This window comes from Spirosoma endophyticum (assembly GCF_900112365.1).
GTDB classification, from domain to species: domain Bacteria; phylum Bacteroidota; class Bacteroidia; order Cytophagales; family Spirosomataceae; genus Spirosoma; species Spirosoma endophyticum.
On the sequence record NZ_FOLQ01000003.1, the window covers coordinates 1 to 57,671 of the forward strand.

The window sequence follows — 57,671 nt, forward strand, 5'->3', positions numbered from 1 at the left end:
GGTCCGTATCTCAGTACCCATGTGGGGGCCAATCCTCTCAGAACCCCTACTGATCATCGTCTTGGTAGGCCGTTACCCTGCCAACTAACTAATCAGACGCAAGCCCCTCTCAAACCCATAAATGTTTACCCCAACTACCAGGTGATAAATGGGAACCGTGCGGGTTTACCCCAGCTTTCGCCGGGCTATCCCCCAGTTTGAGGCAGGTTGCTTACGCGTTACGCACCCGTTTGCCACTGTTCTTGCGAACCGTTCGACTTGCATGTATTAGGCCTGCCGCTAGCGTTCATCCTGAGCCAGGATCAAACTCTCCATCGTAAATAATTGTGTGACTAACCAAAGCTAATCACGATGTTTATAGCCTTATTAAGTGCTAACCTATTGATGTCAATACGTCAAAGAACTGTCTCTCTTTCGAGATGGTGGTCAACCGTTGTTGACCTTCCTTATATTTGGGAGTGCAAAGGTACGGCACTCAATTATCTTTGTCAAGAAAAAGTTAAAAAATATTTTCGTTAGTTACACAACTCTTTATTTCTTAACTTATTGATAAAAAGGCTCTTATATAATTTTATCTGCCTCTCTTCTCTGATTTGGGAGTGCAAAATTAAGAGACTTTTATACGAAATGCAAGTGTTGTTCTAAACTTTTTCAAAAATATTTATTCACCTTGTAGAAAGGGATATCCATAATGTTTTGGCGATACATAGGTCTCTTTTATAGTACGAGCTGAAACCCAGCGATATAGGTTTAAGGCTGATCCTGCTTTATCATTTGTTCCCGATGCTCTTGCTCCCCCAAATGGTTGTTGCCCTACGACAGCTCCTGTTGGTTTATCATTGATATAAAAGTTCCCTGCAGCATTCTGAAGGCTGTGTGAGACCTGTTCGATTACATAGCGGTCTTTCGCAAAGATTGATCCTGTGAGCGCATATGGTGACGTATCATTCACAAGTTTTACTACATTTTCAAACTCAGAAGGCTCATAAACATATATAGACAGGACAGGCCCAAAAATTTCCTCACACATGGTCCGGTACTTCGGATCGTTCACTTTCAATACGGTTGGCTCAACAAAATACCCTTTTGATCCATCGTAGTTACCTCCTGATACGATACTCACCTGGCTATTTTGCTTCGCTTCATCAATATAGGCAGTAATTTTTTTGAAAGATTTTTCGTCGATCACGGCGTTAATGAAGTTTGTAAAGTCTTCGGTTACGCCCATTTTCATTTTCCCCAAGAATTGTTTCATTCTGGCTTCAATAGCTGGCCAGAGGGTTGACGGCACATAGGCACGGGACGCGGCTGAACATTTCTGGCCTTGGTATTCGAAAGCTCCCCTTACCAATCCCGTAGCTACTTCGTCAGAATCCGCTGATTTATGAACCAGCACGAAATCTTTTCCACCCGTTTCACCCACGATACGTGGATAACTTTTGTACTTGTGGATATTGGCGCCAATTGTTCCCCAGATTTGTTGAAAAACACCTGTGCTACCCGTAAAGTGTATTCCAGCAAAATCTTGGTGATTGAATATGACCTCACCGGCAACTGGCCCATCCACATAAATAAGGTTGATAACTCCATTTGGCAAACCGGCTTCCAGAAGCACTTCCATTATTACTTTAGCCGATAAGACTTGCGTGTAAGCGGGTTTCCAGACAACCGTATTGCCCATTAATGCAGCTGAGGTAGGGAGGTTGCCAGCAATAGCAGTAAAATTGAATGGCGTTAATGCAAAGACAAAACCTTCAAGTGGGCGATATTCCAATCGATTCCAGACTCCTGGCGATGAATTAGGCTGTTGTCGGTAAATATCAGTTGCGTAATGAACATTAAAGCGTAAGAAGTCAATCAGTTCGCAAGCTGAATCAATTTCAGCTTGATACGCATTTTTTGATTGGCCCAGCATAGTGGCTGCATTGATCCGAGCCCGGTAGGGACCGGCAATAAGATCGGCGGCTTTTAGAAAAATGCTTGCCCGATGCTCCCATGACAAATTTGCCCAAGCATCTTTGGCGGCTAAAGCAGCCTCAATCGCTTGATTAACATGCTGACTGTCACCTTCATAAAAATAACCTAGCGTATGCTGATGGTCATGGGGGGGGGCAACCCGAAGTTTTCGATCGGAACGAACTTCCTGTCCATCGATATACATGGGAATATCGGTTTCCTGTGAGCGAAAATCCTGTAAGGCTAGTTTAAGGGCTTCACGCTCAGGTGAACCGGGGCGGTACTCTTTAACCGGTTCATTGGCCGGGGTTGGTACGTTAAATAATCCGAAAGACATGATGATGTGTACGAGTTTTCACAAATTTACGGATTACGCTACGTATCCAATTCATACACATTTATCCAATCATCTACATTTGTTTTCCACATTTCATTAGCTCAAATTCGATTCATTGGGCTGATTTGACGTACTTTGTTATCCTATTTTGATTTTACTTATGCGTTTTTATAGCACGAATAGCCCGCAAACTTCGGTAACTGCCAAGGAAGCTCTTTTTCATAGTATGCCTTCGGATAAAGGTTTGTACATGCCAACACCCCTACCCCGTTTGGGTGCTGACTTCTTTGAAGCTATTGCAGGACGATCGTTAGCCGATATTGGTTTTGCCATCAGTCAGGCTTTATTTGGGACTGAAATAAGTAACGCAGATTTAGAAGAACTTACCCACCACGCGTTTCCATTTGATACGCCAGTCGTTGAATTGGAACCTGGTAAAATGGGTGTTCTGGAGTTATTTCATGGACCATCTTTGGCTTTTAAAGATGTTGGAGCACGTTATATGGCTGCTTTGATGTCTTATTATTCGAAGCAAAGTGATAAAGAAGTAAATATCCTCGTTGCAACTTCGGGCGACACAGGTGGAGCCGTTGCCATGGGCTTTCATAATGTGCCGGGCGTTCGCGTCTCGATTTTGTATCCAAGTGGGCGCGTTAGTGAGTTACAGGAAAAACAGCTTACTACACTTGGCGGTAATGTGCAGGCGTTCGAGGTAGATGGTTCTTTTGATGATTGCCAGGCTATCGTGAAGCAAGCCTTTATTGATCTTGAGCTGAATTCTCAATTGTCTTTGTCATCAGCTAATTCAATTAATATCTTTCGGCTTATTCCTCAAGGGTTTTACTACGTTCGGGCATATGGCCAAGTCCGTCAACAGGAGAAGCCTGTCGTTTTTTCGACGCCAAGTGGCAATTTTGGAAATCTGAGTGCTGGAGCTATGGTTCAGCAAATGGGTTTACCGATAGCTCATTTTGTCGCAGCAACTAATTTAAATCAGGTTGTACCGGTCTACCTCGAAACTGGTATCTATTCTCCTAAGTCTTCAATTGCCACCATTTCAAATGCTATGGATGTGGGGAGTCCAAGTAATTTTGTTCGATTAGCAAATCTCTACGGCAACGATTACGACCGTTTTAAGGCGAATGTTTCTGGCTATTTCTACAATGACGATGAAACACGAGCTGGCATGCGACAAATTTATGATCAATATAGCTACGTCACCTGTCCTCATACGGCTATTGGTATAATGGGCTTGCAAGCTTACATGAACGAAACCAAGAGCGATTTTGTGGGTGTCGCTTTAGCAACTGCGCATCCATCGAAGTTTAAGCCTTTGGTTGAGGATGTATTAAATAAACCAGTTGATGTACCCGAACGATTAGCAATTCTAGCGGATCGAACAAAGCAAAGCATTCATATTCCTGCTTTGTATGAAAGTTTTAAAGAATCTTTACTTCAAACTGTGTCCTAAAACTCAGGGTTATCCACAAAAAGGGCCTATTTCTAGCAGAAATAGGCCTTTTTTGTGGATAACCCTGTTCAGAACTGATACGTTTTGTGAACAACTAATTTACTGTATCTCCTCGTAATGCCCGGAAGCGTTTACGGGCTTCTGCTCCGTATATACTTCCGGGATACTGTGTTAATACTTTCTGATAAGCCTCCATTGCTGCATTTTTGTCTTTAAGTCGTTCCTCGTAAATTCTTGCCTGAGTGAAAAGAGCGTCGTCCCCCAGAATGTCATTTGGATATTTACTAACGATTTTCTTCAGGTCTTCAAGTGCTTCAGCTGTTTTACCCTGTTTCAGATACGTATTGGCTCGCAGCCATAGGATCTCATCCACTAAGCTATGGTCAGCATATTTGGTCAACATCTGATTCAGCGCACTTACTGCTTCATCGGTTTTATTCTGGAAGAGCAGTAAATCAATTGATGCATATTCGCGCATGGCTGCTTCTGTGCTATCTAAGCCGGTGTTATCCACAATTAATAAACTTAACTGCTCAGCATCATTAGCGATTTCGCGGGACGTAGCTAATTTCAGCACGTCGAGCAAATCTTTCGCAACGACTAGGTTGCCCCTGTAATAATGAAGTTTAGCGTTTTTTAACTTAGCTTCATACCCTAACAATTCTTCCTTCTGCGATTTTTCAACCTGCGAATACAGCAATGTAGATTCCCAAGGTTCTCCTTTGAGCAAGTAGATATCACCTTTGTCAAGTTTACAGCGATCCACAAAGTTTTTGTCCGTTTTTCCTAAATCAATGGCCATGTCCAACACAGTTAGGGCTGTGTCTTTGCTATCGAGGTAATTACCGTAAAGGTTAGCGGTACTACGTAACGCTTCGAGCGTCTTAACGTTTGTACCGATCTCCTGCAACATTCGTTGATAATCGCCAATGAGTTTTCGAATTTCAAGCTTATCTACTGGGTATGTATTTTTCACCTGCTCTTCCCGAGCATTGATAACGAGTCGGCGCGCAAATGGATAAAGCTGGCCCTGTGGATAAGTTGTATAAATATATTCAAATGCCTCAGCCGCTGTTCTGTATTCCTTGTTATTCATGGCCAGCATGCCCAGATCATAGACCCGACTACCATTCAATTTCATGCGTTTATCGGTAGCTTTCTCCTGTAGCAGAGCGCGGCTAAATTTTTGCTTCTGGACAAAATACCAAATCAGGAGTTCATTGTATGCTAATTCGTTCGGCTCTAACTGAATCTTGGAGTACAAGGCTTTTTCCACAAGTGGCTCATCTTTGGTGTTGATGAAGCCCTGCAGTGCGGCTAAAACAGTTTCTTTCTTATCTGACTGCTTACTGGTTGTAATGATTTCATCAATCGCTTTTTCAGTTTGACCCGTTGCTTTGTATAGGCTCATCAATTCCTCACTGTGAGCCGTTGGATCTTTACTGACGTCACGTATCGTTTCAATCGATCGGATTGCCCAGCGCGTCTCTCCTGCTTCGTTGAAGGCAGTCGCAATCTTTTCAAGTTTAGGAACAGATGATTTGCTGGCTTGAATAGCTGCTGTATAATGTGTTTTTGCCAGGGTTGTATCTCCCTGTTGGGTTGCCAGTTGGCCGCTTAGCAATTCGTAGTAGGCCCGATTCGGTTCGTCGCTACGTTGCTGCTTGCGCAAGTACTTGATCGCATCTTCTCTTTTGTTGCTTTTTTGCAGACTATATACGTATCGTGATAGTTTATCCCACGTTACGTCTGTTTTTAACAACTTGGCATACTCGCTGGCTGCTTTATCAAATTCGCCAGCTTTATAATATTCTTCAGCCAACGCTGCTCCAGTCTGTCCCCAGGCCAACCCCATCGACAACACCCATAGTAATGCGATAATGACTTTTGACCTTATTAACATTTTATAAAAAAGCTTTTTAAAAGAAACGTTATTATACCTATTAGTCGTGTGGATATGTGTACAAACTGGTTGTCCACTTTTTAAGTTAATCAATGTGGATAAAAGTAGCAAGATATCCACAAGCTTTACTTTACTTATCCACTTGTAACAGATTCATTTCTAAATAAATAACATTTTATCCACATTATTATTATTTTAACCTTGTGGATTTGTGCATAGTTTTTATACACATATTTTACTGGGGAAAATTTGTGGAGCTAGTTGTGATATGTACGCGTTTCTCCACATATGCTACCTCTTTAAAATGGTATGTGGATTACTTCGCTACTCTTCCACATGTATGCATACGTTTGTGAACAAGTTTTCCACACCTACTATCTGGTTATACACATGTTTATTCACACTAAAATTTAACTTTTTTAATTTAGAATTGACCTTTACCGTATAGGCATAAATAAGCGATATTATTCAGAAAATCAGGTGGATAATCAGTCTTTCTTGAAGAGATAGATTAGGCTGGAGTAATTACCCGTGTGTTTAGCTTCTGCATTTGATGACAAACCTATCTGTACACTTTTTAAGTAATTGGTTTTTCCAGTCTGATAACGAGTACTAAGCATAGCTATATAAAACGCATCGAACAGCATAGGGCGTTGACCAACTAATTTGAAGCTATGCTTCTTGAAAAGGGGTTCTATCGTTGAAGGTGTAAAGTGATGTGAGTGCCTTGGCACATCGTAGGCAGCCCAGTATTGCTTAAAGGCACGAGCATCGTAGGAATCCGAATTCGGCACTGCAATTAATAAGGTACCCTGTTCGGCAAGCAGTTTATGAAGTTGTGGAATGGTTTCATTCAAAGTAGGAATGTGTTCGAGCACATGCCATAGAGTGATAATATTAAATGGCTTTACTCCTGCCAGTGATTTCAGATCAGGTTTAATTTCGGCTTGCAGTTTTTTTAAGGCTAAAGCGCGCGCATCATCATCTGGCTCCATACCTGTTACCTGCCACCCCCCTAATTGGCAACTTTCCAAAAAAGCTCCTGTTCCACAACCTACATCTAATATAGTACCCTGTTTATTTCCATTCAACTTTCTGATCAAATTCAATTTCGACTTTAATGTATAGTTTCGAACTAGACGATATGCTGTGTTAAGTAAGCCGCTGCTTTCATCATTATGCGAGATGTACTGCTCAGATTTATAATATGAGCCAACTGAATCAGCATCAGGTCGGGGATTCGTAAGTCGGAAACTGCACTGCTGACATTGCTGGATAGCAAAATTCTGATTACTCACCAAATAATCTTTACAGGCTAAAAATGAATCGAACGTTCTGTTGCCGCAGACTGGGCATTGACTTATGGTTTCCAAAACTTTGAATTGACTTTAGTAAAACAAAAAAGTTCTGATTATATGCAGTAGGCAATTTATAATCAGAACTTAGATAAAACTGTTACCGGCCCATATAGACCAATAAAATAGAAACATCGGACGGGCTGACGCCACTAATTCGAGATGCCTGACCAATCGTAGAAGGACGCAATCGCTTTAATTTTTCCTTTCCTTCGAAAGAAAGTGCCTTTAATCGGTCATAGTCAAACGTGGGATTTATTGACAGGTTCTCCCACTTGTCTAACTTGTCCGCGTTCTGTTTTTCACGATTAAGGTAGTCTTCATATTTTATTTCAATAACAGTCTGTTCTATTACCTCCTCCCCTACCCTAATCTCTGGCATGTCAGCTACTAATTTCAGTAAGTTTTTTACGTCTTCCTGCTCAATCTCCGGCCGCTTAAGCAAAGTATAAAAACTGCTTTTTTCACGTAGCAGAGCGCTTCCTTTGGTTTCAAGCCAGCTATTTATTTCTTCTGGTTTCACTTTTGCAGTTCGAATTGAATTGGTCAATTCGGCTATACCAGCTCGTTTAGCCGTCATGGTATCATAGCGTTCCTGCGAAGCTAAACCGATAGCGTAGCCTTTTTCTGTAAGCCTTAAATCAGCGTTGTCCTGCCGAAGTAATGTTCGATATTCTGCTCTGGAAGTAAACATACGATAAGGCTCCTCTGTACCTTTCGTGATGAGGTCATCAATCAGAACACCTATATATCCTTCAGATCGTTTGATGGTAAATTCGGCTTCTTCGTACGCATTTCGATGCGCATTTATGCCTGCCATGAGTCCCTGGCAAGCTGCTTCCTCATATCCTGTCGTCCCATTTATTTGGCCAGCGAAGAAGAGATTATGTACAAGCTGAGTTTCTAAAGTTGTCTTTAATTGAGTCGGCGGAAAAAAATCATACTCAACGGCATACCCCGGACGAAACATCCGTACATTCTCAAAACCCGGAATTTTACGTAATGCGTTGTATTGAACAGTTTCCGGTAATGAAGTAGAGAAACCATTAACATATATCTCCACGGTATCCCAGCCCTCTGGCTCTACAAAAATCTGATGCCTATCTTTATCTGCGAAGCGATTTATTTTATCTTCAACAGAGGGGCAATAGCGAGGTCCCAACCCTTTTATTCGGCCAGTGAACATTGGTGACTTGTCAAAGCCGGTTTTCAGTTCATCGTGTACTGCTTGATTTGTGTATGTGACCCAGCAACTACGTTGTTTTGTTAGAGCGGGTGTATCTGTGTAAGAAAACTTGCCTGGTTTTTCATCACCTAGCTGTTCCTCCATTAAGTCGTAATTTAAGCTTCGGCCATCTACTCGTGGTGGAGTACCCGTTTTCATACGACCTGACTCAAAACCTAAACCAATCAATTGTTCGGTTAAACCCGTTGCAGAACGTTCGGCGGTTCGACCTCCACCAAATACTTTTTCGCCGATAAACATCTTTCCATTAAGGAACGTACCGTTTGTCAAGACAACCGATTTGGCAATAAACTCAACGCCTAAACTTGTTTTTACTCCCGTTATCCTACCATCTTTTACTAAGACTTCATTGACTGTATCCTGCCAGAAATCAATATTCCTGTTTGATTCTAATGCTTTTCTCCATTCCCAGGCAAAAACATTTCGATCGCTTTGACAACGTGGACTCCACATGGCAGGTCCTTTTGAGCGATTTAGCATCCGAAATTGAATCATGCTTTTATCACTAATGATACCCGACAAACCACCTAAAGCATCAACTTCACGTACGATCTGACCTTTGGCAACTCCACCCATGGCAGGATTGCAGGACATTTGGGCGATTGTCTGCATATTCATTGTTATAAGTAATACACTGGAACCCATGGTTGCTGCTGCACTTGCTGCTTCGCAACCCGCGTGCCCTGCCCCTACTACAATGACATCGTATGAAGAATACATTTCTAGTGTTTTTTAAAAAAATGTTTCACGTGGAAACTTTTCACAAAATTGTTGAAAGTTGATGAAAAGATAAAACGTGATCGAAATTGCAATATCTAGGCAACAAAAAACCGCAGACCTTTGTGCCAAGTCTGCGGTTTAAAAGTGAAAGAGAAATTACTTACTCACTTTTTGTAAATACTGATTTGCTTCTTTTTTATAAAATAGGTTGTAGTTCGGCGTAACTGAACGCAATACTTCAATCTGTTTCGTTTTGTTCTGTAAATTCGTAGAGTCAAAGAAAGAAGGAGTACTACGTTTGGCTGATTTAGCTGCTTCTGCTTCCCGTTTTGGATCTTCTTCTTGCTGTTTAAGGGCTTTCTCCGATTCAAGTAAACGAGTGAGAATTTCATTTTGCCGATTGATAGTGGTTGGATTAACGCGTTTGTTGACTAAGTCAGTTTCTGCTTCATCCATCTTTTCCATCAAATCTTTTACCTGCTTCTCCTGCATTTTACCCGCTTCAGTGCCTTTTGCATTCTCTTCTAATTTCTTAAGCATGCTACGTATCATAGCTTGTTGAGCCGCCATTTCGGAAAGCTCCTCAGAGAGGCCCCTTCCCGACTTGCCTCCTTTTTGCAATTCTTTCATCTTACCATTGAGTTGCTTTTGCATCTCACTCATCTCACCTTCGCCGGGTTTACTACCTTTTTTATCGCCTTTACCCTTGCCTGGCATTGCCATTGCGTTCATTTGCTGCTGCATATTTTTCAATACATCACTCAACATTAGGGCTAAATTATTGATAGAAGTCATAGCAAATTGCTGCTTGGAAGAAGCCATGTTTAAGCGCCGGTCACGCAATTGCTGAACACTTTCGTCCATGTACGACTTCATGTTCGTTAATTCGCGGGTAACAAATGATTGAATTTGCACCACACGGCTGGCCAAGGCGTTCAGACTATCTTCAATAATCTTGGCGTCATCCTGCAGTTTTAGCTGCTCCTGAGAAAGCTTAGTGACACGGGGGTCCTGCAAACTCATACCCCGGAAATCTTTCATCACTCGCTCCTGCCCAAAGGATAACGTAATGAGGTTGTCAAGGATGTTCCGTAAGTCGTCCATGTTCTCCTGCATCTCTTCCATTTCCGAAGATTGCATAGATTCTTTCATGGCTTTACTCATGGCTTTCATTGATTTTGCCGACTTTTTCTGAGAGGAAGCAGCCTTCTTACCTTGGTCGCTTTTCATGCTTTTTGTCGCTTCCTCCATTTCCTTTTTAATGTCCTCCTGCTCTTTTTCGGAAGGATCTGGCTTATTTAAATCATCTTTCTCTGCCTGCTTCTCAAGTTCCTTTAGTTGGTCCTGCGTGTTTTTAAAGTCTTCCTGAGACTTCTCCTGTTGCTTTTGCTGCTCCTGAGATATCTCATCTTTCTTGTTATTTTCCTCGGCTTGCTTCTCTAGATTTTCAGCCTGCTTCTCTAAGTTTTCAGCGATGTTGTTAACCTTCTGTTCTAACTGCATTTGCTTAAAAAGCTTCAGGGCACGGTCTAAATCACGCTCCATATTCTTCTCTTTGCGACTTAGCTTTTCGAGCATATCAGACGCCTTCTCATCCTGCTTACGCTCCAGCAATTGTTTTAACTGCTCATATAGCTGTTTGGATTCTGGGTCAAGCAATTCACTAAACAGCTTTTGAAGTTGCTCCATTTTATCCCGCATCGCCTGGTTTTTCTCAGCGAATCGTTGTTGAGTATCGTTTGTCTTCTGGAGTTGCTCCTGCAGTTTCTGTACTTCCTTCATTAACTCTTCGCGCTTTTGCAAAATGTCCTGAAGCTGCTTTTTATCCTGAAAATCGGAAGTCTTCTTCGTCCGCATCCGGTCTTCCATCTGGTTCAACTCCTTCTTAATCTCCTGTGTTTTACTTAGCGCATTATCTATTTGCTGCTCTGTTTTCTCCGCCGATTTATCGACCTGTTTCTGAATTTCAGCATTAGATGGAATCACAAAATTTAGCTGATTTGACCGGCTGGACTTGGGACCATTAACGCCATCATTGTCCCATACCTGCACAAAGTATTCCAGCCGATCTTCCTGTCCAAGCGTCAAACTATCCAGCGACCAGTTATAAACAAAGTTCTGGGACGTAGTAGAACGATTAACCGGAATATCCTTAACATAAGTAGATGACTCCTTTCCATTACGATTGATTTTGTAGTTCAACCGCATCTTCGAGAACCCATAGTCATCTGAAACAAGGCCAGAAAGTGCAATATAATCATACGTTACCGTGTCCTGAATCCGATCAACCGAAATTTGTGGGTAACGATCTGGAATAACTTGAACATTATATTGGATCGTCGATGGGGAAGAAATTTGCCCGTTTTTAAGCGATACTGTGTACTGAGCATTTTGCATTAGTCGGCGATTTAGAACAAACTTATTTGCTTCCTCTAAATGAGCCGGCGTTGGCTTTAAATCAGTATTGAATCGGAAAAGAAGAGAGTCTGTATGGTCAGCTACAAACTCCCAATTCACAACAGTTCCTTGTGGTACCAGCAAGTTGCCCACGTTAGAAAGTTGTTCAGATGGTTTATTGAGATAAGCCGGGTAAGTGAGGTGGACGTTAAACGAGAGTACAGCCGGGCGGTCAATCAGCGCAATTTTGTAAGATGAAGAATTGAAGCCAGAGGCCTCTAAATGGAAGTCTAAATCGCGTTGAAGATTATCAAAATTATACGTGAAATTATCGCCTTTCTGCTCAAGCTTAAACCGTGTTCCATTAGCTACTACGTAAACGGCCTGTGGTAAAACGTCGCCAGTGAGCTTCACTGACAATGGAAAATCTTCGTTTCGAAAAGCCTTCATCGACTTGTTTTGAACAACAAATTGAAAAGGCGCTTCTTCAACAAATTCTTTATTATAGTTGACAAGTCGTGTTGAGGACTTAGTGAAAAACGCTGGGTTAATTACCAAGATCAATAAAATTAACGCGAGCGGGGGAATCGCATATTTTAGAAATTGCCTGTTACGACTGATTTGTATGGCATTGGCAAACCGGTTAATGAGCAACTGCTGCGACCGCTGATTGAGGCTTGCCTGGAGCAAATCACTTTGGTCGGATGATATGCGTTGGAGTTGAAGTGTGTTCAGTAGCTTATCCCCTACCTCCGGAAAAAAAGTCCCGATTTGCTTGGCTGCTTCATCGTTGGTCAAAGGTTTGTTGAGACCATATAAGCTCATCAGTGGCTTCCCCACCAGCATATATAGACCAACAAGCACTGTGAGTAAAAAGCCAAAAAATAGAACACCACGGCCTGCCGAATTAAATCGGCCTACAAATTCTGCGGTGTTTATAAATAAATAACCTGTACCCAATAAGGCAACAAAAAGCAAACTGCCCTTTACCAACTGGTTTTGGAAATAGCGTCTTTTATACTCGTCAATACGTTGCAGAAGCGTTGTATAGGCAGTTGATGATTGCATACGAATTCAGGTTGAGTAGTTAAACTAAGAGAGACTCGAAATACTGAATGACGTGTTGTTTTAAGAAATTTTCCTGGGATAAGAGATCGCCAACTGGAACTGGTTTTGCCAGCGTCCATTGTGGCCATCCATCTTTATCATACCCTTCAAATGTATAGTAACCTGATTGGCTCAGCACCCTGCATACGGCAATGTGCATAAGATCCTGTTTTGCCTCTTTAGAAAAACGAATAGGACCCTTTCCTAATTCTTGTACGCCAATTAAAAATAGAACAGCATTAAGATCGGCAGGGCGTTTTCCTACCAACGATTGAAGTTGATTAAGTAACTCTTCCCACGCATTATCTATACTTTTTTCTTCCACTACGTTCATTACGTTATTGTTATCTCTAAATTACAACGATTTATAGTATCTAACGAATGTTCTTGGTATTTCAATTTATTCTTGGGCTTTTTGTCGATTTTACGGATCTTCTATTCCCTACGCTTTGTCTGGGTTGTAATCAATCTTTAAGCGCAAACGAGGAAGTACTATGCGCAAAATGTCGAATTAATCTACCCGAGACAAACCAGCATCTTGCTCCTTACGATCAGCACATACTTAACAAATTCGCGGGGAAAGTGCCTATCCAGTTTATTGCTTCTTACGTCTACTTTACAAAAGGCGGTATTGTACAAAAACTAATTCATGGCATTAAATACAAAGGCCGTAAAGAAGCTGCTAGAACAATTGCGAGTTGGTACGGTCATCAATTAATGATAAATAGTACGCTTGCAAATAAAATAGACGTACTAATTGGTGTTCCGTTGCATAAGAGTCGATTGCGGCAAAGGGGATACAATCAAGCAGACTATATCGCCCAAGGCTTATCCGAATCGCTTAACATACCGTATCGAATAGACGTATTGAAACGGAACCGCTTCAAGGAATCGCAAACAAAAAAGAACAGGTTCGAACGCTGGGAAAACGTTAAAACAGTTTTTTCTGTAGACAACCACGAAGAAATAAAAGGGAAAAACGTCGTTGTAGTCGATGATGTACTAACAACGGGGGCAACCATTGAAGCTTGTGCAATTGAATTGCTCAAAGCAGGTTGTAAATCGGTAGGGGTGCTAACAATAGCGGCCACCCATCGCTGAGTGGCCGCACAAATCTTTTGTAGCAAACGCTTACTTGTTCCGACCAACGCCAATCATGGCGCAGCGGAAACCGATCATAGCCGTAGCCGAATCCTGATCCAAGTAACGACGTGTACCAGGCGACAACCAATACGCTACGTCATTCCAGGAACCACCTTTGTAAACCCGTAGTTTATCGTCGATCAGTGACTGCTTGTTTTTGGTGTCATAATTTTTTGCGTCATCCATGTAGCCATTCCGACGAATTGGGTTTAGGTCGTTCACATCCTGATAGGACAGTGGACGGTATACGTCATAAACCCATTCATTTACGTTCCCTGCCATATTATACAGGCCGAAGTCATTAGCAGGATAGGCATATATTTCTGCCGTAATTATCGCACCGTCATTCGAGTGACCAGCAATACCAGCGTAATCACCACGACCCCGTTTGAAGTTCGCTAGCATTTGACCCTGTTTGCGTCCTTTCTTAGGATTCCGTACTGATGAACCATCCCATGGATAAATCCGCTGATTGATCTGGTTCTCATCCATATACTGTGTACCGATAAGGGCTTTTGCTGCATATTCCCACTCGGCTTCAGTTGGAAGGCGATAATCTGGTAAAATCATCCCACTTTCCAGGCTTGGTTTTGCCGAAGGAGAAGCAGTTGCTTCAGCTAATGCTGGTTCAGCGTCTTTTTTAGATTTACGCTTTAGTGAAAAACCACCTTTCTTTTTCGTGCTGGTTCCGCCTTTTGCCATTTCGTTGTTAACCGCATTCGACCGCCAAACAGCATAATCACTGGCCTGTACCCAGGATACACCCACAACTGGATAATATCGGAAGGCCGGATAACGCATGTATTGCGTTACATAAGAGTCATTAAACGACATTGGATTGGCCCAAACCGTGGTATCGGGTAAGGCTGCTTTAACAACCTCTTCTGAAGAATCACGGGTGATTGCGTTCAGGTATTCAAGGTAGTGAACATTCGCCATTTCAGTTTCATCCATATAAAATGACTGAATGGAAACAGTACGTTCGCGGTTATCGCGGCTATTCATTACGTCCTCTTCGAGGGCGCCCATCGTAAACCGGCCGCCTTCAATGAAAACAAGGTTTGGACCAGCTTTCTGTCCTGCAAATTTTTTGACTTGGAAGCCGTCTTTCTGGTTGTAAGCAATCCCCGTAGCCGTACTCTTCTTACCAGGCTGCACACTGGTCGGGTGCTTGGACTTACAGGATGCCAGGGCCGCCGTTGCCAGCAGCACAAAAGCCGCTCGTCGCAGGTGATACTTTTGAATCATTGCTCTATTTTGTGTAAAACGTAGGTGCAAAAATCGTAATTAATTCGTCAACGCCCCCATAATTTCATCTAATTGCTCAACAGAAATTACGTCGGTATGCGTAAATATGGGCCGTCCCTTCGATTCCTTTAATGAACACTTGGCTGGGTGGCGCTTGATATACTCAATTACCTTGCCAAATTGATCGGACTTGAAGAAGTCGTCGTTCCCGTTAGAAACGAAGATCCCTTTCAGGATATTATTCTTAAGCGTCAGTTTTTCAAGGTATAACTGCTCAGCTTTCCAGCGAACATTCACCATTTTGATCAGATTTTCGACCTCTTCCGGCATTGGTCCGAAACGGTCGAGTACTTCCTGGCGAAAAGCCTGCAACTCATCGTTATTCTGGAGGCTGTCCAGGCGAGTATATAACGCCAATCTCTCCGAAATATTCGATACGTAGCGTTCGGGGATAACAACCTGTAAATCTGTCTCAATCACCGTGTCTGGAAGAGACAGTTTTAAATCGCCGGGTTTGGTCTCAAACAGGTCTTTAAATTCGCTCTCACGCAGTTCCTGAACGGCCTCGTCGAGCACTTTATGGTACATCTCAAAGCCAAGATCATTTACAAATCCACTTTGTTCAGCACCAAGTAGATTTCCTGCCCCCCGAATATCAAGGTCGCGCATCGCGATTTTGAAGCCTTCTCCGAGGTCAGAAAAATCTTCGAGTGTCTGGAGTCGTTTACGAGCATCGGCCGTTAGCAGGGATAAAGCAGGGGTCAATAAATAGCAAAAGGCTTTCCGGTTCGACCGGCCTACCCTACCCCGCATCTGGTGCAGATCGGAGAGACCAAAATAATGTGCGTTGTTAATCAGGATTGTGTTTGCGTTGGGTATATCCAAACCTGATTCAATAATGTTGGTAGACACCAGTACGTCGTAATCGCCTTCAATAAAGCGCGTCATGATACGTTCCAGTCGTTCACCTTCCATCTGACCGTGCGCTACACCAATTCGTGCTTCTGGCACAAGGCGCAAAATTAGATTACCGATGGATTCTATATCGCTAACCCGGTTATGGACGAAGAAAACCTGCCCACCACGCCGAATTTCGCTGCTAACAGCATCGCGAATGGTCGCTTCGTTATATAAGTGGACTTCTGTTGTTACTGGCTGGCGATTTGGTGGGGGCGTAGCAATGACCGATAAGTCTCGTGCACCCATCAGGGAGAAGTGTAATGTTCTAGGAATAGGTGTAGCGGTCAGCGTTAATACGTCCACTTCCACGCGCATTTCCTTCAACCGGTCTTTGGTTTTTACCCCAAACTTTTGCTCTTCATCAATGACTAGTAACCCTAGATCTTTAAATTTTATGTCTTTGTTGACAATGCGGTGTGTCCCAATCAAGATACCAATTTCGCCCGATGCTACTCCTTTTAACGTTTCTTTGACCTGGTTTGCTGACCGAAACCGGTTGATGTAATCGATTTTTACCGGGAAATCGGCCATGCGCTCCGCAAATGTTTTGAAATGTTGCATGGCTAGAATGGTCGTTGGTACAAGCACTGCTACTTGCTTATTGTCCGTCACGGCCTTAAACGCTGCCCGGATAGCAATTTCAGTCTTACCAAAGCCCACATCGCCACATACGAGCCGATCCATTGGATGCGACTTTTCCATGTCATCCTTTACATCATTGGTCGCCTTAGCCTGATCGGGCGTATCTTCATATATAAATGAGGATTCAAGTTCAGCTTGCAGGAAACTATCGCGACTGTAAGCGTAACCTGGAGAGGTATGACGTTTGGCATAGAGTGCAATCAGTTCGCGGGCAATATCTTTTACCTGCTTTCGGATACGTGATTTTTTTTGCTCCCACTCCTGTGAGCCGAGCTTGCTCATGGTCGGTGGACCGCCTTCTTTGCCACTGTATTTAGCGATCTTATGCAAACTGTGGATACTGACCAGTAGAATGTCGTTATCGCGGTAGATGAGTCGTATGGCTTCCTGCTCATTTCCCGCGTGATCTACTTTTTCCAGACCCGCAAATCGGCCAATACCATAGTCTACATGCGTTACGTAGTCGCCAGGCTGAAGGGTTTTCAGCTCGCGTAGCGTCAGGGCTTTTGACTTGGAAAACTTGTCCTGAACACGGTATTTATAGTAACGATCGAAAATCTGATGATCCGTGAAACAGGCGATTTTCAATGCATCGTCCATAAACCCCTCCCGCAACCCGATGTTCATCGGGTGAAATTTGACAAATGGGTCGAGTTCTTCGAAAATCGTGCGGAGCCGGTCGAGTTGTTTGAAGGATTCAGCCGCAATAATATTAGTAAATCCTTTGGCCTGATTATCACCTAACGTATCGACCAGCCGCTTAAAATCCTTATTGAAAGATGGTTGCGGCTTGGAGCTATATTGCTGCCTTCCTTCGGTTTTGAAGTAAAATTTACGACCAAATTCCACCGTTCTGAACTGCTTGATATCGTTCAGAAACGACCGGCGGGTTTCGAAAAGCGCATTTGGATCTGACACAACTTGAATGCCCCCACTGTTTGCCAATACAGAGGCAAAGCTTTGTTCGGCTTTTTCGAAACACTTCTCTATAATCTCAAGTGTGAATTCCACATCTTTCGCCCAAATCGTGGTTGCCTCGGGCAAAAAACTGAAAAATGGCTCACGGGTTTCCTGCGTAAGTTTGGTCTGGATGTTGGGAATAATGTTGATAAACTCAACCGGGTCGGTCGAAAGCTGTGACTCCGGGTTAAATTTTCGAATGCTTTCCACTTCATCGTCGAACAGATCAATCCGAAATGGGAATTCACTGGCGAACGAAAAGACGTCAATGATTCCACCACGTACCGAAAATTGACCGGCTTCATAAACGAAGTCCGTCTTCTCAAACTCATACGTCTGGAGCAACTCCGACACGAAATGCGTATCAAGCTTCTCCCCTACCCGGATCGTCAACGTGTTTGCCTGCAACGACCGTTTATTGATAACCTTCTCCGAAAGTGCTTCAGGATACGTCACCATCAATAGGCCGTTCTTGGGTGCAGGGTTGAGTTTGTTAAGCACCTCGGCGCGCATTAACACGTTGGCATTCTCTACCTCTTCGTACTGATACGGCTTTTTGTAGGACATTGGAAACAACAACACCTCACGAGTAAGCAGGTTTTGCAAATCATTGAAGAAGTAAGAAGCTTCGTCCCGATCGGTCAATACGTAAAGGTGGTTGCCACCTACCAACTTAAAAATGGCTGAGGCAAGAACCGCATCCAGGCTTCCTGCCAATCCTTTAATTTGCAGTCGTTGAGGTTCAGAAGCTGGCGTTCTACTGAACGGTTCGGCCAGCAATTTTATAAAACTATCATCGGCATATAGGCCGAGCAATTCATCTGGTTTCAAGCGAATTCAGGTTGTATGTCAAATACGAAAAGCCGCTGGAAGAGCATTCCGGCGGCACGAAACGATAACAGCAGGTTTTGAAAATTTGTTGCTTTCTGCCCGACTTATTCGACTCCAATGAAATCAAAAAAATTGTCTTTCGTGATGATTGCGGTTTCGGCTGGATGATACGCTTCCCGAAACGCTTTGGGAAATCGGGCTTTGGTTTTAGCATCCCATTTGAATGCATAGGCGGCTAACGATTCACTGCGTTCTTCTACATAGCCGATCTCCTGTTGAGCGTGGGTTCGCCAGAAATACCGACCGATCTCCGTGTTTTGATATGTAGTAAATTTAAGGCGTTCATTGATCAGAAAGTTCTCCCACAAGGCTTCTGTGTCATTCCGATTTTCCATTGTATTGAACTGATTAATGACCGCGTTCCGTAGACCATTATCATAGAAATATAGCTTCCGGCTTTTTTTGAGTTCATTAGGAAGACTCCGACTGAACGAAGGCAGGTTGTGAATTATAAAAGCTTTTTCCAACAGATGAACGTACTTCTCTACTGTCTGATTATCCAGATCACATAGTTTTCCTAATTCATAATACGACACCTCTTTGCCCACCTGCCAAGCTATTGTCTGTACCAGCTTTTCTAATTTTTCTGGTTTCAAGACTCGCTCCCAGACCAAAATATCTTTGTACAATACATGCTCAGCCATTTGCCTGAGCCGACTAATTTCGTCACCTGGATTACTGACAATATCGGGGTAGTAGCCGAAAACCAGTCGGTGGTTTAACTGTCGTGTCTCCTCCAGCAGCCCATGATGATTGACCATTTCATTAAACGAAAGCGGAAATAAATTGAACTCCCATTTTCGACCAGTCAGTGGCTCACTGATTTTGTCGGCTATTGCAAACGACGTAGACCCAGTTGCAATCACTTTTACCTGTTTGAAGGTATCACTTATCAGTTTTAAGCACTGGCTAATATTTTCTATTCGTTGAGCTTCCTTGATGATTAGCGTATTTGCCTGGCCAATTAATGGTCGTAACCGTGCAGCCGTTATACCTTGTAACAAATCCCGTATGTCGGCATTGTCGCCATTCCACCACAAGACAGGTGGTTTGAAATTTGGTTCTAATTCGCTGATTAATGCACTCTTCCCTGTGCCACGAGGACCTAGTAGTATAATAGTTTTTGGTCCCGAGATGCGTTTTTGTATTTGTTCTTTACTGTCGCGTGAAATCATAAGAATTGCGATTCTATTCGCAATAATACTATTTATTGATGTGCTTTAATCGCAATTTTTATGATTTTTGATCGAATTTCTTCTGATTACTATATTTCTTCCAGTGATGCGTAATCTATATTAATCGTATCTAATAGTTGGCGAATACGTGGGCCATCTTCAAAAACAACTACTATTTCTTTTTTGTATTTCAACTCATCGTCCGTCCATTTCCAGTCCTCAGCGGATGCGTCCAGAATATTTAGTACGTTACTTACCTTGGCTGGATCACGTTCTTTGCTGACAAAATCATTCGTATTGGTGAAATACAGTACAATACGTTCATCTTCAATCCATTGTAAGTCATTTAGGGCGTCATTCAGTTCATCCAGGTTGAAGCCGAAATCAGGAATTTCAAGCAACTCAGCCATAATTTCATAGAACTGTCGTAACGTAGTTGCCTTTTTTCCATCGATGTGGGCGATAAAATCATTGGCGAAATGTTTTTCTAGCTCCCGTTCAGACTGGCAGATAAGAGTATTCGGTTTCATTCGTTTTTTTATAAAACTGTGAATACGATTATAACTATAAGAGCGTTCCACGTGGAACTGATAATCAGTCAGTTATAATCGTATGTAACCACTTAAATCCTGGTTACATAGGTGTTTTTGGATAGATTTCGCTCCCAAAAGTACAATTAATAGGCATAAAAAAATCCCCTGGTTAAGGGGATTTTTTCGAGTTCAATTCAATGAGAATAGAGGAATGCGAGCGGCAATCATGTTATGGAACATCAGCTCGGTAATAATGGGTGTCATATACTTGATGAGCGGAAATTCAGAAATTGATTCCATCACTTCTAATTCCGAATCGGCTTTGAAAATACACCACAGTTTTTGGCGGTCAATAGAAAGGGAATAAGATAGTAAAAATCCCTTTTCCATTAATTCTTCCACTTTGAGCCGTTGGGCTGGAATCCGATTTTCGAATCCTTCATCCATGACAGCGGGTAGGTCAAATTCAACCATATACTGACTCATAGGCATTGCTGTTAAGTAGTAGCCGGGCGTTGCTGGTCCCCGGCTATCAGCAAATTAACGATGTTTAGCTCATCTTCGTTAATTGTATGCGGAAAATTTGGATACAATTTTGCCGTTACGTCGGCACCCATTCGTCGAAAAACGTTCTCAGATTCTAAAACACGTTCTTTTGGAACATGCGAATCCTGGTCGCTACATCCCAGAAAAATAGGCGTGTTACTGAAGCTTCCTTCATAAGTACGTGGCGTTTCGGCTGGGCCAATTAACCCACCACTCAGTCCAAAAATTCCACCATAATCCATGGCGTTGCGGGCTACATATTCCAGCATCAGACAAGCTCCCTGTGAAAAACCAAGCCAGTAAATCTGAGGTAATTTGAAATTGAAATCGGCTTGTAACCGAGCTCGTAGGCTGGCCATAACATCCAAAGCTGACGATAAATAAGGTTCGTTTTCTGCCAAAGGGCGTAAGAAAGAATGCGGATACCACGTATTACTCTGGGCCTCAGGAGCGATAAACGCAAAGTCTTTATCCTGGATATATTTCGACAGAGACAGTATGTCACTTGCCGACCCGCCCCGTCCGTGAACCATAATCATTACTTTGGTTGCTTCTTCCAAAGGCTTACCGGCCGTGCGAATATTGTTTGGATTGTGTATCATAATAATATGTATAATTTACGGTATTCGGTTTACGGTGGGCTGACACACCCATTTGTACTCGTCAGCCTACTGTAAACCGAATACCGTAAACCAAGGTTATTTTACAATAATTTCTGGTAATTCGGCTTCAATCTTAGCCCGGCGAGGTTCATATTGTGGAGGCAATTTAAGCGCCATACCTAATTCCGAAAGGGGTTCATCAACTGTGAATCCTGGAGGATTCGTGGCAACTTCAAATAGAATTCCGCCTGGTTCGCGGAAGTAAATGCTGTTAAAATAATTACGATCCTGAACGGGTGTGACGTGATAACCTGCCACCTGCAATTGCTCCTGAATGACCAATTGCGTTTCATCGGAATCGGTAGAGAACGCTACGTGATGAACCGAACCGGCACCCTGTAATGCGTGAACATCTTTGGGGGAATGTAATACATCTACAAAATTACCAGGACCACCCTTCCCAGCTTTAAACCGGAAACGACCTTCCTCCTCCCCTACTAATGTATGCTGCATAGTTTCGGTTAAAAGTTTAACCGTTCGATCAGGATTTACTTCGTTTAACGTAACTGTGTGGAAACCTCGAACAGCGTACTCCACGGGAATTCTGCCATTGTCCCAACCCGAACGTTGATCATCATCGCTGAAGACGAGTTCGATACCCATACCGTCAAAATCTTCAAAGCGCAAATACGTTTCCGAAAAACGATTGTAAGGCCCAGCATACGGAACATTGCGTTCATGTAAGCGATCCATCCAAAAACTAAGCGCTGACTTAGGAGCAGAAAACGCTGTGTAAGTCAGTTGCCCAACGCCTTTACGTCCGCGAGGCAATTTACCGTAAGGAAAGAACGTCAGAATCGTACCAGGCGAACCGGTTTCATTGCCATAATAAAGATGGTACACATCCGGCGCGTCGAAGTTCACCGTTTTCTTAACCAACCGCAGACCAAGAATATCTGTGTAATAATCAACGTTACGTTGTGTATCGCCAGCCAAGGTAGTAACGTGATGAAGGCCATTTATGAGCGTTTCCATAAGTTTGAAATAAGCTAAAGGATGAAAATGTTCTAATTAAAAATAATATGTCTTTACATTTAATGTATATACATTAAATTCGAAAAAACAGTTCAATAAAAAAAGTCCGAGTTGAACAACTCGGACTTTTTCAATCGACCCAAATCTAACAGAGGGCAGATGATATAAAAAGGATATTACTCCGTGAGGAACGGATAGTCCTTCTGCATGTAAACATCTTTAAATGCTTCTTCTGGATCAGGATAAGGAGACTCTTCGGCAAACTTAACAGCCTCATCGACGATACCTTTTATTTTTTGGTCAATAGCGGCTAGATCATCTTCAGTAGCCATACCCAGCTCAAGGATCTTGTGTTTAATATTCTCAATAGGATCACGCTGTTTATATTCTTCAACCTCATCTTTCGAGCGATACTTCTGCGGATCAGACATAGAATGTCCACGATAGCGATACGTACGGAACTCCAGAAAGGTTGGTCCTTCACCAGCCCGGGCGCGTTCGGCAGCCCGACTAACTGACTCATAAACTGCTTCAACACTCATGGCGTCTACAGGCTCGGAAGGCATATCATACGCTTCGGCAAGTGTATACAAATCTGTTACGTTCGATGTGCGAGCAACCGACGTACCCATGGCATAACCGTTGTTTTCCACAACGAAAATGACGGGGAGTTTCCAGAGCATAGCCATATTGAACGCTTCGTGAAGGGCACCCTGTCGAACAGCGCCGTCTCCCATGAACGTGATGCAAAGGTTACCCGTCTTGTTATATTTCTCCGAGAAAGCAATCCCTGCGCCCATTGGAATCTGAGCACCAACGATGCCGTGTCCGCCCACGAAATTGACCGACTTATCGAAGATGTGCATCGAGCCGCCTTTCCCTTTAGACGAACCGGTTTGTTTGGCAAACAACTCGGCCATGATTGCATTTGGACTGGAGCCAAGCGCGAGTGGAATACCATGATCGCGATAGGCGGTGATCCATTTGTCATCTTTAGTCAGCGCCGAGTATGAACCCGATGAACAGGCTTCCTGACCGATATAAAGGTGACAGAATCCCCGGATTTTCTGTTGACCGTAGAGTTGACCAGCTTTCTCTTCAAATTTCCGCTGCAACTGCATCGACTCATACCAGTACATATACCGTTCTTTCGGATGCACCGTTTTTTCGGCTTTCATTGCCTTTCCGTTTTGTTTGGTTTTCTCTTTGACGCTTGCCATGAGGAATGAAGTTCGATAAAATCAATAATCGCTGTCTGGCAGCCAACCGCAGGAGCACTGGGTTACCAGCGTGGTGCCAACTGGTTCGGCAGGCTGTTTCTACTAACAAACCGACCGTATCTTTGTTGCCAATATCAGTTGATCATTCCGATTAGTAATCTAGAGTATCAATTGACTGCCGCGAAATTACGCATTATCGCGTTATGCGCTATACCTATGTACCTCGAAAAACTAAGCCTGACCAATTTTAAGAACTATGAAGATGGCCGGTACACCTTTGGGCAACAGGTAAACGTGATTGTTGGCCCTAATGGAAGTGGTAAAACCAATTTGCTGGATGCCATTTATTTTTTGGCCCTGAGTAAAAGCGCTTTTCAGAGCCAGGATGCCCTGAGTATTCTGCATGACGCCGACTATTTCATTATTGATGGCATTTTCGAAGAACATGACGATCGTAAAGTACAGATAACGATTAGTTTACAACGAGGTCAGCGGAAAGTATTGATGGCCGATAAAAAACCCTACGAACGTATCAGTGAGCACATCGGCCGATTTCCTGTGGTACTGGTTGCCCCGAATGATACGGATCTGGTACGGGAGCACAGCGAAGACCGGCGGCACTTTTTCGATGGTGTACTCTCTCAACTCGATGCAGACTACCTGCGTAATTACCTGATGTATCAGCAGATAATGAAACAACGTAACAGCCTGCTTAAACTTTTTGCGGAACGCAGTCAGGTAGATAATGATCTGCTTGATACCTATGATGAACCCCTGCTGGACCTGGGAAAAAAGATTCACGACCGCCGTCGGCGGTTTGTAGAGGAGTTTCTTCCCAGTTTTCGAGCGCATTACGCCTACCTGAGCGATGAACGGGAAGAGGTAACAATAGTATACGAGTCCGAAGTAAGCAATCCGGCCTTTGCTGATGAATTCCGCCATTTCCGACGGCGCGACACAGTCCTGCAACGAACAACGATGGGTATTCATAAAGATGACTACTCCTTTATGATAGATTCTGGCAATGGCCAGCCTGTGCTACTTAAAAAGTTCGGATCACAGGGTCAGCAGAAAACATTCGTAATCGCCCTGAAGCTAGCTCAGTTCGATGCGTTGCAAGCTGAAAAAGGAATCAAACCACTGCTCCTGCTGGATGATATCTTCGATAAATTAGACGACAAACGTATCGGAAAACTGATCCAGCGAATGGATGAGGGTGCTTTTGGCCAGCTTTTCATAACCGACGCCCGTCCGGAGCGTACCCGTGAACTACTTAACCAGGTAGAGGCAGATGTACGGTTTTTCGAAATAGGTGGCTAAATAGCTGGTCTTGTAGAATAGAAATTTAGTAAGTGGTATGGTCCCTTTGGTTGGTAACTAGTATCTTAGTAAGGCTTAATCTTTGCTACGTCCTACCTTTTAGAGCCCGGCGATTTAGAAATTCGTCGGGCTTTTCCGCTGTTTCACGCCATTAATTAGGCCGTTCATCATTTAATACAAAAAGGAAATGGAAACCAAGAACTATATTTGAGTTTCCTAAGTTCACACTCCAAACGTTCTAATATATAATGAAGGAGAGGATCTTAGAAGAGACCGAGCGATTGTTCTGGAAATATGGGGTGCGATCAGTAACGATGGAGGAAATCGCCAAACAACTGGGTATATCAAAGAAAACGATCTATCAACATTTCACAGATAAAGAACAAATCTTATACGAGGTACTTCAGGACAAGATAGGCAAACATCAGTCGGAAATGGCTTGTGCCGTTGTGGAGACAACAAACCCGGTTGAGGAAATAATGAATGTGCTGAATATGATGCATAAAAATGCAGATCAGATTAGTCCAAATTTACTGATTGATATTAAGCGCTATTATCCACAGGCATTTGTCTTATTTCGCAAATTCAAGGAAGAGCACATTATGCGGTCTATTCTTGAAAATATAAAAAAAGGTGTTGATCAAGGTCTGTATCGCGCCGATATAAACCCCGATATTTTGGCCCGCCTACGAGTCGAGCAGATTGAATTAGCCTTCGATAATGACATTTTCCCGACGGATCAGTATACCATGCATGATATTCAATATGAATTGATGCATCATTTCATTAGAGGTATGCTAACCGATAAAGGTTTCACCATTTACAATCAGTATGTTCACCTTAAGAATGAGTTCAATCTTCCTCTTTATGAAAAAAAATAGTTTACGTTTGATTGCTGTTCTTTGTTTATCGACTAGTTGGCTTAGGGTAGCTGCACAAGTACCTACGCAACCGTCTGTTGGTCAACAACCTACAGGAGCGATTGGCAGTGGCCAGCAACCTGGTGCACAGCAGCCAGCTGCAACAGGCGTTATTGTAGCACAGCCTGGGGTGGCACCTGGAACGGGAGTTTCCGTACCCGGACAACCGAACAATAATGCAACGGGCACTACTCCGTCATTGGACCCGGCTACCGGACCTGTAAACCTTCAGCCTAGCGTTATTTCGACCTTTAATTCAGGTTTAGGACTTGCTCCAACGGGACTTACGCCTTCAGGTCGGCCAGCCAACGGAAAAGGATTTACGTTACAGGAAGCGATTGAGTTCGCTATACAGAAAAACGTTAACGTACGTAATGGTCAGCTGGATGCTGTAAGTTCTGAAGCGCGTATTCGGGAGATCAAATCATCGGCGCTGCCTCAAGTGACCTTTAGTGGTTCATTGACGGATAACGTTATTATTCAAAAAGCATTTTTACCCGCTAATACGTTCGACCCAACCGCACCGGCTGATCTTTCTATACCCGTAAAGTTTGGCGTTAATTACTCAGCCAACGGAAGCGTCAATTTGAATCAGGTAATATATAGCGCCAGTCTAAACGTTGGATTGCGGGCAGCCGCTACGTATCGTGAACTGGCTCAACGAAATCTACAGGGCACCAAAGTAACCGTGGCTGAACAGGTAGCCAAAGCGTATTATGGGGTGTTGGTGGCAGTGGAGCGGGCAAAGCTACTCGATTACAACATTACTCGACTCGATACATCGCTTAATGAAACGAGAGAGCTGAATAAGCAGGGATTTGTTGAAAAATTAGACGTTCAGCGCCTGGAAGTACAGGCTAACAACTTGCGGGCTGAGCGTCAGAACGTACAGAACCTGATTGAATTAAGCTATACCCTGCTGAAGTTTCAGATGGGTTTGGGAGTTAATGATGAAATTACCCTGTCAGAGCAGTTGCAGGATAGAACGGTTGACGACTTAAGACCACTCGTATCGGCAGATCCTACATTTCAATACCAAAGCAGGATCGAATACTCAACGCTGGAAACGCAGATAAAGCTGGCCGAGCAGGATATCGAATTGACGCAGAAAGGATATTACCCGTCTCTGTCCGGATTTGCTAATTACGGGTATAATAGCGGACGTAATGGATTTGGTCAGCTCATCACGGCTCCCTGGCTTAACTTTGCCACCGTGGGTTTGAGTTTGCAGGTACCCATTTTCGATGGTTTTCTAAAGCGCAGCCAAATTGAGCAGAAGCGCATTACCTTACAAAAAGCCCAGAATAGTGGCGAACTGCTACGTAATTCGATTGACCTGCAAATCCGGCAGGCGAGTATCACACTGAACAACGGCCTGCAGACCCTGCAAACACAGCAACGTAATCGTGATCTGGCGCAGGAAATTGTACGCGTAACGCGGGTGAAATACAAAGAAGGGGTTGGATCAAGTATCGAAGTTCTGAACGCCGAGGCATCGCTTCGGGAAGCTCAGACCAATTATTTCGGTTCCTTATATGATTTCCTGATTGCGAAAGTTGATCAGGACCGATCGCTCGGCCGACTCTACGTGGGAAATTAGTCCTCGATTTTTTGCTATTCTGTTCCTAAATGAATTTTAAGATTCCTCTGGCAAAAGCAGAGATTAAAACATTCAAAACATATACAATGAAACCATACTACGCAATTGCCCTGGTGAGCCTGCTGGCTGCTTGTTCCGGGGAGAAAAAAACGGGTGTTGAGGGTAAACGTAATGAACTTGCTGAGTTGAAGACGCAGGAAGCTGAACTAACCGCAAAGATAAAAGCACTGGAAGCGGATTTGAAAAAACTCGATCCGACCAAGAAAGAAGAAGCTCGTACAAAAGATGTACAGGTGGCTCCCCTAACGATCAGTACGTTCCGGCACTTTGTAGAATTACAGGGTACGATCGATGCTAAAAACAACGTACAGGTGTCGCCTAAATCGGGTGGAGTTGTCACGGCGGTTTATGTGAAAGAAGGTGATTATGTAAAAGCTGGACAACGTATTGCTCAGGTCGACGATCAACTTTTGCGGGAGTCGGTGTCTGAAGTGAAGACGCAACTTTCCCTGGCGAATACAGTGTTCGAAAAGCAGGAGGCTTTATGGAAACAGCAAATTGGCACTGAGATTCAGTATCTACAGGCAAAGAATAACAAAGAGTCTTTGGAACGTCGGATGTCGACGCTCAATGCCCAGATAGGTCAGTCGACCGTAACGGCTCCCATCGCGGGCGTTGTGGATCAGGTTAATGTGAAGATTGGTCAATCGGCGGCACCCGGTATGGGTTTGGTGCGGGTTGTTAATCTGTCGCAACTGAAAGTGGTTGCCAAAGTAGCGGATTCGTATGCGGGCAGTGTTCGAAAAGGCGACGCGATAACGGTTGAGTTTCCTGATCTGCAAAGGACGCTAAACTCACACATATCGTTTGTGGCCACAACGGTCGATCCACTTAGCCGGACATTTACCATTGAAGCTCCGCTGCCATCGGATAACGCACTGAAACCTAATATGCTGGCCAGAATTAAAATTAACGACCGTACGCTGGCAAAAGCCATTGTTATCAATCAGAATTTGATTCAGAGTACGGAGAATGGCCAATTGGTATACGTAGCGGTTAACGAAGGTGGCAAGAAAATAGCCAAGGCAAAAACCGTGAAAACGGGTCAGTCCTATGGTGGGAAAGTCGCCATCACGGAGGGTTTGCAAGCAGGTGATCAGATAGTCACGGCCGGCTATCAGGATTTGGTGGATGGCCAACCCATTAGTTTTTAGTTGAACTCTAACCTTCTTCACCATGAAATTTGAACATTATAAAACGTTAGGGTTCACCAACTGGTGCGTTGAGAACCGTACGGCGATTTACATCTTCACATTCCTGATTTCGATTGGTGGGTTATTTGTATACAATAACCTGCCGAGGGAACAATTTCCAGACGTTAAGATTCCTCAGGTATACATCAATACGGTGTATGTGGGGACGGCACCCGCCGACATCGAAAATACGATCAACAAGCAGATTGAGAAGCAATTGAAGTCCATCTCGGGCGTCAAACGCATTAAATCGAATGCCTTGCAGGACGTATCTGTTATTCTGGTCGAATTCAATCCTGACGTGCAATCGGCTGAAGCCTTGCAACGCGTTCGGGATGCTATCGACAAAGCACGACCAGACTTACCTGATGAGCTGGATTCAGGGCCAACGGCGCAGGACGTTGACATTTCCGAGTTGCCGATCATGAACATCAATATGGCTGGCAATTTCTCGCTGAAACAACTGAAAGAGTATGCCGAGGATTTACAGGACGTCATCGAAGGCATGCCCGAAATTCGGCGTGTTGACATTATTGGGGCACTCGAACGCGAAATCCAAATCAATGTCGATCTGCCAAGAATGCAGTCGGCAGGTCTGGCATTTAGCGATATTCAGCAAGCTATTCAAAGCGAAAATATCAACGTGTCGGGTGGTGACCTGAACGTTGATGGTGTTCGTCGGACGGTACGGGTAAAGGGCGAGTTTACGGACGTTACGCAGCTTCAGAACCTTCAGATACGTACTGCCACGGGCGCAACGGTTCGGCTCGACGAAATTGCGCAGGTACGCGATAATTTCGAAGAACAGCAGGATTTTGCCCGCTTGAATAACAAATCGGTTGTAACCCTGAACGTAATCAAACGGGCTGGAGCCAACCTGATTTCGGCCGCCGACCGCATCGAACAAACAATCGAAGAATATAAAGAGACACGGTTCCCTCAGGGCCTGGAAGTCAAAGTTACGGCCGACCAGTCGGAACGTACCCGCGATAATGTCAATGACCTGATCAATACGGTTGTACTGGGCTTCATCTTCGTAGTATTGATTCTAATGTTCTTTATGGGCGTCCGCGACGCCATTTTCGTTGGCTTATCAGTACCCTTGTCGGCTTTGGTGGCATTTATTCTGATGCCGGTTCTGGGACCCGCCATCGGTACGCCGTTTACGCTGAATATCATGGTGTTGTTTGCGTTCCTGCTGGGCTTGGGTCTGGTGGTCGATGATGCCATTGTGGTTATTGAAAACTCCCACCGGCTGTTCAACGATAATAAAGACTGGGATATCAAGCAGGCAGTTAAGGCGGCTGCGGGTGAAGTATTTGCCCCCGTAGTGTCGGGTACTCTGACAACAATTGCGCCGTTCTTCCCGCTCCTATTCTGGCCGGGTATTGTCGGGGAGTTTATGAAATTCCTGCCGATAACCCTCATCCTAACCTTGTTCTCGTCGTTGTTTGTTGCTTACGTGATTAACCCTGTTTTTGCCGTTACGTTCATGAAACGGCATGAAGACGATAATCACCCAGACAAACAAAGCTTTGACGAGATTAAACGGCCTTTGATCATTATGGCTGTGCTGGCCGGTATCGGTTATGTGATTGATCGGGGTATTGGTAATCTGTTTGTGTTATTCATTATTCTATACGCATTCAATCATTACATCCTGACGCCAAAATTGATCGTCCCCTTTCAGCATCGAGTACTGCCTGCCCTCAAACACGGCTATCGTCGATTAATTTCATGGGTATTGACGGGATGGCGTCCTGTATTTGCTATTGTGATTGCTTTTGCCTCATTGGTAGTAACATTTATCGTCGTTGGTATTGCCAAACCTAAGGTGATCTTCTTTCCTAGTGGTGAACCGGATTATATTTACGTATACAACGTAATGCCAGTTGGCACCGATGCCCGTGTAACGGATTCTGTGACGAAGGTGATTGAGAAACGGGTGTTCAAAGTGCTTGAAGAAAACAAGGCTACAGACATTGTCAACTCGGTTATCTCGAACGTAGGTAAGAACGCTGGCGATCCGCAAAATCCCGACCGGTCAGCCACACCGCAAAAGTCGAAAGTAACCATAGCCTTCAAGGGAAACCAGGAGCGACATGGACTTTCGACCGACTCGTTACTGGTCAAGGTACGGGTAGCGTTACGTGGTTTGCCCGGCAGCGAAATTTCGGTAGAGCGCGAATCGAATGGGCCGCCAACGGGTAAGGCAATTGCCATTGAAATTGGCGGTGAAGAATTTGACGAACTGAAAAAGTTAGAAACACAGGTTCGGCAAAAAATCAGCCAGGCAGGTATTCAGGGAATTGACCAGTTAAAGTCAGATCTGATTACGAACAAGCCCGAAATCGTGATCGATATTGATCGCGATAAAGCCGAACGCGAAGGTATTTCGTCGGGGCAGGTTGCTCTGGCTATTCGAACTGCTCTGTTTGGTCAGGAAGTATCGAAATTCCGCGATGCGAAAGATGAGTACCCGATTATGGTTCGCCTGAAGCCCGACGACCGAAGTCAAATGGAAAAGCTGCTGAGTCTGAATGTCGTTTACCGTGATATGGTACTGGGTGGTCAACTACGGCAGGTTCCTATTACGTCGGTTACGAACATTAGCTATTCAACGACTTTCAGCCAGATTAATCGTAAGAATCAGGAACGGCTCGTTACACTTAGTTCCGACGTAGTGACGGGCTTCAATGCCAATGAGATTGTAGCTCAGATCGAGCAAGCCATTAAAGATATCGACGTACCAAACGGGTACACCGTTAAGATGGGTGGTGAGCAGGAAGACCAGCAGGAGTCAGTAAACTTCCTGATTATGGCGTTCGGTATTGCGATGATGCTCATTTACCTGATTATGGCTACACAGTTTAACTCAGTGGTGAAGCCGCTGATTATTTTCGTAACCATTCTGTTCTCACTCATTGGGGTGCTGCTTGGGTTTGTCATTGCCGGCAAAACGTTTTCGGTCATCATGTCGGGTATTGGTATTATATCCCTGGCCGGTATCGTGGTGAAAAACGGGATTCTGCTGATTGAATTCATTGAGGAGTTACGTGGGCGAAATATTCCCTTGCGTGAAGCTATCATTGAAGCGGGCGGCATTCGCCTGACACCCGTACTACTAACCGCTTCGGCGGCCGTGTTAGGGCTTATTCCGCTGGCCTTCGGTATCACAGTAGACTTTGTGGGTCTTTTCCGCGACTTCGATCCGCATATCGTTGTGGGTGGTGATAGTTCGGTATTCTGGAACATCCTGGCCTGGACAATCATCTTTGGCCTGACATTCTCGACCGTACTGACGCTCGTAATTGTTCCCTGTATGTACTGGATCAATGAGCGCATCCGCATGAAATGGTTCGGCAAGGTTGACCCCGCGCTGGAACCTAAAGAGGAGATGGAAGAGGAGTTAGCATAGGAATTAATCGATAATTGAAAAAAAGGGTAATCAAGGTGTCTGGTGGATACCTGATTACCCTTTTCTTTTGCTAACTTTTTGCGCAATACCTCTGTTATCCAGTCTCCTTATTTTCTACCCCGATAAATTACTGAAGATGAATCGTACCGCCTTATTTTTTATACTTCCCGCTATCCTGCTCCTGATTGACTGGTATGTATTTCAGGCCGTTAAAACGCTCAGTCGATCCGCTACCGAAAGTACGCAACGTATCATTGCTATTACTTTTTGGGGGTTTACGGCGGTGTCTTTGCTATTATACATCGTAATGCAGTTTCTGCCTCCCGATTCCATTAGTCGTCAGGTACGAACTTTCCTTTGGGCGGCCATTGCTATTCCCTATTTCTCCAAGGTTTTTGCAATACTGATTATTTTCATTGACGATCTGGGACGGTTTTTTCGCTGGATTGTCTCCCTGTTCTATAAACCCGAAGTTCGTGAAGCCGTTGAAGATACAACCCGCCAAACGATTCCGTCTGCCGGCCCAGTCCCAAATGATGCGATCTCCCGTTCGGATTTTCTGATGAAAACGGCGCTGGTTGTGGGAGCTGTGCCACTGGTTGGTTTCACGTGGGGGATTCTGTCTGGAGCGCATGATTACCGGATCAGACGTATAAAACTTCCCTTAAAAAATCTGCCATCGGGCTTCGACGGTATGACCATTGCTCAGATTTCCGACATTCATTCGGGCAGCTTTTTCAATAAAACGGCCGTGCGTGGTGGCGTCGACCTGCTCTTGAAGCAAAAGCCCGACATGGTTTTTTTTACCGGCGATCTGGTTAACAGCCATGCCGAGGAAGTGAATAGCTACATTGATGTTTTCAATAAAGTAAAGGCGCCAATGGGTGTTTATTCGACCCTTGGCAATCACGATTACGGCAAATATGTCCAGTGGCCCAGCGCCCAGGCCGAACGACAAAACGTAATGAACGTAGTGGCCGCCCATAAACAAATGGGCTGGAACATTATGCTGGATGAAAATAAGATTTTGGAACAGAGTGGCGATAAAATTGCGCTGATTGGTGTACAAAATCTTGGTTTTGGTCCGGCAGCACTACGGGCGGGTAATCTGGCAAAAGCATACAAAGGCACTGAAGAATATCCAATTAAGCTCCTTCTTTCACATGACCCCACGCACTGGGATGCGGAAGTTCGCCCAAAATACAGCGATATCGACGTAACATTCAGCGGCCATACGCACGGGGCACAATTTGGCGTCGAAATTGGCGACAAAAAATGGAGCCCGGCTCAGTATTTCTACAAACAATGGGCAGGTTTGTATCAGGACGGGGATCAACGGCTCTACGTTAACCGGGGTTATGGCTACATTGGCTATCCGGGTCGGGTGGGCATTCTGCCGGAGATTACAATTTTTGAGTTAGTGAAGGCCTGACCCATTATAGTTTATAAAATCAAAATTGGGTAAGTTGTGTGCCAATCGCATCCGCTTACCCAATTGTCGTTTAACTAATTCCTTCATCAGTCAGTTACTCTAATCAACTACTAAACACGTATTTATGAAAACCATATTCATTACCGGACTTTCCTTTTTTATGTCATTGCTGTCTTACCTGAATCCGAAGTCAGCACAAACTGCCGAAACCACTATTCCGCTTTGCCACGTACCGTCCAAATCGTTAGCTGGTAATGATATGTCGGCAATGGCGGCTGATCCCGCTTTTCAGCGTTTACACGTGGCTCCCCTCCCCTTCACGTACGCTGGTGCAGGCGAGATGGTTAAATTTTCAACGTCTGATGGGCAATCGGCCAGTGGTTTTTTGCTGAAGGCGAAGCAGCCATCAAACAAATGGCTGCTGGTTTATCAGGAATGGTGGGGCCTGAATGACAACATCAAACAGCAGGCCGAAACGTTTTACAATGATCTAAAAGACGTGAACGTACTAGCGGTTGACATGTATGATGGTAAAGTCGCTACTGAACCTGCTGAAGCGGGTAAACTAATGCAGGGAGCTAGCAAAGATCGACTTGCGAATATTCAGAAGGGGGCTATTGCATTCGCAGGTCCGAAAGCCGAGTTTGCCAGCGTTGGCTGGTGCTTTGGCGGCATGCTTTCGCTCCAGTCAGCGCTGATGGAAGGTCAAAAGGCAAAAGGATGCGTTATGTATTATGGCCGTCCGGAACAGGACGTAGAGAAGCTGAAGGCGCTCAATACGGACGTACTTGGTATTTTCGGCAGCCAGGATAAAGGCATCACGCCCGAGACGGTAAAAACTTTCGAGGAAAATATGCAAAAGGCTGGCAAAAAAGTAACCGTAAAAATGTACGATGCCGGCCATGGATTTGCAAATCCAAGCAATCCGGTTTACAACAAAGAAGCATCTGCTGATGCGTATAAGCTGGCACTGGCTTACCTGAAGGAGAAGCTGAGCGCGTAAGTTTTATCCTTAGATAACCTATTAAAAGCCTGACTACTGTTTAGTGGTCAGGCTTTTAATTAAACTTTAACGGCTTTCTCCACGTTTTAATTAAACGAAACGGGCTCGATTAAGTCTAACAAACAAATCGAGTGCAAACCCGCTACGAAAATGAAAACGATAAAATGGAGTGGAGTTCTGGCTGGCCTTTTGTTGGGTGTGGCTACAGTTAGCTTCGGACAAGTTTACGGACCTGGCCAGGCTTCTCCGAACGGAAATGGCTACAATCAGCCTTACCCAAACGGCAATGGGTATGGCCAGAATTATCCAAATCCGAATTATCCAAATGGGTACAATAATGGTTATAACCAGAGCTATCCGAACGGATATGGACAAGCTTATCCAAACACTTACGGCTATGATCAATATGGATATCCTATTCAACCACCGGTGGTAGTCGTGCCTCCAAGGATAGTAATTGCTCCACCGCCAGTGTTTGTAGGGCCTCCAGTAATAATTCGGCCTTATGTAAATTATGGCTATGGTCGCGGTGGATACGGTGGTGTTTACCGGGGTGGTTATGGTGGAGGCCGTGGTGGTTACGGTGGTCGTGGTGGCCACCGCTGGTAAACGAAAATTTGGGTTAACTGGATATCAATCAGGTTCATTGAACCAAATGACAGGTGAAGAGTTCAACAAATAAATGCTGAAATAAGACTATGAAAACGATAAAACTTATGCCTTTTCTCGCGGCTGGTTTACTAGTCGTTCTGATGGCAAGCTGTGGTCCCGCTTATGTAAATACGGGCTATGGTAATAACGGCTACTACGGGGCTAGACCCTATTATGGTTACGGATACGGCTATCGTCCGTATGGATATTATCGCCCACCTGTCGTTGTGAGACCACAGGTCGTTCGCCCACGGTATTACTCACCAGGCCCTCGAAATTATGGGGGTAGCCCAAATGCTCGTGGTGGCTTTGGAGGTTCTCGTGGTGGTTATAACGGTGGCGGTGGACGTTCGCGCGGCCCAAGATAAATAAGTAAAGTTGGTTAAGTAACTAAGATACCGGTTCTAAAAGGAGCCGGTATTTTCTTGTTTAGAAGGCCATGCTATGGGTGTTATAAGCCCAGAAAAGCAACATAATCGCCGGAAGAAATAAGCTGTTTTCCTGTTACTGTTAGGCTATACAGATAGACCCAGCAGTCCACAATGCTATCGCCGGAAGAAACTTCAATAACCGTCCGTACGTACTCATGAGGCTTCTCAAATGCTTCACCAATGCCTTCATAATTATCCAGATACGCTAATAAAAGTTGCTTATTAACGCTGATATTATAGACTGACCCGTAGACAGTTGCCGTGCTTTCTGGCTGATAAATGGCACCCGGATAGCTTCCTAGATTAAATAACTGACCCGGAAATTTTCCATCACCAACGTATCGACTATGCTGATGCAGATGCTGGGCATATGGATTTGTGAAAGGCGGCCTGAGGGTACCATACACGAAGAGCAAGTCAGAATCTGTAGCCATTACGTATCAAAAATAGTTTTTTGTTACTCTGTGGGACTAACAACGCGATTTGTGCGTTAAGAAGAAAACAGGGGTTTATTATGAAAAAGACGAAAGTATTTCTACTGATTGCTGCATCGCTGGTATTGGTTGACGTACCCTTGGAAACAATGGCCGCTACTAATACACATACAACTGAAATTACGGCCATCGGGCGCAAGCGAAAAGGGTATAAACCGAAGCGGGGTGGTCTGTTCAATACGGGTCTTTTTCGTAAGAAAAATCCCTGCGGTTGCCCAAATCATTAAGCAATTGTTAAGAAATTGTATTTATATCAGACTCAGGCCCTTATATGGGCCTTTTTCGTTTTATTAGTTGTAAAAAACTGTGTTTTTGCGTAAAATTTCGTACCTTTGCGGTTTGAAAAATATGGCGGTAACAGACTCTGGCTGTTACAACTCAACCAACTTTTAACAACCAGAGACGTAATGCCAAATTTGTATGCAATCAATTCGCAATATAGCAATCATCGCCCACGTTGACCACGGCAAAACAACACTGGTCGACAAAATTATTCACGCATCGAAGCTCTTTCGGGACAATCAGGAATTTGGCGACCTGATTTTGGACAGCAACGATCTGGAACGCGAGCGGGGTATTACCATTGTCTCGAAAAACGTATCGGTACGTTACAAGGACATTAAAATCAACATTATCGACACACCGGGCCACAGTGACTTCGGTGGTGAGGTAGAGCGTGTGCTGAAAATGGCTGATGGTGTTTGTCTGTTGGTCGATGCTTTTGAAGGAGCCATGCCACAAACTCGCTTTGTGTTGGGCAAAGCACTGCAACTGGGTCTCAAACCAATTGTTATTGTAAACAAGGTTGACAAAGAAAACTGCCGCCCTGATGAAGTGCATGAGCAGGTTTTCGACCTGATGTTCAACCTGGGTGCTACCGAAGATCAGTTGGATTTTCCGACTGTTTATGGCTCCTCGAAACAAGGTTGGATGGGACCGGATTGGAAAACACCAACCGACAACATTACCTACCTGCTTGATACCATTGTAGCAACGATTCCTCCGGCTCCTATGACCGAAGGAGCGCCACAAATGCAGATCACTTCGCTTGACTATTCAGCCTTCGTTGGTCGGATTGCCATTGGACGTGTGCATCGTGGTACCTTGAAAGAAGGGGCTAACATGGCGCTTATCAAGTCGGATGGGTCAGTGAAAAAAGTGAAAATCAAAGAACTTCAATCGTTTGAAGGTCTTGGTAAAGTTAAAGTGACCGAAGTTGCCTGTGGTGATATATGTGCTGTTACGGGTCTCGAAGAATTCGAAATCGGTGATACGCTAACGGATATTGAAAACCCAGAAGCACTGCCACGAATTTCGGTGGATGAGCCAACAATGAACATGCTGTTCACGATCAACAATTCGCCTTTCTATGGTAAAGAAGGTAAGTTTGTGACATCGCGTCATCTGCGGGAAAGGCTGTACAAAGAAATTGAGAAAAACCTGGCCTTGCGCGTAGAAGCTACGGACAGTGAAGATCGCTTCCTGGTCTACGGTCGGGGTATTCTTCACTTGTCGGTTCTGATTGAAACCATGCGTCGTGAAGGTTACGAGCTACAGGTGGGTCAGCCGCAAGTGCTTTATAAAGAAGACGATAAGGGCCACAAACTGGAACCGATCGAAACACTGGTTGTAGACGTACCGGAAGAAACAGCCGGAAAGGTAATTGAATTGGCTACCCAGCGTAAAGGTGAGTTGCTGATTATGGAACCTAAAGGCGACTTGCAACACCTTGAGTTTGAGATTCCATCGCGTGGTTTGATCGGTCTGCGCTCTAACGTCCTAACCGCCACGTTCGGTGAGGCTGTAATGAGCCACCGCTTTAAAGAATACCAGGAATTTAAAGGTCCAATCCCGGAACGAATCAACGGTTCGCTGATTTCAATGACCAGCGGTCAGGCTACGGCCTACTCGATTGACAAACTTCAGGATCGTGGTTCGTTCTTTGTTGAGCCAGGTGATGAGATCTACACGGGTCAGGTTATTGGTGAACATAACCGCCAGAACGACATCGTTGTAAACGTACAAACGGCGAAACAATTGACGAACATGCGGGCTTCGGGTTCGGATACGAACGTTCGGATTGCTCCAAAAATCTCGTTCTCATTGGAAGAGTCGATGGAATATATCCAGAAAGATGAATACTTAGAAGTGACGCCTAAGTCGATGCGGATTCGTAAGATCTATCTGGACGAAAACGAGCGGAAACGGAATCAGAACAAATTCGTTATGGCTTAATACGTAGTGATCAACCTATAACAAAAATGCCCACTGCTTAGCAGTGGGCATTTTTGTTTCTTTTCAAAACTTACCGTCTAGGAAAACTTTCGTTGGTAGAGAGGCAAAAACAGCGAGTGTTTTCTGCGATGGCTGTGTTGTTGGCGTCGCGGGTGTTTCGAGAACTGCCGCATTCTGAGCGGCTGTGTAAGCAGCGTGGCGATGGACATGATAGTAACCCGCCACAAAGAGTGAGATACCACTGACTGATAGTGCCAATTTTTTCATAATAACTTGAGTATAGTGCATGGGTGGTGTGATAACCCTGTTGACAACGGGAGTTATCTCTAAATTGTTTTAAAAAGCTACCCCTATTCGAAAACAAATCCGGTTATAAATTCGATGCTCGTCACGCTGAATGTCGTTTCCAGTAAGTGGTTTCTGAACATCGGCTGTCTGACGTTTATAGGACAACGATAAGACAAAAGCGGAGGCTGAAGGTTTACCAACCCGCAACGCAATACCCGGATTTATCATCCAGCCGCCCTTTACGTCATACCCTGATGACGCTTTATGCAGCCAGGCAAACCCGTAGCCCGCATCGGCGATGGCCAGCAAACGAACGTTCCGTTGTGAATCACGCGCTAAGTCGAACCGAAGCCCGGCGCCCAGGGGTGTTAATAAAGCCGCTTTATACCAGTCAACGCTTACCAGACCACCTACCGCTAAACGATTGGTCAGTTGAACACCGTTGAACGTTTGCGCCGTAAAACTAACGCGATTTTCAACCAGTTGCGCGGTTGATGTCCCAGAGGCAACCCGTCCGAATAAGCCGCCCAATTCTGTATAATTGACGTAACGTAGTTGCTGAGAGAACGATTGAGCGTGGGTATTCTGGCAGACTAAGGCCATCAGGCAACCTATTAAAAGTCGTTTCATAACCCGATGTTTAGTAATACGTTGGTGGCGTAACCGGAATGCGGCTCAACTGACGGAGTTGACGCGGATTGCTCGTGTCAAACTGATAGAACCCGTCTTTGCCAATCATCAGCAACGATTTCTCCAACGGAATGACATCAAACGAATCCAGGCCCTCAATATGCTGCAATTGGTTGATATTCATTACGTCACGTATATCGAACGATTTAAGGCCATATGCACCTTCGCAGATGAACAGATTCGGATAAGCAACACCCAATCCATGCGGATTGCGCATTGGATAGCTTTTAAGTAGTTTAGGATTCGCCAGATTGGTAATATCCACTACGTCGAGTTGATTGGTGAATCCACCGCATTGATTCCCGGAACGTAGCGTTACATAGGCAATATTATCATTCACGACTACCGGATCGCACACGCGGGCGTGTTGAAAAACGGACAGTTGCACTGGCTTTTCTGGATTGACATTATCGTAAATGAACATTCCCGTAGTGGAACCAATAAATAACTTGTCTTTATAGGGGAAAATGGTTTCAATACCCCAGCCCATTTGTATTTTGTTGCCTATTTTCGGTTCTGACGGATTTTTAATGTCGAACAACTGCATTGTTGACTGATTGACCGTGTACAGATAGTTGTCATAGAGCGCAAACCGGGCCATTGAACCCGCAACGCCATTGGTTGTTGAACCGCCTGATTTATCGGAGGTGGCCGAATTCTGCGCCATACTCGTAAAAGCCCAGCCTATCCAGCCTCCGGTTGGGTTGACGCCTTCGTCGCAATTCGTATCAATCGTTTCTGATACGTAGCTAACTTTCTGATCATACACCATTTTGTTTGCTGCGTCGTAACTCCACCAGCCTCCTTCAAAGGAACCATTGGGGAATACGTCCTGCACGCGATTGATGGCCTGCACAGATGCCGGATTGCTGATGTCAAACGCAACCAGGTCCATATAGCTGTCTGCATACAAAATGTTGTCTCGGACGGCAATATCACCGTTGCCCGGAATGCGGAGAAATGCCACGGGTGTCGGTGCCGACGGGTTACGGTTGTCGATAATGTGAATGCCCTGTTTCAGTTCGTTGATGAACAGATACTGGTCTTTCGTGTAAATTTTTCCAGGGTTGACCAGCGGCTGCGCTGGTTCGATTTGAACGCCTTGCCGGAGTTGATTGGCGGTGAACGTAACGGGCGAATAGCGCCGATACTTGCGGGTTTCTTTACAGTTGTCGGTACAAGCCGTCAGGTAGAGAAACGGCAGCAAAAAAAAGAGTAAACGGTTCACTTTCATAAGGGTAGAGGGTTGAGTTATAGATGCATGACTCCAACCTGAATGAAAGCGTTGTAACCAATTAAAAAAATTACCCGGCTGTCCTGATTACGGCCGGGCAATACGAATCTTACACAAAAAGAGACCTTAGGTTATCACTCGTAAGGATTCATGATTAATTCTGTTTTTCGTATTCCATCACATGAGGTAGCTCTCCCCCATGATATATTCGAAGTCGGTTTGGCTTTGGCAATTCAAAGCGCGCCACGGCATTTAGGTTCTTGAAATAAGTTTGCTCAAATTTCATAGACTCCTGAGACCCCGCCATATCGGTGTAACCCAAGTGATCGGCCGACAGGGTGCCATCTAACGTAGCATATAACCGAAGCGTATAGGAATTGACCGACGCTTTTCCGCTTGCATTAAACGGGGTAATATCCAGTGGCGGATTGGCCGTATCCAGCGCGAACTTCAGGGTTGTTCCATAGGTCGAGTCCGGTCCAACAAGTCGCCACGTACCAATCAGGCTTTCTACATTGGGTGCCAAAACAGGCTCTTCATGACCGCATTGAGTCATTATGAATAAGGACACCAAGGAAATTACTATCAAGCCAATTGTCCGGGTTAACTTTATCATTTAATTTGTTTTTTCGTACACCAGCATTCCTGTCTGCGTACTGTCATAATACAGGCGCAGTTTGTTTTTACTGGTCAATTCATAGCGGTTAACCGCTTTCAGGTTGGCAAAATACGCTTGCTCAAACTGCATCGCATTAGATGAGCCTGCCATTTTGGTGGCTCCAATTGCGCTTATGGTAATCGCTGGTTTACTGCGGTCTGTATAGTTTAGCGACGAATTATAGGTATTTACCGCCGATTTTCCCGAAAGACTAAATAGCTGAACCGGCAGTTTCTCCCAGGTTTGCACAACGGGTTCAATCACCAACGTCACATCATAGGAACCTGGCTCAACAAGCTTCCAGCTGCCCAGTAGCTGATCTACATTGACTGGTTCGACTGCGGCTTCCCGATCGCAACCAGAAAACGACATCAGTAAAGTAGCTACGCTGATCAGAAGCCACGTTTTCATGAGTTGCCTGTTTTTGTTGGGTCCGCGATTTTACCGACAAACAGAACGGTTCCCGATGTTTTTTCGTGAATAACAAAAACAAATGGCCGATCGCAGAGGATTGGTACACGTGCAGACGTCGTTGAAACGCCACCTGTTGTAACAGCTGCGGCTTCTGTTCCCTTCTCATCAACCGCCACGAACGTATTTTGCTTCACAAAGCTAAGGGTTAAGCCGCCTTTTGCGTTTATTTTCGTGAAATCGGCCCGATCCGTAAAAGCCGTTGGCATTCCAAGTGCGCTTAGTGCATTGTTAAGCTTGATTTCGTAACTCAGCGTGAATTTTGGCAAACCGAAATCAATCTCACCCGGTGTCATATCTTTCTGTAATTGAGCCCAATCAGTGCTACCCAGGCTGTTAATTAGCGCGTCGATCGTTGTATTCTGGCTGGGTAATAGCACGGTCATCGCATATTTATCAGAGCCATAAGGGAGTTCTATCGCGGTATAGGTGGACCGGAATGCCTGACGAAATATATTTTCAAGCCGCATCATTTTCACGTTCGTTGTGCCACCCGATGCCAGATTAAAAGGCGAATCCATCGTTTTGCTGGGATCAAACTGCGTTTTCCAGTCTCCTTTGAAATAGAGCGCGTTCAGCAGAAACATAACGTCGTTTCCCTGTATCTGATCGATCACCTTTGGGATTTTGCCGTTGGTTTTCTGGCTGGCCCAGGCATTGATTTTCCCAACAGTCGCCGGATCGTCAAAATTTTCGGCCGATACGTCAGCTTTGAAAGTCTTCTTCAAAATATCCTGGAAGGAGGTTTCAATCGGGAATGTATTGCGATTCCAGACCGAATTAGCCAGCGTCACCGTTACCCCCGGATCGACCGTAGGCAGATTTTCCATCAGGTTCTGGTACGTAGTATTGGCTTCGGCAAGCGTTTGAGCATCCAGTTTGAGCGTTTTCTGAATCTCCTGCGCCGTTTGTCCATTGGCACCGTTCAGAATCATGCCCAATGCGATATGAAGACTCAATGGCGAAATGAATACATTTCTGGTCTGCCCTTCGGCGGTATTCACCTGTTTCGCCAGATCAAAGGCAAACTGGTTCGTCTGATCCGCAAAAGGAGTCGAAACGCGTAATTCACCAACGGGCACGTCGGGAGTTGGTGTTACCGTTGAGTTTTTACAGCTAACAGCCGTCAACAAAACGCCGACCGTCATGGCTGTTACCGTTGAAAAAAGGGTCGTTTTCATAACACAATACAGTTAAGTCATCAAATACACTAATGTGCGTGTATAGGTTTAGACCATAGTATTCTCCGCTCCCTATTATTAAAAATGGTAATCGACACCAAAACTCATGCCGGTGGAGGTTGGCCGGGTTTGCACCTGCGACTCAGTCTGCGTTCCAAATTCTAACGACGGCTGATAAAGTCCAGCCAACGATGCCGACCATTTTCCTGTTGAGCGATACCGGAAGCGAGCGCCCATGGTAGTCGCCAGTGATACCGGACGATATACGCCATCTTTGGCTGTAACCACTACGTCATTTCCAACCGTATTCTTAACGAAAATATTGGTCAAAATACCGCCTAACAAGGCCATACTCAGGCGTTTGCGCGGACGTAGCTGATAGCCAACCTGGACTGGAACCTGCATGTATTGATAATTATTCGTCAGGACTTCCTGCGTTTGGCTGCTATACCTGTATTGCGAGTAAAATGAGTTATTGGAGACTAAATCCAGGGCTGTTTGTGGCGCACTGCTCGCAGCAGCTTTATTCACCAGGCTGTGTTGTATGGCATCAACGTACAGATTGCTGGTCACTACGTTCTGGTTAGCAACCGCACCTATGTAGTTCGATGAGGCCACCTGAGCCGGCGTTTCAATGGTTGAATGACCGGCCAGATACCCAATCCCCGACTCTACCGACCAGTGTTCATTCAGTTGAACGCCTGCTCCTGCCTGATAAGCTACCGAAAAATTTGCCCGGCTGGTTACGGTTGATTGATTACCTGTGCTCGCGACTAACGTATTGGCATAAGCTGCCTGGGTCGACTTCACCGCGACCATTGGGTTGAAGGCCCCCGGCATTACACTCGCCGATGCCCACATTTCACGGGCTTTACGTTGTGATTTACTAACCTCAGGTTCCATTGGCAGTTCTGCCGGACGAAACCATACGATCCGCTGAATGGGCCCTACAGTACGTAAGCGAAGAGGACGACCCGTAAGTTGCTCAAAAATAGCCGCGTCGGTTGCTGTTGGCGCAGTAGATGAAGCGGCTTGATCGCGGAAAGCCGCTGAGGTTTGCACAGCCATGTGTGCCATTCGGTTCTCCAAAGCTGCACGTTCGTGGGTGGCTGACAGAATCGACGGAGGAAGCTGCGTTATTACAGATGAGGACGGAGAACGACGTAGGTTCCTTGATACCATCAGTTGCGTAGGTAGATCCCCAGCGTTATTTACCGGCTGAATCGTCTTATTAACGGTATCCTCATTACGTGCGATTGACTCATTTAGCGGCTTATTACTCAGTTTTTTCGCCGACGAAACAAGTGTCTGTGCTGGCGTTATCTGGGGCGCAGGCTTATCGACTGAGGCAACAGCTTCGGCCGGTTGATTAGAACGTACATTGCCAGCGCCTTCAGAGCCGGAAGCAGTAGCTGTTTTTTCGGGAGCTAACGGTCTTACGGCTACGTTCGCAGCCGGGCCGGGCTGATGTAATTGAGCCGTGGGCTGGTTAACAGACTCTGTATTGACTAACCACCAGCCAACAAGCAACAAAGCTACCGTAGCTGCTACGCCCATAGCCCAGCCGAGTGGACGGGACATAACTAGTCCTGAACCCCAGAGCGGCAGTATTTTAGTTCCTTCAGATTCGTCTAATCGACGTTCGATCGCGTCCCACACACGAGGTGGGGGCGTTTCAGCGGCTTCGTCGAAGGTCTTTCGCCAAAAATCGTCAGGTGTATTTTTCTCTAATTCATTCATTTCCGTACCAGTGTTCATAGATACCCTTCTGCTGGGCGTCCATCTGCAAATCGTTTATCCGACTGTAATTTTTGTTGCAATAGCATTCGGGCTCGGGAGTACTGTGATTTAGATGTTCCCTCGGCGATATCGAGCAACTCGCTAATCTCCGGGTGACTATAGCCTTCAATGGCATACAGGTTAAAGACCGTCCGGCAACCGGGCGGCAGTTCCTGAATCAGTTGTAATAGGTATTGATAGTTTAGGGCGGGCAAACTTTCGTCGGCCTGGGGAAGCACCGGAGCCATGTCCTGTACATCGACGGTTTGTTCCCAGGGTTTCTCTTTTCGTAACTGTTTAAGGGCTGTATTGATCACGATGCGCTTCAGCCAGGCTTCCAGCGGGCACTCAAATCTAAATGAGTCGATATGCCGATAAATCTTCACAAATGCATCCTGTAACACATCTTCAGCCTCGTCGGGATCTTTTATATACCGTTTGCAAAGGACAAAAAGTTTACCGGCAAACCGCTCATAAAGCTGTCGCTGCACAATTCGGTCTTGCCGTCGGCACCCTTCTACTAATACGTATTCATCCTGCATATCAACGCTGACAATCCAATGACCTCATTTGATTATGAACGGTTGGAAGCAACCTAAAATTTTTTTCGCTTTCGCAACCGGTAGGTCCTCATGCGTTAGTTTTGCTAAATAGTGCCGCTTTGGTAGCCCCGATAAATTCTCATACGGCACCCGCTAAACACCGAAAAGAAAAGTTTCGATACATGAAGAAAGTGATTCTGACACTAATCATGCTTTGGTTCTCGGCTTCAGTCTATGTAAAGGCACAAGTCGTTGTGAACGGAATCAATGTCAACAATCTGGATATCCAGTATATTAAATTAATAGGCTATGATAAATGGAGTGTCCACTCGAAAACCTCTTCAGAAGCTATGGTCTGGCTTGATTTTGGTCAGGGATTGGATCTGCGCAAGTCGAGCGAGTTTCTAAGACCAGCGAACGGTAATAGTCAGGAACCCATCCATTTTAAGTCGGTCATCGAGGCCTTAAATTATTTATACAGAAACGGATGGGAACTCATTCAGCAATATCAACCAGAGCCTAATTCGTACCAGCATTATGTTTTGCAAAGAAGCGCTGGAAGTAAGCAAGATCGTTAGGAAGCTGATTTTTAAGGATTTGCTTATACTGATCTTGATAAGTATTGTTTTGTATAGTCCTGGTGAAACGCACGTAGAAGGGTTTTAATGAGCACTCCTTTCACACTGCTCGCGTATAAATACGTCGTCTTTTGCTTCAGTTCAGTATCACTCATTGCACTTATTTTGCTCAGTAAATAGGTAGAAGAAATCCCGTCAACATTCACATCAAGAGGTTCACTGGCGATTGAGCTAAGTATTTTGTATTAGTCATGAACTAGTTGATAGAGTACCTCAATATCATCTTTAAGGTTAAAAAACGAGTCCTTGCGTTGACAATTCAGTAGTCCGGTACTGGTCGCCAGCATGAAAACTAAAGCCGCTTTCATAAGTGAGTATTTTATTTAATTGCAAGCCTCTGGTTAAGGCAAGGGATATTAAAAAAAGACTAGAGGGCACATTATGAATAACTTAGTTGCTTGGGTTACTGACAAGTGGGTTATGAATAGTCCCACAAAAGGTCAAGGATTCGTGGTTTGGTATTATGTGGTTAGGTACATCTATGTTGAGGAGTTACATTAGGCTACGCTTTTACGAGTCTCTTCCTCAACGCGAGCATACCCCTGCTATATCAAGGGCCGATATAGAATTTAGAATTAGAGCTGGTATATTAGGTGAGCAGAGTAGCTATCACTTATTTGAAAAAGAAGAAAATGGACTAAGACCTATTCGCTCCTTCGCAAGTGACATTGATCTACTTATTCATTTAGATACTGCTGAACGATGAATTAACCCAATTGATTGTCATAAAAGCACTTTTACCACTCAACGACATGAACAAATTTTGTTTAACAGCAGTCCTCTGCCTCCTATTTTGCTCCTTCGCGACAGCCCAAGCAATTGACTACAAAAACTCGATTCGGGTAGGTATTGATTACATGAGTCTGGATGCACCAGACGACTTAGGTATCAGGTATGTGGCTCGCTACGCCCGGCATTTAGCCAATGACCGTATTGTTCTAGAAGGGAGCTTTGGGTATCTCTGCATCGAGAACCGGCGATTAGTCTTTAATAATTTCTACTTCACAGGACGGCCCCGGCAGCGGGTCACGGCTGATTTAACAGTTTCATTTGATTTCCTTCGTGATGCTCGTCATGCATTACGTTTAGGTGGGGGGCCTTCTGTCTGGTATCGGAAAGACGATCGTTTGCGGGAAGCCAGATCGATTGTAGATCAGAATGGGCAAATAACAGGTGTAACAATTCTTAATGAAAAAGTAGATGAAGCCAACTTTGGGTATCATCTAGCCGCTGAATACGAGTATATAATTGGCGCTCGAACTACCTTAGCTGCCCAGGTAGGTATGGCCAATCTAGCCAGAGCAGGCATCAGTTCGATAGTCGGTATAAATGTCGGTTACCGATTTTAACTTTTATAAGAGTAAAGGCTTTTTTGCAATTTACTGCTCTGTTTAGCTCAGCCCCTTGTATAAACTTAGTGGCTGTTGCAAAAGTCGGTGGTAATTTAATTCCTCCTTATTAACTACTGAGTCGCCATTCGTTGCTGATCGCTATAAAGCTCATACTATATACACATGAAAAGACTAACCCCTAAGATCAAAAGTCACGTGGACATAATTACTATCGATAATGAAGACGATGATGAAGGAGAAATAACGAAATGGCAAGATATCTTAATTCATGGCAATCCGGAGGGATTAAAGTCTTTGGGAAGGTTTTTAATCCGAATTGCCGAATTGAATCAAGATGCCATACATGACCTCCCAATTGGAGCAAGAGAGCACTTCCATTTGAGTCCTAACCGGGATCTAAGTAAAACTTCATCGGAAGTGATTGTCGGAAGGCTAGATGCCAAGGGGACTGGTAGCTTCTATGATATGTACGTTTCAAAAGACGAATAAGCGCCCTCTAGACTTTTGCAGTAGCCACCTAATTCATATAATAAGGCCGGAATAAGTGCAGAATAAAGTTTTGATCTCAAAAATAGGGATTTGCACGTATTCCAGTCTAATGATACGTTCTGTCCAAACAATACAGGAAAAAGTAGAAATCGCTGCAATTAATGTTGGATTCTTTATATAACCTTACCTTTGTTACCTCTTTACTAAACGACTGGAAATGAATCGTCGTGATGCGCTACGTTACTCACTGGGCATTGGCCTAGGTGTCATAACGTATCCGGCTTTTAGCCACTCCACAAACGCCAGCGCTCGCTTCAAGATTGGTGCCTGCGACTGGTCCATTGGTCCGGCGGGTGATATAAACAGTTTCGCCGTAGCAAAAAAAATTGGTCTCGACGGTGTGCAACTGAGCCTAAATACAAAAGCTGATCATGAACACCTGCGTCGGCCAGACATACAGCGGGCTTTTAAAGAAGCTGCTCAGCGAGCGGGAGTTTCAATTGGTGGCCTGGCTATTGGCCTGCTGAATGAGATTCCGTACAAATCTGACCCACGTACTGACCAATGGGTACAGGACAGTGTAGAGGTTGCCAGTGCATTGGGTGTAAAAAATATCCTGCTGGCTTTTTTTAGCAATAATGATTTGCGCGGTGACCCCAAAGGGAGGCAGGTGGTCATAGATAAGTTGAAGGCCGTGGCGCCCAAGGCCCAGAAGGCGGGTGTCGTATTAGGCATTGAGTCGTGGCTATCGGCTCCCGAACATCTGTCTATCCTGGATGCGGTGGCTTCACCGGCGGTGCAGGTTTATTATGACGTTTGCAATTCGACGGTGGGTGGATACGATATTTTTAATGAAATTCGTGAACTTGGCAAAGACCGCATTTGCGAAGTCCATCTAAAAGAAAATGACTACCTGCTCGGGCATGGGAAGGTAGATTTAGTGAAAGTCCGGCAGGCGCTGGACGATATTGGCTATTCGGGTTGGTTACATATGGAAGGAGCTGTGCCCAAAGGCAAACCCATGCTCGACAGTTATATTGAAAACAACAAGACCGTGCGATCGCTTTTCGTGTGAAAGAATTACCTGTTATGAGAATACGTAGTTTTTCGTTTATCCCGCTTCCTTTCGTTTTAACGACAGTTGGCTTTTTATACTTGGCTGGACAGCCCGTTCACCCTGTTCATTCAACAGCTTCATCGTTATTGCTCCAACCATCCAGGATCAATCAGCAACGTAGCATCGTAGCCGGTGATTCGGGTAAACTTTACCTGCCCGACGACCTCGAAGCAACGCTCTGGGCCGAGTCGCCCATGTTCTTCAACCCGACCAACATGGATATCGACGCTAAAGGGCGGGTATGGGTTACAGAGGCTGTAAACTATCGCAAATTCAATAACAAAGCCGAAGATCGGCTGGATCATCCGGAAGGCGAACGGGTTATGATTCTCGAGGATACCGATGGTGACGGCAAAGCCGACAATAGTAAAGTATTCGTTACAGATCCAGACCTGGTTTCCCCCCTCGGTATTGCCGTTATTGGCAACAAGATAATTGTTTCGTGTGCCCCCAATCTGGTTGTCTATACCGACGAAAACGGCGATGATAAACCTGATAAAAAAGAAATCATGCTGTCGGGATTCGGTGGTTTAGATCACGATCACTCCCTGCATGCTTTAGTGGCCGGGCCAGATGGAAATTATTATTTCAACACCGGAAATGCCGGGCCGCACATTGTGAGCGACAAAGACGGCTGGACACTACGTTCGGGAAGCCTGTACGTTGGTGGAACACCCTATAACAAAATTAATCACGGCAATCAGGTGAGTGATGATGGCCGTATCTGGACAGGTGGGCTGGCACTACGTATCCGACCGGATGGCTCATTTCTAAAGGTAATGGCACATAATTTCCGTAATAACTACGAAACCGCGCTGGATTCCTATGGCAACATGTGGCAGAACGATAACGACGATGAGGTGATGGCTTGCCGAACAAGCTGGGTAATGGAGGGATCAAACGCGGGGTATTTTAGCGCCGATGGTACCCGAAACTGGAAAGCCGACCAACGTCCCGGTCAATCTATCCCGACAGCTCACTGGCATCAGGAAGATCCGAACGTAATTCCCGTTGGCGATATTACCGGCGCTGGCTCGCCTACGGGCATGGTTGTGTACGAAGGTGACGAACTGGGTCTTCAATACCGGGGCATGTTGCTGAGTGCCGATGCGGGACGGAACGTAATTTTTGGCTACAAACCCGAAGTGTCTGGAGCAGGCTATAAAATGCCCCGCACCGATTTCATCAGTACGTTCCCCAAAGTAGACGAAAATTATAAGTGGAACGATGTTGACAATGACTCGCGTAAGTGGTTCCGTCCGAGCGATGTAGCGGTTGGAACAGATGGCGCTATCTATATTGCCGACTGGTATGATCCCATCGTGGGCGGTCACCAGATGAAGGATAGCAAAGGCTACGGACGAATTTACCGCATCACACCTAAAGGCAAAAAGCTCAAAGCCCCTAAAATTGACTTAAGTTCGACGCAAGGCCAGATTGCCGCACTACTAAGCCCTGCCGTGAACGTAAGAATGGCAGGATTTGAAGCCTTGAGTGAACAGGGCGAAAAAGTGGTTGAGCCTGTTTTATCACTCGTATCGTCGTCTCCGAACCCATACCACCGGGCGCGGGCTATTTTTCTACTGGCGAATCTGGATGCCGAAGGGCAGTTTGAGGTTGAGCGATTATTAAAAGCGCCGGATGCCAATACTCGGGTTATAGCGCTACGTGCTTTGCGAAGTATTACACCCGAAAATTACAAATCGAATCCGGGCTTAACGGCCTCGCAACGGGCATTACTACCCTTAGTAGGAAATCTATCGACTGATAAAAGCCCGGCTGTTCGGCGGGAAGTTGCCATTGTACTACGTGATATTCCGTACGATGAATGCCGGTTTATGCTCCTGAATCTGGTAAAAGGCTATGACGGGAAAGACCGTTGGTATTTAAATGCGCTTGGTGAAGCTGCCGATGGGAAGGAGGACGCCTTATTTGCCGATCTGGCACCAACTCTCCCGGCCAGTTCGACAGAATGGGATCAAAAGACGGCTAACCTTATTTGGGAACTGCATCCTTCCGGTGCCGTTTCTATGTTAAAAAAACGAGCCGAAGCTGAATCCCTTTCCGCCGATGCCCGTCGACAGGCAATTGTGACGCTGGGTTTCATTAATAGCCAGCAAGCAGCTAAGGCTATGTTTGACCTGACGAAATCGCCGGATAAAGAAATCGCCGATCAGGCGACCTATTGGACCGATTTCCGACGGGGGAATGACTGGGCCAAACTGATGAACTGGCAAGAGGTTATGCCGATGAAAGTTTCGGCCGATGAACAGAAAATGCTGACTAAGCGGGAAATGCTGCTGGACGTCAGTAAAACAGACGCTGAAAAGCGAAAAATGGCGGTGGAGATGTCGCGTGATACCGAAGGGGCTAAAATTTTGATTGGGTTAGCCGCTGAACAAAAACTGTCTGAAGACTTAATCAAGGCCGCCGGGCCGGGAATACGTACCAATAAAGACCAGACCATTCGGACGATGGGCAAGGAGTATTTCCCCTGGAAACGCCCAACGGAAACCGCAACTGTTACTACGTCGTCAACCAAACCCGCCCCAGAATCTGTACAAGCGTCTGCTACTGAAAAAGAACCGGTAAAAACGACGCCTGTGTCTACCGTTCCTGTACAGGCTACGAATGTGGACGCTACTCCGCAAACAGAAAATAAGAGCAATCCGGCACCGGCTACACCTGTGGAAGCGCCTTCCATAAAAACTGCCGGTACGTCAGCTCCGGTTGACGCCAACTCGCCGATTGCACAAATTGCCATGCTTATCGGCGATGAGAAAAATGGCCGCACGATTTTCAAAACGAACTGCGCTACCTGTCACCGTCATGGTCAGGTGGGGGAGGATATTGGTCCGGAACTAACCAAAATTCACCAGAAATTCGATAAGAATGGCCTCCTGGAAGCAATCGTCTATCCGAACGCTGGTATCGCCTTCGGCTATGAACCGTATATGGTTACCACCAAAAAAGGGCAAATGTATTATGGCTTTTTGGTGAGTGACAGTGAACAGTCTGTTACGTTAAAAGGCATCAAAGGCATCCGACATACAATCCCTGCCGACCAGGTTTCGTCCCGTCGGCAGTACAAAAACAGCCTCATGCCCGATCCTGCTCAAATGGGACTAAATCAGCAGCAATTGGCTGACCTGGCGGCTTTCTTGCTGAAGCAGTAGGGTTATCGTTTTGCTACGTATTCAGGGCTACTTAACCAGGTAGCCCTGTTTTTTTAACTCTGCGGCCGTCAGATTCAGTACGTTTACATCCAGTTTGATTGGGTCGAAAGGCTTGTTTGTCGAGTCCGTTTTAACGGCAACGATGGCATCCACTACGTCCATTCCCTTAAAAACCTGACCAAATACCGTGAATTTGTCGTCGAGCCGATGCTCGCCTTTCTTATTCTGCACGATATAAAACTGGCATCCTGCGGACAGCATCTTGGGGTTATTGTCGCGCCCGGCTCCGACGGCTCCGTATACGTGACGAATGGCTGGCCTGAACTCCGGGTCCAGTAAATAAGGTGAGCCGGAAAAACCGGCGGGTGTATCGGGGCAACCTCCCTGCGCGACGAAGTTGTTAATGACCCGATTGAAGGTGAGCGTATCCCAATAGTTTTCGTTCGCAAGTTTAATGAAGCTGGCTTTGTGGTTGGGCGTTTCGTCATATAACCAGAAAAGTATCTCCCCTTTATTCGTCTTAATTTGCCCTATCTGATAGGTCTTCTCTACTTTCGGCGGTGTCGAGTATGAAAGGAGGTATACGAACAAGAGTAGGATGTTTGGCATAGTGTTGATGAGTGAATACGTAGTAAGGGTTCAATATAAGCAGGTAAATGTAGATTTGAGTGTGTAGAGCGTTGATTTCCACTATGAAAATTATATCCATGCATGTACTTCGGGCTCAATCAGTTGATTGACCCTCGCCCACCTTTCTATGAGGTGCGCTTCGCAGCATTAAACCCTTGTGCCTAAATCTGAGTCATAGTCGCGAACGTTGTGGAAAAACAACTGTACTTTCATCTATCCCAACGACCTACCTGTGTTACGACTTATGTATCCCTATCTGTCAGTTATTCTTTTCTTTTTCGCGCTAGCCGCGTCGGCGCAAAATAAGCCACAACCCGATTACGCCCGCGATTGGCGACGAGCTGATTCATTGGCAGGCAAGGGTTTACCAAAATCAGCGCTGGAAATTGCTAACCGGATTTATAAAGAGGCCAAGTCCACCCAAAACTATCCACAGGTGGCTAAGGCGGCCATGCACCGGATGATTTTTCGTAGTTACTCGGATGAGAATGCGTATGTAGAGCTGGTTAAAGCGCTCAAAACTGACATTGTCGAAACGCCAGAACCGGCGCGGTCGGTTTTACAATCGGTTTTGGCGGATTGTTACTGGCAGTATTTCCAGCAGAACCGGTACAAGTTTTATGATCGGGCCACAATAGGCCGGGCAACCAAAGGCCGATCAGCTGTAAACAACGTAACGGATAAGCCCGGAAAGGCCGCTGATTCGACAGCGGATTTCACAAGTTGGGATGCCCATCAACTGATTGACGCCATAACATCGGCGTATCTAGCTTCGGTTCAGGAGAAAGCCCTCTTACAAAAAACGCCTATTTCGGCATATGATGCGTTGCTGGACAAAGGGGATGCAGATGCACGTCCACTACGTCCGACGCTCTATGATTTGTTGGGACACCGGGCCATCGGATTCTTCCAAAACACCGAACCGGACCTATTGAAGCCAGTTTTCAAATTTGAACTTGATAAAGCTGACTACCTCGCCGGACCAGATGTATTCGCGAAACTAACCATCCAAAGTCAGGATTCACTGTCGGGTCGTTATCAGGCGCTGCTTTTGTATCAGCAATTATTGGCATTTCATCTGTCGGATAATCAGCCTGATGCATTGGCCGATGCTGATGTACTGCGGCTAGCGTTTGTCCATCAGCATAGCGTTGCGCCAGAGCGGGACACTCTTTATAAACAGACGCTCGAAAAGCAGATGGCCCGCTTCAAAAATGCGCCTGCCGAAGCTGCGTACGCCTATCAGCTAGCCGAGTTTTTAGCTAACCATGGTCAACCGGTTCGTCCGTTAGATGACGGCGATGAACCATCGTCTGACCCGGTCTCAACCAATCCATCGCGATGGAACAATAAGCGAGCCGCCGATATCTGCCGGGATTTAACCAAGCGATTCCCGAAAACGCTGAACGGCAAAAAGGCCGATCAGTTGTTGAGCAGGCTGTTGTTGCCAACCTATTCACTTCAGGTGGAACAGGTGAATGTACCACAACAACCATTTCGGGCCTTGGTGAGCTACCAGAATGTAAGCAAGGTTTTATACCGAGTTGTGAAGATAAACGTATCGGAGATGCAAACGTATCACGATAACATGGATAAAGACGAACAGCGGAAAACGCTATTCATCAAGTTGTTAAAACGAGCTGGCGTATTTGAAAAAACTGTTACGTTGCCTGATGACGGCGACCTTAATCGACACTCGGTCGAGATACCACTGACTGGCCTGCCACTTGGACATTATATGCTTTTGGCTACGACCGACGATAAATTTCAGGATAAAACCGAAGCCGTTCAGTTCGCTGATTTTGTCGTATCATCCCTGGGTTATTTGATATTACCGGCCGACATAGCTCAAACAAATCAAGCCGTCGTTGTGACAAACCGCTTAACCGGCGAACCGATGAAAAATGTGTTGGTTTCGCTGGTTAGCTCAACAAAATTGTCGTGGCTTGCCAGCCTTAAGCCATTAAAAACGGATGTGAAAGGCTGGATCAGGATGCCAACGAGCGATATGCCCAAACAGACCAGTTTTCAATACCTGCTTGTCGATGGCGCTGATACGTTACTTTCCAATAAACAATATCACTACAATTATTTCGGTAATCCAACTACTAATCCTATTCAAACATATGCCAAGCTCTTTACTGATCGGGCCATTTACCACCCGGGTCAGTTGATTTACGTTAAGGGACTTATCTATGAAGGAAAAGAAAACCAATTGGATGTCGTTACCAACCGGGCTGTCGCCGTTGAATTTCTTGATCAGAATGGCGAGCGAATAGCCAGTCAAACGCTAAGAACGAACGAATTCGGTACGTTCACGGCCAGCTTTACGGCTCCCGTCGGGCGCTTGACCGGAGCAATGAGTTTGCAAACAGAATATGGTGGCACGAGTGTTCAGGTGGAAGAATACAAACGGCCGACATTTGAGGTGAAGACCAAGCCAATAAAGCAATCTTTTAAACTGGGTCAGACGGTTGCGCTAACGGCAGAAGCAAAAACTTTTTCGGGGGCGGTTGTCGATGGAGCAGCAGTGCGTTATCGGGTCGTGCGCAAGCTCCGGCAGCGCTGGGATTGGTGGTACGTTCCCAGGAACACGAACCAAACTGAAATTGCTAACGGAACAACCCAAACGGATATAAAAGGCAACATCAGCATTTCGTTTACAGCGACGCCTGACCTTGAAAAATCCCGCGAGGACAACCCGATCTTTGATTTTGAGGTGACGATTGACGTAACCGACCGGGCGGGCGAAACACGTAGTGCCACCCAAACGCTACGTATCGGCTACTCGGCGTTGCAGGCCAGCTTATCCATTCCGGCGCAGGTTGAGGTCGATAAGCCAACGACTTTTCCGGTAAAAATCACGAATCAGTCGGGTGAGAATGTATCAGCAAAAGGGCAGTTGACCATTTATCGGCTGCAACCGCCAACTCGACCACTACGTAATCGCTTGTGGAGTCGGCCCGACCGCCAGTTTTTAAGCAAAGCCGAGTTTGAGCAATTGTTTCCGAACGATTTGTATGCGAATGAAAATGATCCTCGGTCGTGGTCCAAAGGTGAAGTAGTGCAGCAGCAAACGATTACAACGCCTGCGGATTCGCTGGTCAAGCCAGACCTGAGTCGCTACGTTCCCGGTGAATACGTAGCGGAGTTAACCGTAACTGACTCGGCTGGCGAAACAACCCGCGACAAGGCCTATTTCGCCGTTGTGAACGACAAGCAGCCCATTGCCTCGGCCCGAATTGACAGTTGGGTACAGGTCCGTAAAGCCACGGCTGAACCCGGCGAAGAAGCCATCTTCTGGGTTGGAAATAGCCAGCCGGGCTGGCTATTGATGACGGTAGAAGAAAATCGCAAAGTTGTCCGGCAGGAATGGATTAAGACCGATGGGAAACCTCGGCGCGTTACGTTGCCCGTCACCGAAAAGTTGCGGGGTGGTTTTGCTATACATTTTGCCATGATACAGAACGGACGGCTTTACCAGAAATCGCAGCTTATTACGGTACCGTTTACCAATAAGAAACTTCAGATTGAAACGCAGACATTCCGCGATAAACTCAAGCCCGGCGAGCGCGAAAAATGGACGCTAACTATCAGTGGACTAGACAATCAGCCCGCTGAGATGATGGCAACGCTCTATGATGCCTCGCTGGATGCGTTCGATCGACTTGACTGGCCAACGGAGTTTTATCAAACGTATTCGCCGATTTTTTATGGTTGGCAGTCGGCTGGTTTCAATGCGAAATCGAGTGTTGCGGTCTCTTATCGGTACAGAACAGAACCTCCCGCACCGGCTCGCCAATATGATCAGTTAGGCTGGATGGGCTACCAGTTTCTTCCTTACGGAAAACGGCCATTCCTACATAATCGGACATTAGAAGAGTCGGATCAGGCTGTTCGCATACTGATTCGGCGAACGGGTAAAGTGATTAGTGGGACAGCGAAGCTTAAAAATGGTTCGGCCGTGCCAGGCATTAATATTTTGATGCAGGGCACCGTTATTGGGGCTGTGTCTGACGCCAAAGGTCAATTTTCACTTGTAGCGGATTCGGTAAATCAAGCAGTCACACTGGTTTTTTCGGCAATTGGATACGTAACAAATGAGGTAACTATCAAAAAAGCAACAGCATTCCAATTGATGCCAGATGCACGTGCATTGAGTGAAGTCGTTGTGACAGGATATGGCACTGCTCAAAAGCGAGAACTAACCGGGGCCGTAGCAAAAATAAGCCTACGGGGGGGCGCTGCGCCAATGGCCGCCAGGATGGCTTCTGCTGATGCCGTGGCGCCTGGTCAGACCCAATCAGCCGCTAACGATGGGCCTCCCAAACAGCCTGAATTAATAAATCCCCGCAAAAACTTCAACGAAACGGCGTTTTTTCTGCCGCAACTAAGAGCCGATGAACGGGGCAGGGTTGTCCTGACGTTTACGATGCCCGAAGCGCTCACACGCTGGCGGTTGCTGACGTTCGCGCATACAAAAGACCTGAAAACCGGTACGTTGGAACGAGAGATCATTACTCAGAAAGAGTTGATGATCACGGCGAATACACCACGTTTCCTGCGCGAAGGGGATTCCATTCGGGTAACAGCCCGTGTGAATAACTTAAGCGGAAAAACACTGTCAGCGACGGCGATCCTTAGTTTAACGGATGCGATTACTGGTGAGCCCCTTAACCAGAAACTAATACGTAGTAGTCTGCAAACATCGGCGACCATTGCCGCTGGTCAGGGGCAAGTGGTTGGCTGGACGCTGGTTGTTCCGGCGGGTCTCGAAACTGTTACGTGTCGCTTAACAGCACAGGCTGGCAGTTTTACCGATGGTGAAGAGTTTACGGTGCCCGTACTACCCAACCGGATGCTGGTGACCGATAGCCAGCCGTTTTGGGTGAATGGCCGGGAAACGAAAGAATTTAAACTGAAACCACTCACAAATCTGAATCCCGAACTGCCCGTTCAACATGAGCGACTAACGGTGGAGGTGACGAGTAACCCGAGTTGGTATGCGCTGCAATCGCTGCCATACCTAATGGAGTATCGCTATGAATGCGCCGAGCAGTTGTTTAGCCGCTTGTACGCCAATAGCCTGGCGGCACATATTGTCGGTAGCAAACCGGCTTTTAAACAGGTGATTGCAGAGTGGCAGAAAAATCCGCCGAAAGGTCCGCTTCAGTCGAATGAAGAGCTGAAAGCGGTTACGTTGGAAAACTCGCCCTGGTTAG

General features: G+C 45.5%; 43 protein-coding genes and 1 rRNA gene (1 of these 44 running past the window's edge). 19 read left to right on the forward strand and 25 right to left on the reverse strand.

Going from position 1 to position 57,671, the window contains the following annotated elements:
• A 16S ribosomal RNA gene (locus BM202_RS09140) occupies nt 1-318 on the reverse strand; the annotation flags it as partial.
• Between the two features lie 343 nt (nt 319-661).
• Complete coding sequence (gene pruA / locus BM202_RS09145) at nt 662-2,293, reverse strand: L-glutamate gamma-semialdehyde dehydrogenase (RefSeq protein WP_093825236.1); 1,632 nt, start codon at nt 2,291-2,293, stop codon at nt 662-664.
• A 160-nt stretch (nt 2,294-2,453) separates the two neighbouring features.
• On the opposite strand from pruA, the gene thrC reads away from it, so the two are divergent.
• On the forward strand, nt 2,454-3,764 hold the full coding sequence (thrC, locus tag BM202_RS09150; RefSeq protein WP_093825238.1) for a threonine synthase: 1,311 nt from the start codon (nt 2,454-2,456) through the stop codon (nt 3,762-3,764).
• A gap of 94 nt (nt 3,765-3,858) precedes the next feature.
• Here thrC and BM202_RS09155 read toward each other — a convergent pair whose 3' ends face one another.
• The 5 genes from BM202_RS09155 to BM202_RS09175 form a co-directional block, all read right to left on the reverse strand.
• Nucleotides 3,859-5,667: a tetratricopeptide repeat protein gene (locus tag BM202_RS09155; protein ID WP_245776599.1), complete on the reverse strand. Its 1,809-nt coding sequence runs from the start codon at nt 5,665-5,667 to the stop codon at nt 3,859-3,861.
• Between the two features lie 488 nt (nt 5,668-6,155).
• Nucleotides 6,156-7,040, reverse strand: coding sequence for a class I SAM-dependent methyltransferase (locus tag BM202_RS09160; RefSeq protein ID WP_093825240.1), 885 nt, complete (start codon nt 7,038-7,040; stop codon nt 6,156-6,158).
• Nucleotides 7,041-7,122: 82 nt separating this feature from the next.
• A complete protein-coding gene (gene mnmG, locus BM202_RS09165) occupies nt 7,123-8,988 on the reverse strand; it encodes a tRNA uridine-5-carboxymethylaminomethyl(34) synthesis enzyme MnmG (protein ID WP_093825242.1) in 1,866 nt (621 codons plus the stop codon).
• A gap of 156 nt (nt 8,989-9,144) precedes the next feature.
• Nucleotides 9,145-12,453 carry a DUF4175 family protein gene (locus tag BM202_RS09170; protein ID WP_093825244.1) on the reverse strand — a complete coding sequence of 1,103 codons (3,309 nt, stop codon included), beginning with the start codon at nt 12,451-12,453 and terminating at the stop codon, nt 9,145-9,147.
• Nucleotides 12,454-12,472: 19 nt separating this feature from the next.
• The gene (locus tag BM202_RS09175; RefSeq protein ID WP_093825246.1) at nt 12,473-12,826 is read right to left on the reverse strand and encodes a hypothetical protein; all 354 of its coding nucleotides are present in this window, start codon (nt 12,824-12,826) and stop codon (nt 12,473-12,475) included.
• Nucleotides 12,827-12,873: 47 nt separating this feature from the next.
• On the opposite strand from BM202_RS09175, the gene BM202_RS09180 reads away from it, so the two are divergent.
• Nucleotides 12,874-13,593, forward strand: a complete 720-nt coding sequence (locus BM202_RS09180) for a ComF family protein (RefSeq protein ID WP_093825247.1) — start codon at nt 12,874-12,876, stop codon at nt 13,591-13,593.
• Nucleotides 13,594-13,623: 30 nt separating this feature from the next.
• Here BM202_RS09180 and gldJ read toward each other — a convergent pair whose 3' ends face one another.
• From gldJ to pdhA, 8 genes are all read right to left on the reverse strand, one after another.
• The gene (gene gldJ / locus BM202_RS09185) at nt 13,624-14,883 is read right to left on the reverse strand and encodes a gliding motility lipoprotein GldJ (protein ID WP_093825249.1); all 1,260 of its coding nucleotides are present in this window, start codon (nt 14,881-14,883) and stop codon (nt 13,624-13,626) included.
• Nucleotides 14,884-14,922: 39 nt separating this feature from the next.
• On the reverse strand, nt 14,923-18,276 hold the full coding sequence (mfd, locus tag BM202_RS09190) for a transcription-repair coupling factor (RefSeq protein ID WP_093825251.1): 3,354 nt from the start codon (nt 18,274-18,276) through the stop codon (nt 14,923-14,925).
• 104 nt (nt 18,277-18,380) lie between these two features.
• Nucleotides 18,381-19,511, reverse strand: a complete 1,131-nt coding sequence (locus BM202_RS09195; protein ID WP_093825253.1) for an ATP-binding protein — start codon at nt 19,509-19,511, stop codon at nt 18,381-18,383.
• 89 nt (nt 19,512-19,600) lie between these two features.
• The gene (locus BM202_RS09200) at nt 19,601-20,041 is read right to left on the reverse strand and encodes a barstar family protein (protein ID WP_093825255.1); all 441 of its coding nucleotides are present in this window, start codon (nt 20,039-20,041) and stop codon (nt 19,601-19,603) included.
• 192 nt (nt 20,042-20,233) lie between these two features.
• Nucleotides 20,234-20,530 (reverse strand): muconolactone Delta-isomerase family protein, encoded by a 297-nt coding sequence (locus tag BM202_RS09205; RefSeq protein ID WP_093825256.1) that lies wholly within the window; start codon nt 20,528-20,530, stop codon nt 20,234-20,236.
• An 11-nt stretch (nt 20,531-20,541) separates the two neighbouring features.
• On the reverse strand, nt 20,542-21,192 hold the full coding sequence (locus BM202_RS09210) for an alpha/beta hydrolase (RefSeq protein ID WP_093825258.1): 651 nt from the start codon (nt 21,190-21,192) through the stop codon (nt 20,542-20,544).
• 96 nt (nt 21,193-21,288) lie between these two features.
• Nucleotides 21,289-22,227 (reverse strand): ring-cleaving dioxygenase, encoded by a 939-nt coding sequence (locus BM202_RS09215; protein WP_093825260.1) that lies wholly within the window; start codon nt 22,225-22,227, stop codon nt 21,289-21,291.
• Nucleotides 22,228-22,403: 176 nt separating this feature from the next.
• Entirely contained in the window at nt 22,404-23,447 is a 1,044-nt protein-coding gene (gene pdhA, locus BM202_RS09220; protein WP_093825262.1) for a pyruvate dehydrogenase (acetyl-transferring) E1 component subunit alpha, read from the reverse strand.
• A 216-nt stretch (nt 23,448-23,663) separates the two neighbouring features.
• Between pdhA and recF the strand changes: the two genes are divergently transcribed.
• From recF to BM202_RS09265, 9 genes are all read left to right on the forward strand, one after another.
• On the forward strand, nt 23,664-24,767 hold the full coding sequence (gene recF, locus BM202_RS09225) for a DNA replication/repair protein RecF (RefSeq protein ID WP_093825264.1): 1,104 nt from the start codon (nt 23,664-23,666) through the stop codon (nt 24,765-24,767).
• Between the two features lie 248 nt (nt 24,768-25,015).
• Nucleotides 25,016-25,648, forward strand: coding sequence for a TetR/AcrR family transcriptional regulator (locus BM202_RS09230; protein ID WP_093825266.1), 633 nt, complete (start codon nt 25,016-25,018; stop codon nt 25,646-25,648).
• Nucleotides 25,635-27,287 carry a TolC family protein gene (locus BM202_RS09235; RefSeq protein ID WP_093825268.1) on the forward strand — a complete coding sequence of 551 codons (1,653 nt, stop codon included), beginning with the start codon at nt 25,635-25,637 and terminating at the stop codon, nt 27,285-27,287. Before BM202_RS09230 ends, BM202_RS09235 begins: the two co-directional genes overlap by 14 nt.
• Before the next feature lie 86 nt (nt 27,288-27,373).
• Nucleotides 27,374-28,501, forward strand: a complete 1,128-nt coding sequence (locus BM202_RS09240; protein ID WP_093826217.1) for an efflux RND transporter periplasmic adaptor subunit — start codon at nt 27,374-27,376, stop codon at nt 28,499-28,501.
• Between the two features lie 22 nt (nt 28,502-28,523).
• Nucleotides 28,524-31,958, forward strand: coding sequence for an efflux RND transporter permease subunit (locus BM202_RS09245; RefSeq protein WP_093825270.1), 3,435 nt, complete (start codon nt 28,524-28,526; stop codon nt 31,956-31,958).
• A 136-nt stretch (nt 31,959-32,094) separates the two neighbouring features.
• Complete coding sequence (locus BM202_RS09250) at nt 32,095-33,390, forward strand: metallophosphoesterase (protein ID WP_093825272.1); 1,296 nt, start codon at nt 32,095-32,097, stop codon at nt 33,388-33,390.
• Nucleotides 33,391-33,514: 124 nt separating this feature from the next.
• Complete coding sequence (locus BM202_RS09255) at nt 33,515-34,393, forward strand: dienelactone hydrolase family protein (RefSeq protein ID WP_093825274.1); 879 nt, start codon at nt 33,515-33,517, stop codon at nt 34,391-34,393.
• 150 nt (nt 34,394-34,543) lie between these two features.
• A complete protein-coding gene (locus BM202_RS36635) occupies nt 34,544-35,002 on the forward strand; it encodes a hypothetical protein (protein ID WP_143100672.1) in 459 nt (152 codons plus the stop codon).
• 89 nt (nt 35,003-35,091) lie between these two features.
• Nucleotides 35,092-35,412, forward strand: coding sequence for a hypothetical protein (locus tag BM202_RS09265; protein WP_093825279.1), 321 nt, complete (start codon nt 35,092-35,094; stop codon nt 35,410-35,412).
• An 83-nt stretch (nt 35,413-35,495) separates the two neighbouring features.
• Here the strand turns inward: BM202_RS09265 and BM202_RS09270 are convergent, their stop codons facing one another.
• On the reverse strand, nt 35,496-35,909 hold the full coding sequence (locus BM202_RS09270; protein ID WP_093825281.1) for a gamma-glutamylcyclotransferase family protein: 414 nt from the start codon (nt 35,907-35,909) through the stop codon (nt 35,496-35,498).
• 80 nt (nt 35,910-35,989) lie between these two features.
• On the opposite strand from BM202_RS09270, the gene BM202_RS09275 reads away from it, so the two are divergent.
• The gene (locus BM202_RS09275; RefSeq protein WP_093825283.1) at nt 35,990-36,196 is read left to right on the forward strand and encodes a hypothetical protein; all 207 of its coding nucleotides are present in this window, start codon (nt 35,990-35,992) and stop codon (nt 36,194-36,196) included.
• Between the two features lie 193 nt (nt 36,197-36,389).
• Nucleotides 36,390-38,204, forward strand: a complete 1,815-nt coding sequence (typA, locus tag BM202_RS09280; RefSeq protein ID WP_093825285.1) for a translational GTPase TypA — start codon at nt 36,390-36,392, stop codon at nt 38,202-38,204.
• A gap of 63 nt (nt 38,205-38,267) precedes the next feature.
• Here the strand turns inward: typA and BM202_RS09285 are convergent, their stop codons facing one another.
• The 8 genes from BM202_RS09285 to BM202_RS09320 form a co-directional block, all read right to left on the reverse strand.
• A complete protein-coding gene (locus BM202_RS09285; protein ID WP_143100673.1) occupies nt 38,268-38,471 on the reverse strand; it encodes a hypothetical protein in 204 nt (67 codons plus the stop codon).
• Between the two features lie 69 nt (nt 38,472-38,540).
• A complete protein-coding gene (locus BM202_RS09290) occupies nt 38,541-39,122 on the reverse strand; it encodes a hypothetical protein (protein WP_093825289.1) in 582 nt (193 codons plus the stop codon).
• Between the two features lie 10 nt (nt 39,123-39,132).
• Entirely contained in the window at nt 39,133-40,416 is a 1,284-nt protein-coding gene (locus tag BM202_RS09295) for an LVIVD repeat-containing protein (RefSeq protein ID WP_093825291.1), read from the reverse strand.
• A gap of 154 nt (nt 40,417-40,570) precedes the next feature.
• Nucleotides 40,571-40,972, reverse strand: coding sequence for an META domain-containing protein (locus BM202_RS09300; RefSeq protein WP_245776600.1), 402 nt, complete (start codon nt 40,970-40,972; stop codon nt 40,571-40,573).
• A gap of 60 nt (nt 40,973-41,032) precedes the next feature.
• Complete coding sequence (locus BM202_RS09305) at nt 41,033-41,485, reverse strand: META domain-containing protein (protein ID WP_093825295.1); 453 nt, start codon at nt 41,483-41,485, stop codon at nt 41,033-41,035.
• Nucleotides 41,482-42,726 carry a serpin family protein gene (locus tag BM202_RS09310; protein ID WP_093825297.1) on the reverse strand — a complete coding sequence of 415 codons (1,245 nt, stop codon included), beginning with the start codon at nt 42,724-42,726 and terminating at the stop codon, nt 41,482-41,484. The genes BM202_RS09305 and BM202_RS09310 overlap by 4 nt, the downstream gene beginning before the upstream one ends.
• Nucleotides 42,727-42,804: 78 nt before the next feature.
• Entirely contained in the window at nt 42,805-44,484 is a 1,680-nt protein-coding gene (locus tag BM202_RS09315) for an anti-sigma factor (protein WP_245776601.1), read from the reverse strand.
• Nucleotides 44,481-45,047 (reverse strand): RNA polymerase sigma factor, encoded by a 567-nt coding sequence (locus BM202_RS09320; RefSeq protein ID WP_093825299.1) that lies wholly within the window; start codon nt 45,045-45,047, stop codon nt 44,481-44,483. Before BM202_RS09320 ends, BM202_RS09315 begins: the two co-directional genes overlap by 4 nt.
• Before the next feature lie 182 nt (nt 45,048-45,229).
• Between BM202_RS09320 and BM202_RS09325 the strand changes: the two genes are divergently transcribed.
• The 5 genes from BM202_RS09325 (at nt 45,230) to BM202_RS09345 (ending at nt 51,819) form a co-directional block, all read left to right on the forward strand.
• Nucleotides 45,230-45,625: a hypothetical protein gene (locus BM202_RS09325; protein ID WP_093825301.1), complete on the forward strand. Its 396-nt coding sequence runs from the start codon at nt 45,230-45,232 to the stop codon at nt 45,623-45,625.
• A gap of 812 nt (nt 45,626-46,437) precedes the next feature.
• Complete coding sequence (locus BM202_RS09330; protein ID WP_093825303.1) at nt 46,438-47,034, forward strand: hypothetical protein; 597 nt, start codon at nt 46,438-46,440, stop codon at nt 47,032-47,034.
• Nucleotides 47,035-47,199: 165 nt separating this feature from the next.
• Nucleotides 47,200-47,526 carry an Imm32 family immunity protein gene (locus BM202_RS09335; RefSeq protein WP_093825305.1) on the forward strand — a complete coding sequence of 109 codons (327 nt, stop codon included), beginning with the start codon at nt 47,200-47,202 and terminating at the stop codon, nt 47,524-47,526.
• A gap of 217 nt (nt 47,527-47,743) precedes the next feature.
• Nucleotides 47,744-48,601 (forward strand): sugar phosphate isomerase/epimerase family protein, encoded by an 858-nt coding sequence (locus tag BM202_RS09340; protein WP_093825307.1) that lies wholly within the window; start codon nt 47,744-47,746, stop codon nt 48,599-48,601.
• Between the two features lie 14 nt (nt 48,602-48,615).
• Entirely contained in the window at nt 48,616-51,819 is a 3,204-nt protein-coding gene (locus BM202_RS09345) for a PVC-type heme-binding CxxCH protein (protein WP_093825309.1), read from the forward strand.
• A 27-nt stretch (nt 51,820-51,846) separates the two neighbouring features.
• On the opposite strand, the gene BM202_RS09350 is transcribed toward BM202_RS09345, so the two are convergent.
• Nucleotides 51,847-52,428: a peptidylprolyl isomerase gene (locus BM202_RS09350; protein WP_093825311.1), complete on the reverse strand. Its 582-nt coding sequence runs from the start codon at nt 52,426-52,428 to the stop codon at nt 51,847-51,849.
• A 265-nt stretch (nt 52,429-52,693) separates the two neighbouring features.
• Between BM202_RS09350 and BM202_RS09355 the strand changes: the two genes are divergently transcribed.
• Nucleotides 52,694-57,671, forward strand: partial view of an alpha-2-macroglobulin family protein gene (locus tag BM202_RS09355; protein ID WP_093825312.1) — the 5' portion only. 1,448 nt of this gene lie beyond the right edge of the window; only the first 4,978 of its 6,426 coding nucleotides appear in the window; it begins with the start codon at nt 52,694-52,696; the stop codon falls past the right edge of the window.

Coding starts and splice junctions, on each gene's coding strand:
- BM202_RS09315 (WP_245776601.1), bottom strand. CDS start 44,484: ATGAACACTGGTACGGAAATGAATGAATTAGAGAAAAATACACCTGAC.
- BM202_RS09300 (WP_245776600.1), bottom strand. CDS start 40,972: ATGACTCAATGCGGTCATGAAGAGCCTGTTTTGGCACCCAATGTAGAA.
- BM202_RS09320 (WP_093825299.1), bottom strand. CDS start 45,047: ATGCAGGATGAATACGTATTAGTAGAAGGGTGCCGACGGCAAGACCGA.
- BM202_RS09295 (WP_093825291.1), bottom strand. CDS start 40,416: ATGAAAGTGAACCGTTTACTCTTTTTTTTGCTGCCGTTTCTCTACCTG.
- BM202_RS09235 (WP_093825268.1), top strand. CDS start 25,635: ATGAAAAAAAATAGTTTACGTTTGATTGCTGTTCTTTGTTTATCGACT.
- BM202_RS09240 (WP_093826217.1), top strand. CDS start 27,374: ATGAAACCATACTACGCAATTGCCCTGGTGAGCCTGCTGGCTGCTTGT.
- BM202_RS09175 (WP_093825246.1), bottom strand. CDS start 12,826: ATGAACGTAGTGGAAGAAAAAAGTATAGATAATGCGTGGGAAGAGTTA.
- BM202_RS09205 (WP_093825256.1), bottom strand. CDS start 20,530: ATGAGTCAGTATATGGTTGAATTTGACCTACCCGCTGTCATGGATGAA.
- mnmG (WP_093825242.1), bottom strand. CDS start 8,988: ATGTATTCTTCATACGATGTCATTGTAGTAGGGGCAGGGCACGCGGGT.
- BM202_RS09200 (WP_093825255.1), bottom strand. CDS start 20,041: ATGAAACCGAATACTCTTATCTGCCAGTCTGAACGGGAGCTAGAAAAA.
- BM202_RS09305 (WP_093825295.1), bottom strand. CDS start 41,485: ATGAAAACGTGGCTTCTGATCAGCGTAGCTACTTTACTGATGTCGTTT.
- BM202_RS09265 (WP_093825279.1), top strand. CDS start 35,092: ATGAAAACGATAAAACTTATGCCTTTTCTCGCGGCTGGTTTACTAGTC.
- BM202_RS09270 (WP_093825281.1), bottom strand. CDS start 35,909: ATGGCTACAGATTCTGACTTGCTCTTCGTGTATGGTACCCTCAGGCCG.
- BM202_RS09335 (WP_093825305.1), top strand. CDS start 47,200: ATGAAAAGACTAACCCCTAAGATCAAAAGTCACGTGGACATAATTACT.
- BM202_RS09330 (WP_093825303.1), top strand. CDS start 46,438: ATGAACAAATTTTGTTTAACAGCAGTCCTCTGCCTCCTATTTTGCTCC.
- BM202_RS09230 (WP_093825266.1), top strand. CDS start 25,016: ATGAAGGAGAGGATCTTAGAAGAGACCGAGCGATTGTTCTGGAAATAT.
- BM202_RS09215 (WP_093825260.1), bottom strand. CDS start 22,227: ATGGAAACGCTCATAAATGGCCTTCATCACGTTACTACCTTGGCTGGC.
- BM202_RS09155 (WP_245776599.1), bottom strand. CDS start 5,667: ATGTTAATAAGGTCAAAAGTCATTATCGCATTACTATGGGTGTTGTCG.
- BM202_RS36635 (WP_143100672.1), top strand. CDS start 34,544: ATGAAAACGATAAAATGGAGTGGAGTTCTGGCTGGCCTTTTGTTGGGT.
- BM202_RS09345 (WP_093825309.1), top strand. CDS start 48,616: ATGAGAATACGTAGTTTTTCGTTTATCCCGCTTCCTTTCGTTTTAACG.
- BM202_RS09285 (WP_143100673.1), bottom strand. CDS start 38,471: ATGAAAAAATTGGCACTATCAGTCAGTGGTATCTCACTCTTTGTGGCG.
- BM202_RS09180 (WP_093825247.1), top strand. CDS start 12,874: ATGTTCTTGGTATTTCAATTTATTCTTGGGCTTTTTGTCGATTTTACG.
- BM202_RS09310 (WP_093825297.1), bottom strand. CDS start 42,726: ATGAAAACGACCCTTTTTTCAACGGTAACAGCCATGACGGTCGGCGTT.
- BM202_RS09170 (WP_093825244.1), bottom strand. CDS start 12,453: ATGCAATCATCAACTGCCTATACAACGCTTCTGCAACGTATTGACGAG.
- BM202_RS09290 (WP_093825289.1), bottom strand. CDS start 39,122: ATGAAACGACTTTTAATAGGTTGCCTGATGGCCTTAGTCTGCCAGAAT.
- BM202_RS09255 (WP_093825274.1), top strand. CDS start 33,515: ATGAAAACCATATTCATTACCGGACTTTCCTTTTTTATGTCATTGCTG.
- BM202_RS09340 (WP_093825307.1), top strand. CDS start 47,744: ATGAATCGTCGTGATGCGCTACGTTACTCACTGGGCATTGGCCTAGGT.
- pruA (WP_093825236.1), bottom strand. CDS start 2,293: ATGTCTTTCGGATTATTTAACGTACCAACCCCGGCCAATGAACCGGTT.
- BM202_RS09350 (WP_093825311.1), bottom strand. CDS start 52,428: ATGCCAAACATCCTACTCTTGTTCGTATACCTCCTTTCATACTCGACA.
- pdhA (WP_093825262.1), bottom strand. CDS start 23,447: ATGGCAAGCGTCAAAGAGAAAACCAAACAAAACGGAAAGGCAATGAAA.
- recF (WP_093825264.1), top strand. CDS start 23,664: ATGTACCTCGAAAAACTAAGCCTGACCAATTTTAAGAACTATGAAGAT.
- BM202_RS09325 (WP_093825301.1), top strand. CDS start 45,230: ATGAAGAAAGTGATTCTGACACTAATCATGCTTTGGTTCTCGGCTTCA.
- BM202_RS09250 (WP_093825272.1), top strand. CDS start 32,095: ATGAATCGTACCGCCTTATTTTTTATACTTCCCGCTATCCTGCTCCTG.
- gldJ (WP_093825249.1), bottom strand. CDS start 14,883: ATGATTCAAAAGTATCACCTGCGACGAGCGGCTTTTGTGCTGCTGGCA.
- thrC (WP_093825238.1), top strand. CDS start 2,454: ATGCGTTTTTATAGCACGAATAGCCCGCAAACTTCGGTAACTGCCAAG.
- BM202_RS09210 (WP_093825258.1), bottom strand. CDS start 21,192: ATGATACACAATCCAAACAATATTCGCACGGCCGGTAAGCCTTTGGAA.
- BM202_RS09275 (WP_093825283.1), top strand. CDS start 35,990: ATGAAAAAGACGAAAGTATTTCTACTGATTGCTGCATCGCTGGTATTG.
- BM202_RS09195 (WP_093825253.1), bottom strand. CDS start 19,511: ATGATTTCACGCGACAGTAAAGAACAAATACAAAAACGCATCTCGGGA.
- typA (WP_093825285.1), top strand. CDS start 36,390: ATGCAATCAATTCGCAATATAGCAATCATCGCCCACGTTGACCACGGC.
- BM202_RS09245 (WP_093825270.1), top strand. CDS start 28,524: ATGAAATTTGAACATTATAAAACGTTAGGGTTCACCAACTGGTGCGTT.